The organism is Methylosinus sp. R-45379 (assembly GCF_001644125.1).
Classification (GTDB): Bacteria; Pseudomonadota; Alphaproteobacteria; order Rhizobiales; family Beijerinckiaceae; genus Methylosinus.
On the sequence record NZ_LUUM01000002.1, the window covers coordinates 57,672 to 106,057 of the forward strand.

At 66.0% G+C, this 48,386-nt stretch carries 48 protein-coding genes (1 of these 48 only partly in view); 24 read left to right on the plus strand and 24 right to left on the minus strand.

The genetic code is table 11. The features are described 5' to 3' along the window. The 9 genes from purF to A1351_RS00725 all read right to left on the minus strand — a co-directional run. Positions 1-1,255 carry the 5' portion of an amidophosphoribosyltransferase gene (purF, locus tag A1351_RS00685; RefSeq protein ID WP_024880628.1) on the minus strand. Its footprint begins 239 nt before the window's first position, so 1,255 of the gene's 1,494 nt are visible here — the first part of the coding sequence; its start codon is at positions 1,253-1,255; the stop codon falls past the left edge of the window. 39 nt (positions 1,256-1,294) lie between these two features. After that, complete coding sequence (locus tag A1351_RS00690) at positions 1,295-1,978, minus strand: CvpA family protein (protein ID WP_024880627.1); 684 nt, start codon at positions 1,976-1,978, stop codon at positions 1,295-1,297. A 345-nt stretch (positions 1,979-2,323) separates the two neighbouring features. Next, positions 2,324-2,599 carry a hypothetical protein gene (locus A1351_RS00695; RefSeq protein WP_024880626.1) on the minus strand — a complete coding sequence of 92 codons (276 nt, stop codon included), beginning with the start codon at positions 2,597-2,599 and terminating at the stop codon, positions 2,324-2,326. 377 nt (positions 2,600-2,976) lie between these two features. Then, positions 2,977-4,395, minus strand: coding sequence for a DNA repair protein RadA (radA, locus tag A1351_RS00700; protein ID WP_064031900.1), 1,419 nt, complete (start codon positions 4,393-4,395; stop codon positions 2,977-2,979). Beyond that, the gene (locus A1351_RS00705; protein WP_064031901.1) at positions 4,388-5,557 is read right to left on the minus strand and encodes an MFS transporter; all 1,170 of its coding nucleotides are present in this window, start codon (positions 5,555-5,557) and stop codon (positions 4,388-4,390) included. Before A1351_RS00705 ends, radA begins: the two co-directional genes overlap by 8 nt. 141 nt (positions 5,558-5,698) lie before the next feature. Beyond that, positions 5,699-6,094, minus strand: coding sequence for an integration host factor subunit alpha (locus A1351_RS00710; protein WP_024880623.1), 396 nt, complete (start codon positions 6,092-6,094; stop codon positions 5,699-5,701). A gap of 222 nt (positions 6,095-6,316) precedes the next feature. Further along, positions 6,317-7,306, minus strand: coding sequence for a beta-ketoacyl-ACP synthase III (locus A1351_RS00715; RefSeq protein WP_024880622.1), 990 nt, complete (start codon positions 7,304-7,306; stop codon positions 6,317-6,319). Continuing rightward, positions 7,303-8,352, minus strand: a complete 1,050-nt coding sequence (plsX, locus tag A1351_RS00720; RefSeq protein WP_024880621.1) for a phosphate acyltransferase PlsX — start codon at positions 8,350-8,352, stop codon at positions 7,303-7,305. The genes A1351_RS00715 and plsX overlap by 4 nt, the downstream gene beginning before the upstream one ends. A 329-nt stretch (positions 8,353-8,681) precedes the next feature. Further along, a complete protein-coding gene (locus A1351_RS00725) occupies positions 8,682-9,308 on the minus strand; it encodes a DUF177 domain-containing protein (RefSeq protein ID WP_064031922.1) in 627 nt (208 codons plus the stop codon). Positions 9,309-9,554: 246 nt separating this feature from the next. Here A1351_RS00725 and A1351_RS00730 point away from each other — a divergent pair, with 246 nt between their 5' ends. Beyond that, positions 9,555-10,016: an outer membrane protein assembly factor BamE gene (locus A1351_RS00730; protein WP_036291045.1), complete on the plus strand. Its 462-nt coding sequence runs from the start codon at positions 9,555-9,557 to the stop codon at positions 10,014-10,016. A gap of 369 nt (positions 10,017-10,385) precedes the next feature. Then, positions 10,386-11,348, plus strand: a complete 963-nt coding sequence (locus tag A1351_RS00735; RefSeq protein ID WP_245291545.1) for a transglycosylase SLT domain-containing protein — start codon at positions 10,386-10,388, stop codon at positions 11,346-11,348. Positions 11,349-11,406: 58 nt separating this feature from the next. On the opposite strand, the gene A1351_RS00740 is transcribed toward A1351_RS00735, so the two are convergent. Then, positions 11,407-12,426, minus strand: a complete 1,020-nt coding sequence (locus tag A1351_RS00740) for an AraC family transcriptional regulator (protein ID WP_064031923.1) — start codon at positions 12,424-12,426, stop codon at positions 11,407-11,409. Positions 12,427-12,565: 139 nt separating this feature from the next. On the opposite strand from A1351_RS00740, the gene A1351_RS00745 reads away from it, so the two are divergent. Then, positions 12,566-13,759, plus strand: coding sequence for a DUF3047 domain-containing protein (locus A1351_RS00745; RefSeq protein WP_024880616.1), 1,194 nt, complete (start codon positions 12,566-12,568; stop codon positions 13,757-13,759). Here A1351_RS00745 and A1351_RS00750 read toward each other — a convergent pair whose 3' ends face one another. The 4 genes from A1351_RS00750 to uvrC all read right to left on the minus strand — a co-directional run bounded on the left by A1351_RS00750 (position 13,760) and on the right by uvrC (position 17,306). After that, on the minus strand, positions 13,760-14,218 hold the full coding sequence (locus A1351_RS00750) for a molybdenum cofactor biosynthesis protein MoaE (protein WP_064031903.1): 459 nt from the start codon (positions 14,216-14,218) through the stop codon (positions 13,760-13,762). It abuts the gene before it with no gap. A 72-nt stretch (positions 14,219-14,290) separates the two neighbouring features. Further along, positions 14,291-14,542 (minus strand): molybdopterin converting factor subunit 1, encoded by a 252-nt coding sequence (gene moaD / locus A1351_RS00755; RefSeq protein ID WP_024880614.1) that lies wholly within the window; start codon positions 14,540-14,542, stop codon positions 14,291-14,293. Beyond that, positions 14,539-15,159 carry a CDP-diacylglycerol--glycerol-3-phosphate 3-phosphatidyltransferase gene (gene pgsA / locus A1351_RS00760; RefSeq protein WP_245267348.1) on the minus strand — a complete coding sequence of 207 codons (621 nt, stop codon included), beginning with the start codon at positions 15,157-15,159 and terminating at the stop codon, positions 14,539-14,541. Before pgsA ends, moaD begins: the two co-directional genes overlap by 4 nt. A gap of 179 nt (positions 15,160-15,338) precedes the next feature. After that, positions 15,339-17,306 (minus strand): excinuclease ABC subunit UvrC, encoded by a 1,968-nt coding sequence (uvrC, locus tag A1351_RS00765; protein ID WP_064031904.1) that lies wholly within the window; start codon positions 17,304-17,306, stop codon positions 15,339-15,341. Between the two features lie 105 nt (positions 17,307-17,411). Between uvrC and A1351_RS00770 the strand changes: the two genes are divergently transcribed. From A1351_RS00770 to A1351_RS00790, 5 genes are all read left to right on the plus strand, one after another. After that, complete coding sequence (locus tag A1351_RS00770) at positions 17,412-18,716, plus strand: TAXI family TRAP transporter solute-binding subunit (protein WP_064031905.1); 1,305 nt, start codon at positions 17,412-17,414, stop codon at positions 18,714-18,716. Positions 18,717-18,770: 54 nt separating this feature from the next. Further along, positions 18,771-19,274: a GFA family protein gene (locus A1351_RS00775; RefSeq protein WP_064031906.1), complete on the plus strand. Its 504-nt coding sequence runs from the start codon at positions 18,771-18,773 to the stop codon at positions 19,272-19,274. 105 nt (positions 19,275-19,379) lie between these two features. Next, complete coding sequence (locus A1351_RS00780) at positions 19,380-20,549, plus strand: AI-2E family transporter (protein ID WP_024880608.1); 1,170 nt, start codon at positions 19,380-19,382, stop codon at positions 20,547-20,549. A gap of 165 nt (positions 20,550-20,714) precedes the next feature. After that, complete coding sequence (gene infA, locus A1351_RS00785; protein WP_018266249.1) at positions 20,715-20,933, plus strand: translation initiation factor IF-1; 219 nt, start codon at positions 20,715-20,717, stop codon at positions 20,931-20,933. A gap of 9 nt (positions 20,934-20,942) precedes the next feature. Beyond that, a complete protein-coding gene (locus A1351_RS00790) occupies positions 20,943-21,599 on the plus strand; it encodes a Maf-like protein (protein ID WP_026599049.1) in 657 nt (218 codons plus the stop codon). Between the two features lie 4 nt (positions 21,600-21,603). Here A1351_RS00790 and alr read toward each other — a convergent pair whose 3' ends face one another. Continuing rightward, a complete protein-coding gene (alr, locus tag A1351_RS00795) occupies positions 21,604-22,749 on the minus strand; it encodes an alanine racemase (RefSeq protein WP_064031907.1) in 1,146 nt (381 codons plus the stop codon). 99 nt (positions 22,750-22,848) lie between these two features. Beyond that, on the minus strand, positions 22,849-23,571 hold the full coding sequence (locus A1351_RS00800) for a response regulator transcription factor (RefSeq protein WP_064031908.1): 723 nt from the start codon (positions 23,569-23,571) through the stop codon (positions 22,849-22,851). Positions 23,572-24,052: 481 nt separating this feature from the next. On the opposite strand from A1351_RS00800, the gene sdhC reads away from it, so the two are divergent. From sdhC to A1351_RS00840, 8 genes are all read left to right on the plus strand, one after another. Continuing rightward, positions 24,053-24,466 (plus strand): succinate dehydrogenase, cytochrome b556 subunit, encoded by a 414-nt coding sequence (gene sdhC, locus A1351_RS00805; RefSeq protein ID WP_024880604.1) that lies wholly within the window; start codon positions 24,053-24,055, stop codon positions 24,464-24,466. A gap of 66 nt (positions 24,467-24,532) precedes the next feature. Further along, positions 24,533-24,919: a succinate dehydrogenase, hydrophobic membrane anchor protein gene (gene sdhD, locus A1351_RS00810; RefSeq protein WP_024880603.1), complete on the plus strand. Its 387-nt coding sequence runs from the start codon at positions 24,533-24,535 to the stop codon at positions 24,917-24,919. Between the two features lie 43 nt (positions 24,920-24,962). Then, positions 24,963-26,792: a succinate dehydrogenase flavoprotein subunit gene (sdhA, locus tag A1351_RS00815; RefSeq protein ID WP_064031909.1), complete on the plus strand. Its 1,830-nt coding sequence runs from the start codon at positions 24,963-24,965 to the stop codon at positions 26,790-26,792. A 33-nt stretch (positions 26,793-26,825) separates the two neighbouring features. Beyond that, positions 26,826-27,059, plus strand: coding sequence for a hypothetical protein (locus A1351_RS00820; protein ID WP_024880601.1), 234 nt, complete (start codon positions 26,826-26,828; stop codon positions 27,057-27,059). Then, positions 27,056-27,502: a type II toxin-antitoxin system VapC family toxin gene (locus tag A1351_RS00825; protein WP_198022772.1), complete on the plus strand. Its 447-nt coding sequence runs from the start codon at positions 27,056-27,058 to the stop codon at positions 27,500-27,502. Before A1351_RS00820 ends, A1351_RS00825 begins: the two co-directional genes overlap by 4 nt. Positions 27,503-27,507: 5 nt before the next feature. Further along, positions 27,508-28,293: a succinate dehydrogenase iron-sulfur subunit gene (locus A1351_RS00830; RefSeq protein WP_024880599.1), complete on the plus strand. Its 786-nt coding sequence runs from the start codon at positions 27,508-27,510 to the stop codon at positions 28,291-28,293. Between the two features lie 136 nt (positions 28,294-28,429). Beyond that, the gene (locus A1351_RS00835) at positions 28,430-28,789 is read left to right on the plus strand and encodes a hypothetical protein (RefSeq protein WP_024880598.1); all 360 of its coding nucleotides are present in this window, start codon (positions 28,430-28,432) and stop codon (positions 28,787-28,789) included. A gap of 159 nt (positions 28,790-28,948) precedes the next feature. Next, positions 28,949-29,983, plus strand: a complete 1,035-nt coding sequence (locus A1351_RS00840) for an aspartate-semialdehyde dehydrogenase (RefSeq protein WP_024880597.1) — start codon at positions 28,949-28,951, stop codon at positions 29,981-29,983. Here the strand turns inward: A1351_RS00840 and A1351_RS00845 are convergent. After that, on the minus strand, positions 29,958-31,700 hold the full coding sequence (locus A1351_RS00845; protein WP_024880596.1) for a SulP family inorganic anion transporter: 1,743 nt from the start codon (positions 31,698-31,700) through the stop codon (positions 29,958-29,960). The two genes, A1351_RS00840 and A1351_RS00845, sit on opposite strands and share 26 nt — an antisense overlap. 136 nt (positions 31,701-31,836) lie before the next feature. Between A1351_RS00845 and A1351_RS00850 the strand changes: the two genes are divergently transcribed. Beyond that, positions 31,837-32,130 carry a hypothetical protein gene (locus A1351_RS00850; protein WP_024880595.1) on the plus strand — a complete coding sequence of 98 codons (294 nt, stop codon included), beginning with the start codon at positions 31,837-31,839 and terminating at the stop codon, positions 32,128-32,130. 10 nt (positions 32,131-32,140) lie between these two features. After that, positions 32,141-32,824: a nucleotidyl transferase AbiEii/AbiGii toxin family protein gene (locus A1351_RS00855; protein WP_024880594.1), complete on the plus strand. Its 684-nt coding sequence runs from the start codon at positions 32,141-32,143 to the stop codon at positions 32,822-32,824. Positions 32,825-32,871: 47 nt separating this feature from the next. Here A1351_RS00855 and A1351_RS00860 read toward each other — a convergent pair whose 3' ends face one another. From A1351_RS00860 to A1351_RS00875, 4 genes are all read right to left on the minus strand, one after another. After that, positions 32,872-35,151: a TonB-dependent receptor domain-containing protein gene (locus tag A1351_RS00860; RefSeq protein WP_064031910.1), complete on the minus strand. Its 2,280-nt coding sequence runs from the start codon at positions 35,149-35,151 to the stop codon at positions 32,872-32,874. 74 nt (positions 35,152-35,225) lie between these two features. Next, complete coding sequence (locus A1351_RS00865) at positions 35,226-35,633, minus strand: hypothetical protein (protein ID WP_024880592.1); 408 nt, start codon at positions 35,631-35,633, stop codon at positions 35,226-35,228. A 133-nt stretch (positions 35,634-35,766) separates the two neighbouring features. Next, entirely contained in the window at positions 35,767-36,663 is an 897-nt protein-coding gene (locus A1351_RS00870; protein WP_064031911.1) for an alpha/beta fold hydrolase, read from the minus strand. Further along, on the minus strand, positions 36,660-37,133 hold the full coding sequence (locus tag A1351_RS00875) for a copper uptake system-associated protein (protein ID WP_064031912.1): 474 nt from the start codon (positions 37,131-37,133) through the stop codon (positions 36,660-36,662). The genes A1351_RS00870 and A1351_RS00875 overlap by 4 nt, the downstream gene beginning before the upstream one ends. A gap of 176 nt (positions 37,134-37,309) precedes the next feature. Here A1351_RS00875 and A1351_RS00880 point away from each other — a divergent pair, with 176 nt between their 5' ends. From A1351_RS00880 to phbB, 3 genes are all read left to right on the plus strand, one after another. Further along, the gene (locus A1351_RS00880) at positions 37,310-37,843 is read left to right on the plus strand and encodes a TetR/AcrR family transcriptional regulator (RefSeq protein WP_064031913.1); all 534 of its coding nucleotides are present in this window, start codon (positions 37,310-37,312) and stop codon (positions 37,841-37,843) included. 111 nt (positions 37,844-37,954) lie between these two features. After that, entirely contained in the window at positions 37,955-39,130 is a 1,176-nt protein-coding gene (locus A1351_RS00885; RefSeq protein ID WP_024880588.1) for an acetyl-CoA C-acetyltransferase, read from the plus strand. A gap of 69 nt (positions 39,131-39,199) precedes the next feature. Next, a complete protein-coding gene (gene phbB / locus A1351_RS00890) occupies positions 39,200-39,925 on the plus strand; it encodes an acetoacetyl-CoA reductase (protein ID WP_026599038.1) in 726 nt (241 codons plus the stop codon). Between the two features lie 217 nt (positions 39,926-40,142). Here phbB and A1351_RS00895 read toward each other — a convergent pair whose 3' ends face one another. The 3 genes from A1351_RS00895 to A1351_RS00905 all read right to left on the minus strand — a co-directional run bounded on the left by A1351_RS00895 (position 40,143) and on the right by A1351_RS00905 (position 45,724). Beyond that, complete coding sequence (locus tag A1351_RS00895; RefSeq protein ID WP_245291546.1) at positions 40,143-42,260, minus strand: PAS domain S-box protein; 2,118 nt, start codon at positions 42,258-42,260, stop codon at positions 40,143-40,145. Between the two features lie 189 nt (positions 42,261-42,449). Then, on the minus strand, positions 42,450-44,516 hold the full coding sequence (locus A1351_RS00900) for an elongation factor G (protein WP_064031914.1): 2,067 nt from the start codon (positions 44,514-44,516) through the stop codon (positions 42,450-42,452). 134 nt (positions 44,517-44,650) lie between these two features. Further along, positions 44,651-45,724: a DUF2332 domain-containing protein gene (locus tag A1351_RS00905; RefSeq protein WP_064031925.1), complete on the minus strand. Its 1,074-nt coding sequence runs from the start codon at positions 45,722-45,724 to the stop codon at positions 44,651-44,653. Positions 45,725-45,918: 194 nt separating this feature from the next. Here A1351_RS00905 and A1351_RS00910 point away from each other — a divergent pair, with 194 nt between their 5' ends. From A1351_RS00910 to rdgB, 3 genes are all read left to right on the plus strand, one after another. Continuing rightward, positions 45,919-46,629, plus strand: a complete 711-nt coding sequence (locus A1351_RS00910) for a superoxide dismutase (protein ID WP_083966992.1) — start codon at positions 45,919-45,921, stop codon at positions 46,627-46,629. A 94-nt stretch (positions 46,630-46,723) separates the two neighbouring features. Further along, on the plus strand, positions 46,724-47,437 hold the full coding sequence (gene rph / locus A1351_RS00915; protein WP_024880582.1) for a ribonuclease PH: 714 nt from the start codon (positions 46,724-46,726) through the stop codon (positions 47,435-47,437). Next, positions 47,434-48,060 carry an RdgB/HAM1 family non-canonical purine NTP pyrophosphatase gene (rdgB, locus tag A1351_RS00920; RefSeq protein WP_024880581.1) on the plus strand — a complete coding sequence of 209 codons (627 nt, stop codon included), beginning with the start codon at positions 47,434-47,436 and terminating at the stop codon, positions 48,058-48,060. The genes rph and rdgB overlap by 4 nt, the downstream gene beginning before the upstream one ends. Positions 48,061-48,386: the final 326 nt, after the last annotated feature.

Consider the following 48,386-nt stretch of genomic DNA (forward strand, 5'->3'; position numbering starts at 1 on the left):
TCTGCGGCGTGTCGATCCCGTAATAATCGGGATTGGTGATCGGCGGCGAGGAGATGAGGAAATGCACCTCACGCGCGCCGGCGTCGCGCATCATCTGCACGATCTTCACCGAGGTGGTGCCGCGCACGATCGAATCGTCGATCAGGATCACGCGCTTGCCGGAGACGACGGAGCGATTGGCGCTGTGCTTCAGGCGCACGCCGATCTCGCGCACGGTCTGCGTCGGCTGAATGAATGTGCGGCCGACATAATGATTGCGGATGATGCCGAGCTCGAAGGGAATGCCCGACTCGCGCGCATAGCCGAGCGCCGCCGGCACGCCGGAATCCGGCACGGGCACGACGACATCCGCCTCGATCCTCCGCTCGCGGGCGAGCTCCGCGCCCATAGCCTTGCGCACCTCATAGACGGGCCGGCCGTGGACGATGGAATCGGGACGCGCGAAATAAATGTATTCGAAGATGCAGGGACGCATCGCCTGCGGCGGGAAAGGCTTGACGCTCTCCAGCCCTTCCTCCGAGATGATGACGACCTCGCCATTCTCGACGTCGCGGACGAAGCGCGCGCCGATGATGTCCAGCGCGCAGGTCTCCGAGGCGAGAATATATTTGCCGTCCAGCTCGCCGATGACGAGCGGGCGAATGCCGAGCGGATCGCGCGCGCCGATCAGCTTCTTGTTGGACAGCACCACCAGCGCATAGGCGCCCTCTATGGAGCGCAGCGCCTCGATGAAACGCTCGACCAGCCGCGTCTTGCGGCTGCGCGCCACGAGATGGAGAATCACCTCTGTGTCGGAGGTCGATTGGAAGATCGCGCCTTCCTCGATCAGATCGCGGCGCAGCGTATGGGCGTTGGTGAGATTGCCATTGTGGCCGATGGCGAAGCCGCCCGTGTTGAGCTCGGCGAACAGCGGCTGCACATTGCGCAGGATCGTCTCGCCGGTCGTGGCGTAGCGGACATGGCCGATCGCCGAATTGCCTGGCAGGCGCTTGATCGTGCTCTCATGCGAGAAATGATCGCCGACGAGGCCGAGGCGGCGCTCCGAGTTGAAGCGCTTGCCATCGAAGGCGACGATGCCCGCCGCCTCCTGTCCGCGATGCTGCAGCGCATGCAGTCCGAGCGCGGTCAGAACCGTCGCCTCGGGATGATCGAATATGCCGAAGACCCCGCAATATTCGCGGAGCCGGTCGCCGTCGAGATCATCGTCCGACATGGAAGGACGCCCGCCGCCGCCGTCCAAGTCCGAACCGCTCATTCGCTTCTCTCCTCGGGCGTCTCGCCCACTCGCCCACGCTCAGCGCGCTTTTCGCCCGGAGACGAGGGCGTCCAGTTTCTGTTGCTCGTTCGCGCCATATGTGGCGACGGACGGATGATTTGTAAGATCGCCGCGCTTTTCGGGCGCAGTCTCGGCGTCGCTCTTGCCGGCGTCGCCGTCGGACTCGGCCGGCGGCTCTTCCGCGCCGACGCCCTTCTTCGTCTTGATCTTGGCGACCAACCCCTCGATGTCGTCGGGCAGATATTCCCGCAGCTTGTCGCCGGAGGCCTGCAGCACCGGCTTGGTGCGGGCGTTCTTGATCCACTCCGGCTGGCTCGCGTCCGGCACCAGCCAAGCATAGAACAGGAAGGCCACCACGGCGAGCAGCAAGCCGCGCGCCGCGCCGAAGAGGAAGCCCAGCGTGCGGTCCAGCGCGCCGATCTTGGAGTCGAGAATGACGTCCGAGAGCTTCACGGTGAACAAGGACACGACCACCAGCGTTGCGAAGAACACGACCGCCGCCGCCGCCAGCAGGGCGATATTATCCTTCGGCACATAGGGTTTCACATAAGGCACGAGCAACGGATGCAAGTAGTAGGCCGCCGCTGCGGCCGCCACCCAGGACAAAATGGCCAGCACCTCGCGCGTGAAGCCGCGCAGCAGCGCGAGCAGGCCCGAGACCAGCACCACTATGGTGACGGCGAGATCGAGATAGGACGGCATGTGCAAGGCCTCTCGTGTTTCGTCTGCTCTAGAGCGCGGTCGGGCGCTCTAACGTGAATCCCTTGGGTCGCGCTCGGCGCTCGGGCCGCGCTCCGAAAGGCGCAGCTGAAGCTCGAGGCCGGCGCGTTCGTCATCGCCGTCGGAATCTCGGCGCAGAGTATAAGGGAGCGGCCCAAATTCGTCACGTCCCGGCGCAGGCGGCGCTGTTTGTCCACAAGCGCGCGCGAACAGGCGCTACAAACCCCGCGATTGCGGCATTTGCGAGAAGCGCGGGCGCGGGCGGCATGGCCGCGAGAGGCGCGGCGCAGGCGGCGTGCGGAGGAAGCGGGGCGGCCGCATGGGCGCTCAGGCGGCGCGGCGAATCTCTCCCAGGGTGGAGGCGGCGATCATCAGCGCCATGCCGTGCAGGCGGGCCTCGTCGCGGCCCTGCCAGCGGCGCAAGATAACGCGGAAGAGCTCGTCCATCACCGTCTCGTCTATGGCCTCGAGCGAGCGCTCTTCTATATTGGCGCGGCGCGCGAGCAGAACGAGATCGTTGCGGGCGTCGCGCGCCATGAGCGGCTCGCCCTCGAGCAGGCTGCGCCACATGCGGCAATGCTGCCGTCCCAGAGCGTCCCACATCTGTCGACGTCCTCGAAACCAGGCCTCGTAGACACTGAATATTCGATCCGCGACTAATGGTTCACTCCAGCGGGCGATTTCTCTGCTCGTCTCCGCAAATTCCCGAGATTGCATTGGTCGGCCTCGTGGAAACTTGAAAAACGCGTGATTCGCTGAATGAAATCATTATTGCGCGTGGTTAATTTTCTGCAACCATCCCCGCCGGGCGCTGCACCGATTATTCTGCGTCTACGTCGTCATTCCTGTGATGTTTGTTGAGGGAGACAAGTAAAAACACCTATTTGTCAGGGCCGTGACTACGTATTCTGAGTGGAGTGGAAAGAGGTTCGCGCAGCCGCGCCGGTCGTTCAGGCGCGCGAAAAAGCCTTCCGGCGGCGTCAGCTCTGCCGCTGCGGACGTCCACGCTCGCGCGCGCCGACCGAATCTTTCGCAATGTCGGCGACCAGCGCGGCGACATGGCCGCAATGCGACAAAGCGACACCCGACGCTTTGTCGTCTTCGCTCGTCTGCTGCGCCTGCGGCAGCACGGCGCGGCGAAAGCCGAGCTTGCCGGCCTCCTTCAGCCGTGCGCCGGCGTGAATGACCGGCCGCACCGCGCCGGAGAGCGCGATCTCGCCGAAAAACAGCAGCTCGGCGGGCAGAGTGGCGCCGGTCAGCGAGGAGACGAGCGCCGCTGCGGCGGCGAGATCGGCGGCCGGCTCATCGGCGCGCAGGCCGCCAGCGACATTGAGATAGACATCATGCATGCCGAGCTTCAGCCCGGCATGGGCTTCCAGCACGGCGAGTATCATCGAAAGCCGATTCGAATCGAAGCCGACGACGGCGCGGCGCGGCGTGCCGAGCGAGGTGGGCGCGACCAGGGCCTGAATCTCCACCAGCATGGGGCGCTGGCCCTCCATGCCGGCGAGCACGGCGGCGCCCGGCGCAGCGGCGTCGCGGCCGGCGAGAAACAGGGCGGAGGGGTTGGCGACCTCGGCGAGGCCGGCGCCGGTCATCTCGAAGACGCCGATCTCACCGGTCGCGCCGAATCGGTTCTTGGAGGCGCGCAGCATGCGGAAGTGATGCGCGCTGTCGCCCTCGAAGGAGAGCACAGCGTCGACCATATGCTCGACGACGCGCGGGCCGGCGACCTGGCCGTCCTTGGTGACATGGCCGACGAGAATCACGGTGGAGCCGCTGAGCTTGGCGTGGCGCAGCAGCGCCTGGGCGCTGGCGCGCACTTGCGTCACCGTGCCGGGCGCCGAATCGGCCGCCTCCGTATGCATGGTCTGAATCGAATCGATGACGATCAGCGCCGCGCGCTTGCCGGCGGAGCAGGTGGCGAGAATATCCTCGACCTGCGTGGCGCCGGCGAGCTCGACCGGGGCGTCGGAAAGGCCGAGCCGTTCGGCGCGCAGCCGCACCTGCGCCGCGGCCTCTTCGCCGGAAATATAGATGACGCGCTCGCCCCGCCGCGCGAGGGCCGCGCAGGCCTGGATCAGCAGCGTCGACTTGCCGATGCCCGGCTCGCCGCCGAGCAGCGCCACTGAGCCGGGCACGAAGCCGCCGCCGGTCACACGGTCGAATTCTTCAATTCCGGTGGCGATGCGCGGGGCAGGGCTTGCGTCGCCGGCCAGCGCCTCGAGCGCGAAAGGCCGGCCGCGCCCGACGCGCGCCGTCGGACCGAAGGCGCCGCCGGCGCCGCCATTCTCCTCGACGATCGTGTTCCACTCGTTGCAGGATTCGCAGCGGCCCTGCCAGCGGTTCGTCACCGCCCCGCAGCTCTGGCAGACGAAGCTCTGGCGTGCTTTAGCCATGGCGCGCTTCGTCCTCTCCCGACATGGCCGGCAGAAGCGCCAGCGGCGCCAGCGCGGCGATGGCGGCGCAGCCATAGGCGAAGCCTTGGCCGCTCGCCTCGGCCAGCGCGCCGAAGGCGACATTGCCGGCGATCACCGCCACGGCGTTGGCGAGGCCAAAAACGCCGAAGCCGGTGGCGCGCAAATGCGCCGGCGCGGCGCGGGCGACCAGAGCCGAGAAGGCCACTTGCGCCAGCGCTATATGTAGGCCCCAGAGCGCGATCCCGACAAAGATGAAAGCGAGGTCCTGCGACGCCGCGAGCGCGGCCTCGGAGATCGCCAGCGTCACGCTCGCGGCGATGAGCAGCCGGCGCTCGCTCCAGCGATCGACGAGCTTGCCGGCCGGATAGGCGGCTAGCATGGCGACGAAGGACATTGCGACAAGCGTCAGCGGCGCGAAGGCGATGCGCAAGCCGGCGCCCGTCGCCCGCAGCACGAGAAACGCTTCGCCCACTCGCGCCGCGGCGAGCAGGGCGCCGAAGGAGAGCAGGAGCCAAAAGGCGCGCGGCAAATCAGAAAATCCGGCGAGCAGCGCCTTGCGGCCCGTAGCGGGCGGGCGTGTCTCCTCCGGCTCGTGAACGAAGACTGCGAGAACCAGCACGCAGATCAGCGCCGGCAGGCAGGCGATCCAAAAGACGAAGCGCGTGTCGTCATGCGTCGCCAGCATCAGGCCGATCGCCGCCAGCGGGCCGATGACCGCGCCAACCGTATCGAGCGTCTGGCGCAGGCCATAGGCGGCCCCGCGCTGCTCTGGCGTTGTGACGTCGGCGATCAGCGCATCGCGCGGCGCGCCGCGCAATCCTTTGCCCACACGGTCGAGCACGCGCGCGGCGATCACCTCCGTCGCGCCGCCGGCGAGCGGAAAGATCGGCTTGGTCGCCGCGGCGAGGCCGTAGCCGAACAGCGCCAGCCCTTTGCGCCGGCCGATCATGTCCGAGATGCGGCCCGAGACCACCTTCACGGCGAGCGCCGTCGCTTCCGCCGCGCCTTCGATCCAGCCGATTTCGGCGATGGCGACGCCGAGCGTTCCGGCGAGATAGACCGGCAGCAGCGCATGGATCATCTCGGAGGAGAAATCCATGAACAGCGAGGTGACGCCCAGCGCCCAGACGGCGGTGGGCATGGACGCTCGTCCGAACGTCTGCGCAGAGTCTCTGGCTCGCTCGCTCATGGCGCGCTTCTACGTCGCGGATCGAGGCTTCGGCAAGCGAAACGATCCGGGGACGCAAATTCCGATCGAACGGCGCCGCTCGATCGGAAAGCGCTAATCCTCTGTCTCGTGATGTCCGTTGATGCGTCCTCGCAGCACATTGGACGCTTTGAACATCACGACGCGGCGCGCGGTGATCGGCGCCGAGGCGCCTGTCTTGGGATTGCGTCCGACGCGCTCGCCTTTGGAGCGAATATGAAAGGAGCCGAAGGAGGAGAGCTTCACATCATCGCCGGAGACGATGGCGTTGAAAATCTCGGACAGCACAGCTTCGACGAACTCGCCGGACTCGGCGCGCGAGAGACCGATGCGGCGATGCACGGCGTCTGCGAGATCGGCGCGCGTCACCGTGTGATGTCCCTGTGAGGTTGGCGTCTCGGAAATGACGTTTTCGTCCCGGGAAAGGTCTTCGACTGCCGGCGGGGCTTTTTCTGAAACATTTTGCGACATGATCGGCCTTATCGATTCAAAACGAAACTAGCATCGTCGAGCTCGACTTTTTTTTCTGCCTTGTGACAACTCTCGCGCGAGAAGGGTTCGTCGCGGACGATCGCAACAGGCCGCCGCAGACCCCGATCGCGAGGAGCGAAAAACTCAATTTGATTATTTTTCAGAAACTACGGAGGAAATCAAGCACAGGTTGCAGTTTCACGACCGGGATTTCGTGGCGCCTCACCAGCGGATGAGCGCCGAACCCCATGTAAAACCGCCGCCGACCGCCTCGAGCATCACGAGATCGTCACGCTTGATGCGTCCGTCGTCGCGCGCGACCGACAATGCGAGGGGAATGGAGGCGGCCGAGGTGTTGCCGTGCAAATGCACTGTGGCGACGACTTTTTCCGGCGCGATGCCGAGCTTCGTCGCCGACATGTCGATGATGCGGCGATTGGCCTGATGCGGCACGAACCAGGAGAGATCGGCCGCCGTGAAGCCAGTCGCTGCGAAGGCGTCCGTCACGACATCCGTCACCATGCCGACGGCGAAGCGGAACACTTCCTTACCTTCCATGCGCAAATGGCCGACCGTTCCGGTCGAGGAGGGGCCGCCATCGACATGCAATTTCGCGCGATGGCGTCCGTCCGAGCGCAAATGCGTCGTCAATATGCCGCGCTCTGCGAGCGAGCCTTCGCTCTCGCGCGCCTCGAGCACTATGGCGCCGGCGCCATCGCCGAACAGCACGCAGGTCGTGCGGTCTTTCCAGTCGAGAATGCGCGAGAATGTCTCCGCGCCGATCACGAGCGCACGCTTGTGCGAGCCGGAGCGAAGAAACTTCTCCGCCGTCGTCAGCGCGTAGACGAAACCCGAGCACACGGCCTGAAGATCGAAGGCGGCGCCGTGCGTCATGCCGAGCGCGGCCTGAATCTGCGTCGCCGTGGAAGGAAAAGTATAGTCGGGCGTCGATGTGCCGACGATGACGAGATCGATATCCTCCGGGCCGAGGCCGGCGTCGGCCAGCGCGGCGCGCGCCGCTTTCTCGCCGAGCATGGAGGTGGTCTCGCCGGGCGCGGCGATGTGACGCTCCTTTATGCCGGTGCGCTGCGTGATCCATTCGTCGCTGGTGTCGACCGTGGCGGCGAGCTCCTCATTGGTGAGGATGCGGCTCGGCAGATAGCTGCCGAGGCCGACGACGACAGAGCGCAGAGGGCGCTGGATAAGAGTCACTGAGCGGCTTCCTGGTCGTCGCGGCGGCTCGAGGCCAGCATGTCGCGGATCTTGGAGAGCAGGCCTTGATGCGCCATCTCATAGCCGATCTCGACCGCGCGGGCGAAGGCCAGCGCATCGGCGCCGCCATGGCTCTTGATGACGATCCCCTCGAGGCCGAGAAACACGCCGCCATTGATGTTGCGAACGTCGATCTTGTCGCGCAGCTCGCGAAAGGCGCCGCGCGCCAGCAGATAGCCGAGCTTGGCGAGCCAGCTCCGCCCGATCGCCTCGCGCAGATAATTGGTGATCTGAGTCGCCGTGCCCTCGGCGGTCTTCAGCGCGATATTGCCGGAGAAGCCCTCGACGACGACGACATCGACGACGCCCTTGCCGATCTCGTCGCCCTCGACGAAGCCGTGATAGTCGAGATCGGGAAGCTCGGCCTCCTTCAGCAGACGCGAGGCGGTCTTGACCTCCTCGACGCCCTTGATCTCCTCGACGCCGACATTGAGCAGGCCGACGCTCGGCCGCTCGAGGTCGAAGAGCGAGCGCGCCATCGCCGCGCCCATGACGGCGAGATCGACGAGATGGCGCGCGTCCGCGCCGATGGAGGCGCCGACGTCGAGCACGATGGAGTAGCCGCGCGCCGTCGGGGCAGGCCATAGGCAGGCCAGCGCCGGACGCTCGATCTTGGCCATTGTGCGCAGGCAGACCTTCGCCATCGCCATCAGCGCGCCGGTGTTGCCGGCGGAGATGGCGACATCGGCCTCGCCTTTCTTCACCGCCTCGATCGCCTGCCACATGGAGGAGACGCGGCGGCCGGAGCGCAGCGCCTGGCTGGGCTTGTCGTCCATGCGCACGGCGACGTCGCAGTGACGGACGGTCGCGACATGGGCGAGGCGCGGATGCGCGGCCAGCTCGGCGCGAATCTGCCCTTCGTCGCCGAACAGCAGGAAGCTGCTGTCTGGATGACGATCGTGAGCGATGGCGGCGCCGGCTATGGTGACTTTCGGACCATGATCGCCGCCCATGGCGTCCAACGCTATGCGAATGGGCTGCGCCATTCTGCCTCGTCTCCCGAACTGAATACGAATTGCGAATGTCCGCGCGGCCCGCAACGCTCCGCCCCACGGGGCCGCCGGACGCGCGAAAGATGCGGCGAAGCGGAGCCGCTATGGCCCGCTTTTGCCCTCGGTTCCTCGCGATTTCTCGTCACGGACCGGGCTCGCCGCCGGCCCAAGGCGCCAGCGGCTGACGAATTGCCATTTGCGCGGCGCCAGCGCAAGAGCAATTCCTGCCGTCGCTCCAGCTTCCCACGAGCGAGCCGGTCTCGACGCATCGTCGCATGCCGCCGAATCTACAGGCTCTCCATCACGCTTTTGCAAAGCCGGGCTCAGTTTCTGTGCCCCTTGCCGAGCGCGTCGCGCAGGCCGGCGAAGGGCGAGACTTTCGCCGGCGGCTTCTCTTCCTCCACCTTCTCTTCAGGCGGAGCAAAGAGCGCCCCGGGCTTGCGAGGATAGGGATCGAGCGCCAGCGCCAGAAATTCCGCGACGATGGCGCCGAGATCGATTCGCCCATCGACGAGCGGATCGGGCGCATCCTCGTCGAGATCGGCGATGTGCCGGCTCGCTCTCGGCTCTTTCGGCTCCTCGGGCTCCGCTTCGCGCCGGCGCCGGGACATACGTTCCGTCGCGGGCGGGGCGGCGGGGGCGGCCTCCGGCGCAAAGGACACGTCGATGGGCTCGACGACGCGGGAGTCGAACTCCTCGAGCGTCACCACGCAGGTCTGGCGAACATCGGCGATGAGCTCGCCGGCGACGCGCAAGCCGCCGCGGCCCGCGCGCGTCACTTTCAGCTTCGCCTCGAGGCGGCCCAGCGCGACGAGATCATCCGCCTCGGCGAGGGCCGCGCGCTCGGAGGCGTCGGCGGAAATGGTCAGCTCCAGCCCATCCTCGGGAATGTCGACGGCGGCGAGAGGGCGCGAGAACGGGGTTTCGGGCAATTGCAGATCGTCGCTCATTCGCCGCTCCTTCTCCTCGGACGTCGCCGCCTCGGCCGACAATATGAAATATAGATGGGCGCCGCGCCCATTGGTCGAAGCTTCGCCATTTTCCGGCCATTGATACGGTCGAAGAGGCGCGGACGCCAGCCCGAGGGTTGCGCCGGAGGCGTCGCTGCTTGCTTTCGCGCAGAGCGAGAGTTAGGCAAGCTCGAACATTGTCGCGATAGAGGTCGGCCTCGGGAGAGGCGTAGCGCGGAGAGAAAAATGCGGTCTCGGGTTTCGCTCGTCGTCGTCTCGCGGCAGGCCCGCCGCCTCGCCGCGCTCGCTTTGGTCGCCGCGCCGCTCGCCGGGTGCCTCGGCTATGACGGCGTGATCAATCGCGGCGCCATCATCGAGGAGCGCAAGGCCGCGCAGGTGAAGGTCGGCATGGCGGCTCCGCAAGTGCTGGCTCTGCTCGGCACGCCCTCGACGACATCGACGATCGGCGGCGACGCCTGGTACTATGTCAGCCAGCGCATCGAGCGCGAGCTCGCCTTCCTGCCGCCCGAGGTCGCCGACCAGCACATTCTCTCCGTCTATTTCGACAAGACGAAAAAGGTCCAGCGCATCGCGGACTATGGGCTGAAGGACGGCAAGGTCGTCGATTTCATCAGCCGCACGACGCCCACGGCCGGGGCCGAGTTCAATTTCATCCGCAATATGCTGTCGAAGCTGACCAGCTTCTGACGATTCGAAAAAATCCCAGCTTTTTCAATCGCAAGCGTGGCTGTGTCGATTCGGCGCAAATGTGGCGGGCGAATCGGCCGGCCGGCTCCGTAGGTAGACGATCGCTTCATTTTTAAGGGTTTGTGGGAACTACGGAGCCCCGCCCGAATGTGACGCGCGCGTGACGCGCGCAGTCGATTTTTCGCCCCTCGCGGTTGCTAGCCTCTGTCTCGTCCAAACAACAGCGAGGAATGAAACAGAGTGTCTTTCGAAGCGATAGCTCCTGCCGTTCGCGGCGAAGCGTCGGCGCCGAAATGGTCGCGCTTTCTGCCCGTGTTCGACCGCGCAGACGCGGACCGCCCCCTCGCGGGGGCCGACGGATCCGTTCACATGCTCCTTCGCGCTTTCGCCATAGCGACGGCTCTCGCCTTCGCCCTGGTGGCCGCGCTGCTGTCTATGCCAGACGGCTGGGGCCGGTTCAGACTGTCGGAGGCGTCGCGAGGCGGCGCGCAGAGCCGCCGCGCGCCGCCGCCCTTGTTCTTTCTGACCAATCGCGGCCTCACCGATCAGCCGCTCGACGCCGATGCGGCCGAAGCGATGGGCGAGGCGGTGAAGGCCTGGTCCGGCGCCGCCGACGTCGCCAATGAGGCGCAGGCGAGCCTCTCCGGCGCCGCCCCGGCGGTGCTGCAATTCGGCCCGGTGCGCGTCGCCCGCGCCATTGTCGAGCATGTGGTGCTGGCGGCCAAGACCACCGGCTCCGATCCGGCCATGCTGATGGCGATCGCCGACAAGGAGTCGAGCTTCGCGCCCAAGGCCAAGGCCAGCACCTCCTCGGCGAGCGGCCTGTTCCAGTTCATCGATTCGACCTGGCTGAAGGCCGTGCGCATGTTCGGCCGCAGCCATGGCCAGGAGGCGGCGGCGCAGGCGATCGGCGGCGACTATCGCGTCGCGCCGCAGAAGCGCTCCGAGATTCTGGCCATGCGCAACGACCCCTATCTCTCCGCGGTCTTCGCCGCCGAGATGCTGAAGCACGACGGCGAGCGCATCGCCGAGCGAATCGGCCGTCCGCTGACCGTGGGCGAGACCTATCTCATCCACTTCCTGGGGCCGGACGACGCCGCCCGCTTCATGGCGAAGGTGGAGGAGGCGCCGAACACGCCGGCCGCCAAGCTGCTGCCGCGGCCCGCCCGCGCCAATAAGCCGATCTTCTTCGCCCGCCAGGGCAAGAAGATGAAGCCGAAGTCGGTGAGCGAGGTTCACGAGGCCTTCGAGACGATGATGGGACAGCGCTCCAACCGCTACAAGGGCGTGGAGCAGCAGCTGCCGGGCGGGGCGCTCGCCTTTACGGAATGAGCTTCTTTCGCAGAAAATGAGAAAGGCGGCCCCAGCGGCCGCCTTTTTCGTCTCTCGTCTATCGATCCGCCGCTCTCGCCAATTCGCGCCAGCGGCTGGGCGCGAGGCCGCTCCAATTCTCGAAGGCGCGGGTAAAATGCGCTGGATCGCTATAGCCGAGCCGGGCGGCGATCTCGGTGATCGATAGGTCCGATCGGCGCAGCAGACGAATCGCGCGGCGCTGCAGCGTGTCGCGCAGGAGATCGGCGTAGCTGAGCCCGAGATCGCCGAGCCGTCGCTGGAGCGTGCGCTTCGACAGCCCGGCCCGCCGCACGACGGTTTCGAGCGTAGGACGGCCGCCGAGCAGCTCCAGCTCGATGAGCACGCCGATCTTGCCGGGAAGATCGTCCGGCGCCGGAATGTCGAAGATGCGGGCGATCTCCTCGGCGTCCAGTCCATCGCCTTCGCCCAGTCGCGGATTGACCGTCATCAGCAGCCGCTGATCGAAGACGATCGAGCCCGGGCCGTCGCAGAGCACGATGTCGGCGCCCATCTGCTCGCCGATCGATCGTCGCGCGCTCGCCGGCAGGCCGCCGAACATCACGCGGCGCGGCAGCCAGCGCGCGCCGGCGAAATGCCGCACGAGGGCGATCATATACCAGACGGCCAGCATCTCATTCTGCGGCCGACCCTCCGTCGCAGGGTCGTCCAGCTCATAGGACCAGACGACCTCTTCGCCCTGTCGCCGCAGGATCAGCCGCGTCGCGCTCTGCAGCATATGCGGCAGGCTCGTTCCGGCGCGATGGATGGCTTCGAGCAGCGTCGGCGCCAGCGTCACCCATTTGCCATAGACGCCGAGGCCGGCGATCGACGTCCTGCGGCCGAGGCGGGCGGCGAAGGCCTCGTCGCCGAGTTCGCGGGAGGAGGCCGCGAGCAGGCGGAAATGATCGCGCAGCGGCAGCAGCGTGTCCGGCGATTCGAGCAGGCCGAGCGGGAGCTCAGCGCGGCGAAACACGCGCTCGATCGAGCCGCCGGTGGCGCCGACGACCTCGGCGATCGGCCCCAGCGTGCTCGCGCGTGTGTAGCCGGTTTGTCGCATCTGCCCTCGCGCGCCATCGAACGGCGTTTTCGGCATGTGCTGGCAAGCGTCGCCAGCGGCCGGACGATAGCATTCCCTATCGGCTCACAAAGGCCGATCCATCGGGGGATTTGCCCGAGTTCGGGGAGGATTTTTCGACATGTGCCTCTATTGTCTCGGACGCGCGTCGGCCGGATTGTCTCGGCGCGAGATGTTGCAGATGGGCGCGCTGGGCGCCGCTCTGCCTTTCATCGCTCCGGCCGCAATGGCCGAGAGCGCCGCTCTCGAGCGCGACGCTTTCAAACGCGACATGGAGGGGCTGATCGCGCGCGCCCATTCGGGCGAGCTCGTTTCCTATCGTGTGTTCGAGATCGATGGCGATGATCTGCCCTGGATCGACCTCGGCCTCACGGCGTCCAAGGGTCAGCAGGTCAGCTTTCTCGTCACCGGCCGCATGTGGATCGCTCGGCCCTATGACCTCTGGTTCTCACCGGGCCTCGTCTTTCATGCCCGCACGCGCGGCAAAAGGCCGATCTACAGCCCCGGCGTCGACACCGGCACGATGATCGCCGCCCATGACGGCCCGCTGGAGATCGCCCGCTCCGCCGCGCAATTCGCCGACGCGGACGGCAGGCTGTGGACGCCCGAAGCGGAGTATCGCAAGCAGGAGGTGAAGATCGTCGGCGTCGCGCTGGTCTGGAAGGGTGAGGCGCTCGCCGGACTAGAGAGCCTCGCCGCATCGGGCGATGTGGACGGCCGCATAGCGGCGGAGATCGCCAGGCTGAAACGCGGCCGCAAATTGCCGCAAGGCTGGAACGATCTCTTCAGTCTCGGCGGCGGCGCCGAAGTGTTCGGCCGCGAGGCGAATGGCGAGATCGTCTGCGAGAGCGCTGGGAGCGCCTCCATCATAGAGCGTCCGCTGCCGCTCGCCTTCGGCACGCGGCCCAAGCTCGGCTGGCGCTGGAAGATCGACCAGCTTCCTTCTGCGAAGCCGGAGGATGCGCCGCCCTTTCACGACTATCTGTCGATCGGCGTGAAATTCGAGGACGGGCAGGACCTCACCTATTTCTGGAGCGCTGGCCTGCCGACCGGAAAAGTCTTCCGCTGCCCGCTCGCCGGCTGGAGCGCGGTCGAGACTCATATGGTCGTCGATTCGGGCGCAGCGGGGCTCGGCGAGTGGCGGGCGCTGGAGCGCGACGTCGCCGCCGATTACGCCGCCCATATCGGCGGGCCGGCCAAGGCGATCAGCCATATTTGGCTGCTGGCGGTCACGCCCTTCCAGCGCCGTCGCGGCGCCTGCCGTTATGCCGACATTCGCGTCACGACGGCGGATGGGGCGGTGACGAGGCTCTAGCTACTTGTTCCAGCGTTCGGCGGCGGCGTCGTCCTTGGCCTTGGCCTCGACCCAGTCGCCGACGCTGCCGTCGGCGCGATGCTCTTTCTTCCAGAAGGGGGCGCGCGTCTTCAGATAATCCATCAGAAATTCCGCCGCGGCGAAGGCATCGCCGCGATGGCGCGCGGCCGTGATGACGAGCACGATTCTCTCGCCCGGCAGAATGCGCCCGTGGCGATGGATGACAGTGAGCGCCGATAGCGGCCAGCGGGCGAGCGCCTCCTCGGCGACGCGGGCGATCTCCGCCTCGGCCATGCCGGGATAATGCTCGAGCTCCAGCGCCGCGAGCGTCCCACCCTCGTCCCGGCAGAGGCCGGTGAAGGAGACGATCGCGCCAATGTCGCGGCGGCCGTCCTCGATCAGCGCGGCCTCATGGCCGGGATCGAAGGGGGCGGATTGGATGCGGATGGTGGGGGTCATGAGCGAGTAGCGAGTAGCGAGTAGCGAGTAGCGAGTAGAACTATTCGCTACTCGCTACTCGCTACTCGCCCCCTATCCTCCGGTCATCGGCGGGAAAAAGGCGATCTCGCGCGCTCCGGCGATCGGCGTCTCATGGCGCACATGGGCCTTGTCGATCGCCGTGCGAATGACGGCGGCGTTCTCGAAAGCCAGAGCATAGGCCTCGTCGCGCGACTTCAGCCAGGCGATCAGCTCGCCGACGGTCGCCACCTCCGGGGGAGGGGAGAGCTCCTCCTCGGCGCGGCCGATTCGCTCGCGCACCCAGGCGAAATAGAGAGCCTTCATTGCGCCTCGTCCGATCCGAAATGCGCCCAGCCGGCTCTCATATAGTCATAGCCGGTGTAGAGCGTCAGCAGCGCGGCGATCCACAGCAGCACGCTGCCGATGTTCACCGTGCCCGGCAGCACCAGCTCGCCGGCCGGGCCGGCGATGAAGAAGCCGAGCGCGAAGAGCTGCAGCGTCGTCTTCCATTTGGCGATGGCGCTGACCGGCAGCGGCACTTTCAGCTCGGCGAGATATTCGCGCAGGCCGGAGACGAGAATCTCGCGGCAGAGGATGATGAGCGCCGCCCAGATCGTCGGGCCGGAGATCGTCTGATCGGCGACCACCATCAGCAGAGTGGCGGCGACGAGCAGCTTGTCGGCTATGGGGTCGAGCATGGCGCCGAGCGTCGATTGCTGCGCCCAGGCGCGGGCGAGATAGCCATCGAAGAAGTCGGTGATGGCGGCGGCGGTGAAGACGCCGAGCGCCGTCCAGCGCATCCAATGCTCGTCCGGCCATTGCAGCAGGCCCGCGACCACGGGCACGGCGACGAGCCGGCCATAGGTCAGAATATTGGGCAGGGAGAGCGCGCGCCCGCGGCGCGGCGGAATGGCCGTCGATGTCATGCCGCGAAGGAACATGGCGAGCGCCTCTCTTGTCAATAGAAGAGACGGGCTCTTCGCCGGCGCCGCGCTCCTTCGCCGCTGGTCCGATCTCCCGCGCAACAGCGGGAAGCTTCGGCAAAACCGGCATTTTGCCGCTCGGCGCGCGCCGGCGAGACCGTCGCCGAGCCGCGCACAAATTTTAGCCGTTCGCCGTTTCAGCCGCGCTGGAAATGGTCGAAGACGAGCCGCGCCGTCGCCTTGTTCACGCCCGGCACATTCTCGAGGTCGCAGAGCGCGGCGCCGGCCACCGCCTTGGCGGTGCCGAAGGCGAGCAGCAGCGCCCTTTTGCGGGCCGGTCCGACGCCCGCGATCTCGTCCAGCGGGTTCTTGGCGAATTCCTTCTTGCGTCGCGCGCGATGCGTGCCGATGGCGAAGCGATGCGCCTCGTCGCGCAGGCGCTGGACGAAATAGAGCGCCGGATCATGCGGCGGCAGGCGGAAGGGCTCGCGTCCCTCGACGAAAAACATCTCGCGGCCGGCGTTGCGATCGGCGCCCTTGGCGATGGAGGCGATGGTCACGCCCTCGAGGCCGATCTCCTTCGCCACCGAGCGCGCCGCGTCGAATTGTCCGCGGCCGCCGTCGATGATCACGAGATCGGGCTTGGACGGAAAAGCGTCCGGCGCCTCTTCCTCCGGCTTTTCGGCGTCTTTCGCGATGCGGGCGAAGCGGCGCGCCAGCACCTCGCGCATCATGGCGTAATCGTCGCCGGGCGTGATCTCGGCGCTCTTTATGTTGAAGGTGCGATAATGCGTCTTCATGAAGCCGGTCGGCCCGGCGACGATCATCGCGCCGATCGCCTGTTGGCCGCCCGTATGGGAATTGTCATAGACCTCGACGCGGCGCGGCGGCTTCGCCATGCCGAACATCTCGCCGAGGGCGATGAGCAGCTTCTCCTGGCTGGCGTCCTCGGTGAGCTTGCGCGTCAGCGTCTGCTTGGCGTTGGTCTGCGCATGCTCGACCAGCTCGCGCTTCTCGCCGCGCTGCGGCGTCGCGATCTCCACCTTGCGGCCGAGCTTGTCCGATAGAGCCTGCGCCAGCAGCTCGCGATCTTCGATCACATGGGAGAGCAGCACCAAAGGCGCCGGCGGATGCTCGCCATAGAATTGCGCGAGGAAGGAGCCGAGCACTTCCTCTTCGGAGAGGCTCTGGTCGGCGCGCGGGAAATAGGCGCGGTCGCCCCAATTTTGAAAAGCGCGAAAGAAAAACGCTTCGATGCAGAAGCGCCCCGCCTCTTTGGCGATGGCGAAGACGTCGGCCTCCTCGACGCTGTGCGGATTGACGCCTTGAGTCCCCTGGATCAGCGACAGCGCGGAGATGCGGTCGCGCAGCCGCGCGGCACGCTCGAATTCCAGGCGCTCCGCCGCCGCGGTCATCTCCGTGGCGAGCTGCTCGCGCACGGAGCGGCTCTTGCCGGTGAGAAAGTCATGCGCCTCCTGCACCAGCACGGAATAATCCGCGATGGATATCTCGCCCGTGCAAGGGCCGGCGCAGCGCTTGATCTGATAGAGCAGGCAGGGCCGCGTGCGATTCTCGTAGAAAGAATCGGTGCAGGAGCGCAGCAGAAAGGCCCGCTGCAGGGCGTTGAGCGCGCGCCCCACCGCGCCGGCGTTGGCGAAGGGGCCGAAATAATCGCCCTTGCGCGAGCGCGCGCCGCGATGCTTGGCGATTTGCGGCGCATCATGATCGCGCGCGATGAGAATATAGGGAAAGCTCTTGTCGTCGCGCATCAGCACGTTGAAGCGCGGCTTCATCTGCTTGATGAGATTGGTCTCGAGCAGCAGCGCCTCGGTCTCGGTCTCGACCGAGATGAACATCATCGAGGCGGTCGCCGAGATCATCCGCGCGATGCGATTCACATGGCCGGCGAGGCGCGTGTAGCTGGCTATGCGCTTGCGGACATTCTTGGCCTTGCCGACATAGAGCACTTCGCCATTCTCGGCGATCATGCGATAGACGCCCGGCCCGTTGGGCGCGTTCTTCCAATAGGATTTGATGACCGATACGCCGCGCTTGACGCTCTCGGGCGTATCGGCGGCGAGCTCGGACGCGGCGGCGCCTTCGGCCTCTTCCGTGAGGTCTTCTTCCTCATCGAGGGTTGCGGGAAGGTCGGGCGTATCGCTCATGCGGCGAGATTTATGCCCGGCGCGCGCGAATGGGAAGAGCGCATGACAAGGCCGTGGGCTCTGGCGCGCGGCGGCCTATTTCTCCTCGCATAGGGAGGAGGCCCCATGCCCAAAGGCCATGCGCCGCGCCTGATCTTCTGGGTCGCGGTTCTGCTGTTCGCTCTCGCGGCGGCGCTGTCGCTCTTTTATTACCTGTCGCCGCGGGCGACCTTGCGCATCACCACCGGCCCAGCGATGTCGCCGGCCCAGCGCACCATCTCGACCTTCATTCATGTCGTGTCGGGGTCGCATCCTTTCCTGCGCGTGGAGGAGGTCCCGGTCGCCGATCTTTCGGCCAGCTCCAAGGCGCTCGAGGACCGCAAGGTCAATCTCGCCATCGTGCGCACCGATGTTGCGCCGCCCTCCAATGGCCAGACCATCGCCATTCTGCGCCGCGACGTCGTGGCGATCGTGCTGCCGCATGGCTCGCCGATCAAGGACGCCGCCGGCCTCGCCCGCAAGACAATTGCGGTGCCGGAGGGCTCGCTGCAGACGGAGAATCAGCGCGCGCTCGATGATATTCTCGCCTATTTCGACGTCCCCGCGGCGAGCGTGAAGCGCCTCGTCCTACCGCTCGGCGAGATCGGCCCGGCCATGCGTGCGGGCCGCGCGGCGGCGGCGTTGGCGGTCGGGCCGATCGGGCCGGGGCAGGCGGTCGATGTCGTCGCCTCCATCGCCAAGGCGATGAAGAGCCCGCCCCAACTCCTGCCGATGGATCAGGCCGACGCGCTGGTGAAGCGCTTTCCGGGCTTCGAATCTGTGGATATCCCCGAAGGCGCCTTCAAGGCGCATCCGCCCGTGCCCGACGATACGGTGAAGGGCCTCGCCGTCACCTATCGGCTGGTGGCGCCTTTTTCGATGCTCAATGTGGTGGCGGGGGCGATCGGCCGCTCCATTTTCAAGACCAAGGCCAAGCTCGCCGCCCTCTCGCCGGGCGGCGCACAGATCGAGGCGCCCGATCTCGACGCGCAGAATCCGCTGCTGCCTGTCCACCCTGGCGTTGCCGCCTATCTCGCGAGCGGCGATCAGAGCTTTTTCGATTCGTTCCAGCAATATTTCTACATTATCGGCATTCCGCTCAGCCTTTTGGGCTCGCTCGTCGCCGTGCTGCTCGGCCTTTGGAACAATCGCCGCCTCGTCGAGGATCAGAACCGCGTCTTCCGCCTGCTGACGCTCGCAGACGAGGCGCTGACGGCCGATAGCGCCGGCCTCGAGCGAATCGAGTCGGAGTTTCGCGGGCTCGTCGCCGATTGCGTCAACAAGCTCGCGGATGGCGAGACCGCGGCGGATCAGTATCCTGTGTCCTCGCTCGCCATCGACCATGCGCGGCGGTCGATCGAGCGCAGGAAGGACGGTTTGCGCGCCGCATGACGCTCGCGCCGGGGTCGCTATAATGTCGTCCGTTTCGAGCAGAGGATTTCCGACATGGCTTCGCTCATCCGAGATTTCACCTGCGCCTGCGGGCGCGTGCGCTGCGAGGCGGTCGGCGCGCCGATCATCAGCGCCGTCTGCTATTGCTCCGATTGCCAGGAGGGCGGCCGCAGGATCGAGGCTCTGCCCCATGCCCATCTCCTGCGCGATCCCGACGGAGGCACGCCTTATCTTACCTTTCGCGACGACCGTTTTCGTTGCGTCGCGGGTGAGGAGCTGCTCGAGGATCACCGGCTGAAGCCCGAATCGCATACGCGCCGGGTGGTCGCCTCCTGCTGCAGCACGGGCATGTTCCTGAAATTCGACCCCGGCTTTTGGGTTTCGACCTATCGGCTGCGCTATACGGGCGATCTGCCGCCGATCGAGATGCGGACAAAGGTCGCGCGCCGGCGCTCGGCGCTGCCGTTGCCGCAGGATGCGCCGAGCTTTCGAGGCTTTCCGCTGCGGCTCATCGGCCGGCTGATCGCGGCGCGGCTGGCCATGGCGCTCGGGCGGTAGGCGGAAACGCAGCCGCGGGCGTGAAACCATTGCCGATCCGCGCTATGTTGTCCGGGGGAAGGCGCGCCGCAGCGGCGGGGCGCAAAAAAAATTGGGGATAGCTCGGTGATCGAGGACCAGCGCGAAGCGTCCGGCCGGCGGCGGCTGAACGCGACACTCATCGACTTGATCATCCGGCTCGGCGCGCTCGGCGCGCTCGCCTATTGGTCTTTCCTGCTGGTGCGGCCCTTCGTCACCATCGTGACCTGGAGCGCCATTCTCGCCGTGGCGCTCTATCCCATCTTCGAATGGATGACCGTCTGGCTCGGCGGACGCCGGCGGCTGGCGGCGACGATCATCACTTTTCTCGGCCTGCTCTTCGTCATCGGGCCGGCGACCTGGCTCGGCCTCGGCGTCGTCGATGGGCTGCGCGCGCTCGCCGACCGAATCGACGCCGGCGGCGTCTGGGTGCCGCCGCCGCCCGAGACCTTGCGCAGCTGGCCCTTCATCGGCGAATCGGCGTACGAATTCTGGGAGCTCGCCTCCACCAATCTGCGCAGCGCGCTCGCCCAGGCGTTGCCGCAGCTCAAGCCCTATGGCGAGATCGCGCTGGACGCGACCAAGAACGCCGGCGCCGGCGTGTTCAAATTCCTGATCTCGGTCATCATCGCCGGCTTTCTATTCGCGCCTGGACCGGCGCTGGTGCGCGCGATCAAGACCGCGGTGACGCGCATCGATTCGAAACGCGCCGAGCATTTCGTCGAGCTCGCCGGCTCGACGATCCGCACCGTCTCGCGCGGCGTCATCGGCGTGTCGCTGCTGCAGGCGGCGATCGGCGGCCTCGGCCTGCAGCTGGCCGGCGCGCCGGGCGCGAGCCTGCTGACCCTGTGCATATTGGTGCTCGCCATCGTCCAGATCGGGCCGCTGATGGTGGTGGTGCCCACCATCATCTGGGCGTGGACGGAGATGCGGACCTTGCCGGCTCTACTCTTCTCCTGCTGCATGTTGACGGTGACGCTGGTCGACAATGTGCTGAAGCCCATCGTCATCGCGCGCGGGCTCACGACGCCGCTGCTGGTCATTATCGTCGGCGTCATCGGCGGCGTGCTGGTGCATGGAATCATTGGCCTTTTCGTCGGCCCGGTGGTACTCGCGGTCGCCTGGGAGCTGCTCAGCGCCTGGGCGGGGGACGGCAAGGGCGGCGCCCTCGTCGCGACGCCGGCGGAGGCCGCTCCCGAGCCGCGCGTGATCGAGCCGCCCGCCGCCGGCTCGATCGTCCACGCCCCGGAGCGCTGAAGCGCGCGACGGAGCGAAAGGCAAGGTTCACAAATCAGCCGTACTCGATTAGGGTCCGGCGCGGATTTGCGCGTCCCGGCTTCGATCCCATATTGATGAGCGCCCGCTTCGCAAGCGGGCCTTTCGCTATCCGAGGTCCGCCGCGGCCTCTGAAGAAGGAACCACATGGCCAAGGAAGAACTTTTGGAGTTTCCCGGAGTCGTCACCGAGCTGCTGCCCAGCGCGATGTTTCGGGTCAAGCTCGAGAACGAGCACGAGATCATCGCCCATACGGCCGGAAAGATGCGTAAAAACCGCATCCGCGTGCTCACCGGGGACAAGGTTCTCGTGGAGATGACGCCCTATGACCTCACCAAAGGGCGGATTACCTATCGTTTCAAATAATTTCGATTTATGGCGGAGCCGATCGTCTTGACGTCCCACCCGACCGATACGCGGCCCAAGCTGGTGCTGGCCTCGGCCTCGCCCCGCAGGCTCGAGCTGCTCCAGCAGATCGGCCTCGACGCCGACGCGCTGTTGCCGACCGACATAGACGAGACTCCGCAGCGCAACGAGCTGCCGCGCAGCCTCGCCCAGCGTCTCGCCGGCGAGAAGGCCGCGGCGGCCATAAAGATAAGGGCCTATCAGCCCCAGCTCGAGGGCAGCTATGTGCTCGCGGCCGACACTGTGGTGGCGGTCGGCCGGCGAATCCTGCCCAAATGCGAGGACATAGAGCAGGCCGAGGACTGCCTGCGCCTGCTCTCGGGCCGCCAGCACCGGGTTTTTACCGGCGTCACGCTGATCACCCCACGCGGGGCCGAGCGCCGCCGCCTGGTCGAATCGCGCTTGCGCTTCAAGCGCCTCTCGTCGACCGAGATCGACGCCTATCTCGCTTCCGGCGAATGGCGCGGCAAGGCGGGCGGCTATGCGATTCAGGGACTCGCGGGCGCTTTCGCGGTGCGGCTCATCGGCTCTTATTCGGCCGTCGTCGGCCTGCCGCTCTATGAGACCGCCGCGTTGCTGGCCGGCGAGGGCTATCCTGTGCTGACGCCCTGGTTCGAGCGGGCGTGAGCGCTCACCCGCCGATATAGACCCTCTCATAGCGTCGCCCGAGCCGGGTCAAAATCTCATAGCCGATGGTCCCGCAGCGCAGCGCCAGCTCGTCGACGCCGATCGTCTCGCCCAAAAGCTCCGCCGTCTGGCCGCGATAGACGGCGCCTTCGGGGACGTCGGTCACATCTAGCATGACGAAATCCATCGACACGCGGCCGACGATCGGGCAGCGCCGCCCGGCAACGATCGCCTCCGGAACGGGCCGGCCCGCCCCGCCGATGGCGGCCGGAAAGCCGTCGCCATAGCCGAGGCCGAGCGTCGCCAGCCGCGTCGGCCGCGACGCCGTCCACACGCCGTCATAGCCGACGCTCTCGCAGGCCTCGATCCAGCGCGTCGCCAGAATCGGCGCCTCGAGCCGGGCGACGGCTCGCATCGGATTGGGCGCCGCCGGAGTCGGATTGCCGCCGTAGAGCGCATAGCCGGGGCGCAGCAGATCGTAATGGGGCTTCTGCTCCAGGAAGATTCCCGAGGAATTGCTGAGCGAGGCCGGCACGCCGGGGAAGGCGCGCCGCGCCGTCTCGAAAGCGGCGATCTGCCCCGCGTTGCGCGGGTCCTCGGCCCATTGCGCGCAGACGAAATGGCTCATCGTCAGAGTGAGGTCGATATCCTGCGCCGCCACGGCCGCGGCTTCGGCGTCGCGCAGCGAGAGTCCCAGCCGATTCATGCCGGTGTCGAATTGCAGCGCGGCCGGCAGGCGGCGGCCGATGGAGCGGCCGAACGCCGCCCAATCACGGATTTCCTCGAGCGAGGCCAGAACCGGGCGTAGCCGTCCGGCGGCGAGCGCGCGGGCGCCGCCGGGCGGCAGTCCCTCGAGCACATAGACGATGGCGCGCGGGGCGACGGCGCGAACGCGCTCGCCTTCCCCGGCGGTGGCGACGAAAAACGTGCGGCAGCCGGCGGCGGCGAGCGCCCGCACGGCGGGCTCGGCGCCGAGGCCATAGGCGTCGGCCTTGACCACGGCCGCGCATTCGCTCTCGCTCGCGCAAGCGGCGAGCCGACGCCAATTGGCGACGAGGGCGGCAAGATCGATGGTGAGCGTCGCCCCCGCGCGCGCCTCGGCGGGGGCGGTCTCATTCAGGGGCGCTCGGGCCGAACGGTCGAATCTCATGAGGCAATATTCTAGCGCCGGAGCATGGCGTTCGCATGGCCAATAGCATGCGCCATGCCCCGGCGTCGTTAATTTTGGCGATTTGCCGCGTCGATCGCGTCAGCGGCGGGGCAAGACCGCGCCCGAATCGGCCATCGGCCGCGGGGCCGGCGTCCCGAGGCGGGCGGTCGGATCGGCCGAGGGCCGCGGCGCGCCGAGGCGGACGGCCGGATCGGGCCGGGGCGCCCCCAGCGAGATGCGGACGAGATCGGCCACGCTCTTGACGCGCATCTTGGTCATGATGTGCGAGCGATGCGTCTCCACCGTGCGGGCGCTGATGCCGAGCTCATGGGCGATGACCTTGTTGAGCTTGCCCTCGACCAAGCCGGCGAGCACGTCGTTCTCGCGATTGGTGAGCGTCGCGAGCCGGCCGGGCGTGGTCCGCGCGCGGCCGCGATAGGCGCGGTGGTCTATCCGGCGGGTCAGCGCCTGCTGCACGGAGGCGAGCAGCTTCGCCTCATTGACAGGCAATTCGAGCAGATCGAACGCGCCTTCCTTCATCACTTGGATCGCGCCGCGAACATTGGCTTGCGCGGTGATGACGATGATCGGCAATTCGATCCGCCGCGCCTTGGCGTCCCTCAATAATTCGATCCCGATCATATCGGGCATGTCCACATAGATGATGACGCAGCCGCGGCTTTCGGTCTCGACGGCTTCGAAGAAGCGTCCCGCGTCCTCATGGAGGCGAATGTGGAAATCCGCCTTGTCCAAGGCGCTCGTCAGAGACGAGCGGATGATCGGATCGACGTTCAAGATATGGATGGTTTCACTGTAATTCATGAATCGCTCGCGAGATGAGTTGACGAAAAAGTCATTCGACGAGACCAGCGAACTCAAGCCGCCGACAAAATAGTCGGCAGTCCGACGTCACGGCAACACGACGCTTACTCGGGGCGCCGACGCAACATTACGAACTCTCGAGCACGCAGACCAACCATGACGCTCAACGCTACTCGACACGTCCGCAGCCGGTGGAGAAAAAAGCCGGCTCCGAACGACGATGCGCCGGCTGGTCCCGGGCAACGTCGGCGGGCGCATGTTAACAGATCGTAACGCACGCGCCACGTTTTTCGACTCGAATCCTACGCATCGGCGCATCGATTGCGTCGGGCGTCGCGACGCGTTACGTAAGTCATGCGTCCTTTCGCCGCTCTGCACGAGTCGCGAAATGCTCAGGACCTTATGTCGGGTACGTGTGTTGCAGCAGCGACGCGATTGAATTATCAGTCCTAGCCGAGCCTCGAGCGGAGAGAAACCTAAAATGGCCGACGCCGATCCCGTGAGCGAGAGCCTCGCCGCCGCGCGGCCGCTCTCTCCACATCTGACGATCTACAAGCCGATCCTCACAATGGCGATGTCGATCGCGCATCGCATCACCGGCGCATCGCTTTATGTCGGCGTGCTTCTGCTCGCGCTCTATCTCTTCGGATTGGCGCTCGGGCCGTCGGCCTTCGACGCTGTGTCCTGGATCGTCAATTCCCTCGTCGGGCGAGTCTTCGTGCTGCTGTTCAGCTGGGCGCTGTTTCATCATCTGCTCGGCGGCGTGCGTCATGCGATATGGGACCGCGGCCTCTATCTCGATCGCGATGGCCGCGAGCTGCTGACCAAGGCGAGCTTGGGCGGCGGCGTGGCGCTGACGGCGCTCTTGTGGATCGCATCCTCGCTCTTCGGCTGAGCCTGCGGCCGCTCGTCCTGTCGCGACGGCTCGCCGATATCGAACTCGATTGATGGAGAAACGGATATGTCGAGATTTGAGAGCGGCCGCAGCGGCAAGGGAGACGCTTTCGTCTCCGATCGCTCCGGTTCGCTGCATGCGCTCGCCATGCGTCACAGCGCGCGCGCGCTGGCGCCGCTCGCTGTGCTCTCGATCTGGTATCTCGTCGGCCTCGTCGGCAAGCCCTATGAGGCCGCGCGCGCCGAAATCGGAAAGCCGCTGCCGGCGATAGCGCTCATCGCCTTCATCGTCGTCGTCGCCTATCACGCGCGGCTCGGCGTGGAGAACATCATCGAGGATTATGTTCACGACGAAGCGCTGAAGGCGAAGGCGCTCATCGTCAACAAATGGCTGGTGATCGCGATCGCGGCGATCTGGACGCTCGCCATAATGATCATCGCCGCGCCGCGCTGACGCGCGTTCGCGCTCGGGCGCTCTTTATCGACGAGGATTGGGAATGGCTGCGAACGGCAAGACGACGGTGAATATCGGGGGCAGGGCCTATCCGATCGTCGATCATACATTCGACGTCGTCGTCGTCGGCGCCGGCGGCGCGGGACTGCGCGCCGTCGTCGGCTGCGCCAAGGCGGGGCTGAAGGCCGCTTGCATCACCAAAGTATTTCCGACGCGTTCGCATACGGTCGCAGCGCAGGGCGGCGTCGCCGCGGCGCTGGCCAATATGGGGCCGGACGATTGGAAATGGCACATGTACGACACCGTCAAGGGCTCCGACTGGCTCGGAGACCAGGACGCGATCGAATATCTCTGCCGCAACGCTCCGCAGGCCGTCTATGAGCTCGAGCATTGGGGCGTGCCCTTCTCGCGCACCGAGGATGGACGCATCTATCAGCGGCCCTTCGGCGGCATGACGACGGATTACGGCAGAGGCCCGCCGGCGCAGCGCACTTGCGCCGCCGCCGACCGCACCGGCCATGCGATGCTGCATACGCTCTACGGGCAGGCGCTGCGTCACGACACGGAATTCTTCGTCGAATATTTCGCCATCGACCTCATCGTCGATGCAGAGGGCGCCGTGCGCGGCGTCGTGTGCCTCAAGCTCGACGACGGCACGATCCATCGTTTCCGCGCCGCGCTCACCGTGCTGGCGACGGGCGGCTATGGCCGCACCTATCTCTCCGCGACGTCGGCGCATACTTGCACGGGCGATGGCGGCGGCATGGCGCTGCGCGCCGGCCTGCCGTTGCAGGATATGGAATTCGTGCAATTCCATCCGACCGGCATTTATGGCGCGGGCTGTCTCATCACCGAGGGCGCGCGCGGCGAGGGCGGATATCTCACCAATAGCGAAGGCGAGCGCTTCATGGAGCGCTATGCGCCGTCAGTGAAGGATCTCGCGCCGCGCGACATGGTCTCGCGCGCGATGACGGTGGAGATTCGCGAGGGCCGTGGCGTCGGCAAATTGAAGGATCACATCCATCTGCATCTCGAGCATTTGGACCCTGCGATCCTGCACGAGCGCCTGCCTGGCATTTCCGAGAGCGCGAAAATTTTCGCCGGCGTCGATGTGACGCGCGAGCCCATTCCGGTGCTGCCGACCGTGCATTACAACATGGGCGGCATACCGACGAATTTTCACGGCGAGGCGCTGCGCCGCGTCGGCGACAATCCCGATGTGGTGGTGCCGGGCCTGATGGCGATCGGCGAAGCGGCTTGCGTCTCGGTGCATGGCGCCAATCGTCTCGGCTCCAATTCGCTGGTCGATCTCGTGGTCTTCGGCCGCGCCGCCGGCCAGCGCGCCGCCGAGCTGGTGAAGCCCGGCCAGACGCAGCCGGAATTGCCCGCCGATTCCGCCGAGCTCGCTCTGTCGCGTCTCGATGCGCGGCGTTTCGCTTCCGGCTCGATCGCGACCGCCGATCTGCGGCTCGAGATGCAGCGCGTGATGCAATCGCATTGCGCCGTCTATCGCGCCGGCGAGGTGCTGGAGGAGGGATCGCAAGCGATCCATGCGGTGTGGAAGAAGAGCGACGACGTCAAGGTTTCGGACCGCTCGCTGATCTGGAACTCCGATCTCGTCGAGACGCTGGAATATGACAATCTCATCGTGCAGGCGGTGGTGACGATGGATTCGGCGAAGAACCGCACCGAATCCCGCGGCGCTCACGCCCGCGAGGATTTTCCGAACCGCGACGACGCCGATTGGATGAAGCACACGCTCTCCACGGTCGACGAGGCGGGCAAGAGCGTCGCGATCGATTATCGCCCGGTGCACAGCTACACGCTGTCCAATGAGGTGGCTTATATAGAGCCGAAGGCGCGGGTTTATTGAGGGCGGGGTAGGGCTTGGTCGAGGAAGAGCTGCATGAGCGCGATCACCATCCAAACCATCAGGGCTGAAACGATCGCCCGTATCGAGGAGCTCGCCGTGCTCCATCATCGCACCGTCGAAGAGGAGGCTGCGGCAATTCTCGAGACGGCGGTCTCGGATCGCGCGGCGCGCCTCGCGGCGATCGATCGTATCGCCGCCATGACTCCGAAAGGCGTAGCCCAGAGCGACAGCACCACTATCATCCGGGAGGCGCGCGACCAGTGGTGATCATCGACGCGAGCGTGGCGGTAAAATGGTATGTCGTCGAAACTCAGCACGCGCAGGCGCGCGAGATTTTAGCGGCGGACAATGAGCTGCTCGCTGCGCCGGATTTGATTCTCACCGAGGTCGCGAACACGCTTCGGCGAAAAGTCACGGAAGGAACAGTTACGAGAGAGCAGGCGTTCGAAGCATTGGAAGACCTTCCGCGCTGCTTTTCTCTGCTCGTGCCGTCCCGCGCAAGTTGGCGCGCCGCTTTTGATTTGGCCCTAAATCTCGGTCATCCCTTTCCTGATTGCGTGTATCTCGCCTGCGCCACTATGAACGATGCGAGATTGGTGACCGACGACCGCAAATTTCTGGAAAAGGCCGCCGCAAACGGGCACAAGAGCCGTATCGTCCTCCTCGCGGATTGGAAACCGCGAATGGCCGGCGGCGAGAATGCGAGCTGAAGACAATGGTCGAATTCGTCCTTCCCAAATCCTCCCGCCCCGTCGAGGGCAAGGTCTGGCCGAAACCCGAGGGCGCGAGCCGGGTGAGGGAGTTCCGCATCTATCGCTTCGACCCGGACGAGGCGTCGAACCCGCGCGTGGACACCTATTACGTCGATCTCGACGATTGCGGGCCGATGGTTCTGGACGCGATCATCTGGATCAAGAACAAGATCGATCCGACGCTGACCTTCCGCCGCTCCTGCCGCGAGGGCATTTGCGGCTCCTGCGCGATGAATATCGATGGGCTCAACACGCTCGCCTGCACCAAGGGCATGGATGAGATCGAGGGGACGATAAAGCTCTATCCGCTGCCGCATATGCCGGTGGTGAAGGATCTCGTGCCCGATCTCAGCGATTTCTACGCCCAGCACGCCGCTATCGAGCCCTGGCTGCAGACGGTGACGCCGGAGCCGGAGAAGGAATGGCTGCAGGCGCCGGACGATCGCCGCAAGCTGGACGGGCTCTATGAGTGCATCCTCTGCGCCTGCTGCTCCACCTCCTGCCCCAGCTATTGGTGGAATTCCGATCGCTTTCTCGGCCCGGCGGCGCTGCTGCAGGCCTATCGCTGGGTGGTGGACAGCCGCGACGAGTCGACAGCCGAGCGCGTCGCCTATGTCGATGACGCTTTCCGCCTCTATCGCTGCCACACGATTCTGAACTGCTCCAACGCCTGTCCGAAGAGCCTGCTGCCGGGGACGGCGATCGCCGAGCTGAAAAATCTGGCGATCGCGCAGACGACCGGCGAATGACGAAAGTCGTGGGAAGCGGAGCAGGCGCCGTAATGGCGCCTGCTTCTGTGCGCAATCTTCGCCACGGGATCGCCGGAACTTGTCTTTTTTCCGGCCTGGGAGCATTTTGGAGCCCGATGCTCGAGGAGTAGCCGCCATGCGATCGCGCCCACTTCTTTTGGTCGCCGCTATTTTCGCCTTTTCGTCCGCGTTGCCGCTGTCCGCGGGAGCGGAGGATGCGCTCGACCCCAGCCGGCTGGACACGTCCGCCGCCGGGGCCGTCAAGGCGAAGCCGAAGAAAAACAAACAGCAGCAGCAGACGACGGCTGGTCAGCCAGCCGCGCCCGGCAAGCCGCCGGCCAAGGTCGAGAACCGCCAATTCGGCGAGCTCGAGGGCTGGTCGCCGGGCAAATCCCCGCCCAAGAAAAAAGACAAAGAGGACGAAGGCTCGCGTTTCGGCAAGGCGCCGGTGAGCATGGGCAATAATGGCAATATGTCGGTCGGTATGCCCTTCTGAGCCCGTCGGCCTCGGCGTGATCGCCGTGGCCATGCTGTGAGATCGATGCGAAGCCGCTCCGTGGCCCAGACGGCCTACGGGGTCGCTTCGCTATTCTCGTCCATACCCTCGACAAAAGGCGCGCCCGTCGCCATAAGCGGGCAAAAGGAGTGCGCATCCATGGGTTACAAGGTCGCCGTCGCGGGCGCCACGGGCAATGTGGGCCGCGAGATGCTCGACATTCTGGCGGAGCGCCGCTTTCCGGTCTCGGAAGTGGTCGCGCTGGCTTCGTCCCGGTCCATTGGGACGGAAGTGTCGTTCGGCGACAAGATTCTCAAATGCCGCCATCTCGACACTTATGATTTCTCCGACACCGACATCTGCCTCATGTCGGCGGGCGGAGACGTCGCGCGCGAATGGGCGCCGCGCATCGGCGCCAAGGGCTGCGTCGTCATCGACAATAGCTCCGCCTGGCGCATGGACCCGGATGTGCCGCTGGTGGTGCCGGAGGTCAACGCCGACGCCGCGGCTGGCTTCACGAAAAAGCACATCATCGCCAATCCCAATTGCTCCACGGCGCAGCTCGTCGTCGCGCTGAAGCCGCTGCACGACGCTGCCAAGATCAAGCGCGTCGTCGTCTCGACCTATCAATCCGTCTCGGGCGCGGGCAAGGAGGGCATGGACGAGCTGTTCTCGCAGACGCGCTCCGTCTTCGTCTCCGATCCGATGGAATCGAAGAAATTCCCCAAGCGCATCGCCTTCAACCTCATTCCGCAGATCGACGTCTTCATGGAGGACGGCTTCACCAAGGAAGAGTGGAAGATGGTGGTGGAGACGAAGAAGATTTTGGACCCAAAGATCAAGCTCGTCGCCACTTGCGTGCGCGTGCCGGTGTTCATCGGCCATAGCGAGGCGATCAATATCGAGTTCGAGAATCCGCTGTCGCCGGACGAGGCGCGCGACATTCTGCGCGAGGCGCCTGGCGTGCTCGTCATCGATAAGCACGAGCCCGGCGGCTACATCACGCCGCACGAGGCGGCGGGGGAAGACGCGACCTATATCTCGCGCATTCGCGACGATCCGACCGTCGAGAACGGCCTCGTTCTGTGGTGTGTCTCGGACAATCTGCGCAAGGGCGCGGCGCTGAATGCGGTGCAGATCGCGGAAGTGCTGGTGAACCGCAAGCTCATCACGCCGAAGCAGAAGGCGGCCTGAAGGCGCGGCTCTTGCGCGCGACGAGAGTGGGAGCCGTGATCTTCGAGGCGACGGCGTCGGGCGCGAGCGTCCGCGTCGCCTCGTCGACGCTGCGAAACAAGCGCCCTTCGCCGAGCGTTTTCATCACGCCGAAGCGCGTCAGCGCCTCATGCGCGCGCACCGATTCGAGTCGCGCTATGGCGAAATCCGCGCCCGCCGCGCGGCAATCCTCGATCGCCTGCCGCAATATGCGCGCCGCCGTATAATCGATCTCGACGATATTGCTCGCCTCCAGCACGACGAGCTTCGGCTTTTCCTCTATCGCCTCGCGCAAATCGCTCTGGAAACCATAGGCGTTGAGAAAAGACAGCGGCGCCTGAAAGGCCGTGACCAGCACGCCCTCGAGGCGCTCGCCATAAGGCTCAGCTCCGCTGGATGCGCAAGGCCACCACACCGAGCTTCCCGGCAGGCGCGCGAAAGTGATGAGGCGCGAGCGCGTCGTCGTCCAGACGCCATGCAGCAGCGAGGCGAGAATGGAGAGCGACACGCCATTCTGCACCGGCAGCGCGACGACGGCCGCCATGGTCAGCGCGACGAGCGCGAATTCGCCGCGCGTCTTCGCAAAAATGTCGCGCATCACATGCAGCCGGAAAATGCGCGCCGCGATGAACATCAATACGCCGGCGAGCGCGGCGTTGGGCACATGCTCGAGTAGCGAGGCGCCGAACAGCAGCAGAGCCGAGATGACCAGCGCCGCGACGATCGACGAGAGCTGCGAGCGCCCGCCCGTCGCCGTAACGATCGCCGTGCGCGGCGGCGAGGCGTCGACGGCGAAAGCGCCGACGAGGCCTGCCATTACACAGCCGGCGCCGACGCCGAGATAGTCGCGATCGACATCCGGCGCGCGGCCTTCCTCATTTGGAAATGAGCGCGAGGTCGCCGCCGTCTGCACCATGATCACCATGGCGATGATGATGGCGAGACCGACGATTTGCGGAATATCTGCGGGTGCGATCTCGGGAAAGCGCGGATGCGGAAATTCCGTCGAGACCTTGCCGAGCACAGCGACGCCGCGCTCCTCGAGATGAAAATAGCGCACCGCGAAAGCGGCGCCCGCCAGAGCGATCAGCGCGGCCGGCAGCTTGGGGCTGATCTTCTCGCCGATGATAATGGTCGCGAGCGAGCCGAGACCGATGGCGATGGCCGCGGGATTCGCCTCACGCCAATGCTTCGCCATTTCGGCGACGCGATAGAATTCGCTGCCCTCGACGCTCGGCAGGCCCAGCAGCGCGGGAAGCTGCGAGATCAAAATGTGAATCGAGATGCCGGCGAGAAAGCCCGTCGTTACCGGAACGGAGAGGAGATCGGCGATCCAGCCGGCGCGCAGCAGAAAGCCGAGAATGAGAATGCCGCCGACCAGCAGAGCGAGGAAGGAGGCGAGCGCCATGAATTGCGGCGAGCCGCGCGTCGCCAGCAGCGCCAGAGCGCCGGCGAAGATCGGCGCGATCGTCGAATCCGCGCCGGAGGAGAGGAAGCGGTTGGAGCCGAAAGCCGCGAAGGCGAGCGAGCCGGCGAGAAAAGCGAAAAAGCCGATCTGCGGCGGAAAGCCCGCGAGCCGCGCCGTCGCCATTTGCTCGGGTATGGCGATGGCGGCCAGCGTCAGCCCAGCTGCGACGTCGTAGCGCAGCATGGCCTGCGGCAGCGAAGGGAAGAACGGCCAGGAGCGTTGCTGCGGCATGGGGCGTGATCCGAGGTGAGCCTGTCGCAAATCTAGGGCGTGACGCTCGGTCTGTCATCGAGCAGCGGCGCCGCCGATGCTGACATCGCGCAGTCCTGATGCTAGCTTTTCTGCGACGCCGAAAGGATTTTCGAAAATGGGCGCGACAGAGCGAGTCGATGCGACGCTTCGTCTGGCGGCGAAATATGTTTGGGGCACGCCGCCGGAGATCGTCGTCTCGAGCGGCTTGCGAGGCCTCGTCGTGAATGTGATGGAGCTCGGCGTCTGGGAGGACGCCAATGAGCTGCTCGAGCTGATCGGGCCAGAGCTGTTCGTCGATGTGCTCGAATCGCCGCCGCCGGGCGCGATCTCCAGCCGATCGCTGGCGTTCTGGCATTATCGATTGGGCCGGCCGGGCGCGCCGCCGAAAGCGCGCAAGAGATTCGCGTGATGGAGCGCCAATGCTGACGCCTCTGCTCGACGCGCTGCCCGCGCCGCAACGTGGTCTCTGGCCACTGCTCGCACGGATACCACGCCATTATGCGCTCTACGGCGGCACCGCGATCGCGCTTCGTCTCGGGCATCGCACGTCGGTCGATTTCGATTTTTTCTCCGACGTTCCGCTCGACGATGACGCCAAGGGCGCGCTTCTCGCAGTGCTGCAGAAACTCGGCAGGGTTTCCGTGCTGCAAAACGAGAGGAATACATTGACCGTGAGCGTTTCACGGGACGACGAGCCGGTGAAACTGTCTTTCTTCGGCGGGATGTCGAACGGCCGTGTGGGCGAGCCCGAAAAGACCGCCGACGACGTCCTATGCGTCGCTTCCCTCGACGATCTGCTCGCCCATAAGCTGAAAGTGATTCACGATCGCGCAGAGGGAAAAGACTATCAGGACATTGCCGCTATGCTGGCGATAGGTCAGAGCCTCGCGCATGGCCTCGCCGCCGTCAAATCCTTGTTCGGTCCGGCTGTTCCCGCGATGATTACCTTGAAAGCTTTGTCGTATTTCGATGATGTGAATGAGTCGTGGCGCGTGACCGAAGATGTGAAGACAACGATTTCCTCCGCCATCGAACAGCTTTCTGCGCAATGGAGTGAGGCGCCGATCGTGTCGCATGCGCTCGGTTGCGCTCGCGCCGATTAGAGGGATGCGCGAAGCGATCCCGCGGGATCGCTTCGCGGCAATGACGTTCAAAACGCCCATTTCATCCCGGCGTAGACCGCGCGGCCATAGCCCGGATAAAAGGCGGCCGGGTTCGACGCACGCGCGTCGATGATCGTCGTCACATCGCTGATGTAGTGGCGATCGGCGAGATTGCGCGCATCGATATAGAAGGTGAGCCCATAGGGCAGCTTCATGCCCGCCTGAACGCCGAGCAGCACATAGCCGGGCGTCTGCAGCGTGTGCATGTAATCGACGTAAGAACCTTCCGGAACCCAATCGATCGAGGGCGCGACATAGAGCCCGTCGGGCCGGCTGTAGGCGAGCGTCGTGCGCAGCACATGGCGCGGAACGCCGGCCAGCGGATTGTTTCCGTAATTGGCGTCGCCAACGAAACGGAAGTCGCTCCATGTCCAGACTTGGCTCAGCTTCAGCACATCATCGGGCGCGGTGATGTTACGCCACAGATCGACGCTGGCGGCGAGCTCGACGCCCTGATGCATGGTGCGCTTGGCGTTGAAGGTCGTCGCCGGCACGCCCGCGCCGGGATTGGCGCTGAACTTCAGCAGCTCGTCCTGCAGCTCAGTGTGGTAGAAAGTCACGTCCCAGGAGAAGCGATCCCATTTGCCGCGCGAGCCGATCTCGCCCGTCCAGGCCTTTTGCGATGCGAGCGGCGTGAAGGAGGCGCCGGGCGTCGGCGGAAAGAAGCCCTGCGTCAGATCGATGAAATCGGGAACGTCGCGGCTGCCGGTCATATCGGCGAAGAATTGAATCTCCGGCGTCGGCTGGAACATCAGCCCGACCTTGGGAACGACGCCGCGATAATTCTTTTCCGTGTGATTGGCGAGCGGCTCATAGGGAATGCCGCCGATCACGGAATAGCGCCGATCGTCGCTGAAGATTTTTGCGCCGAACATCAGAGCGAGCTGCGGCGCGATATAGAAGCGATCCTCGAAATAGGCCTCGAGATTGAGCGCCGCCATGCGATTGTTGCGGATCTGCGCGCTCAGCCCCGGATTGATGAAGGTTCCGCAAAAGCCGAAGCAGGAGCCCGCGGCGCCGAATTGCGCGAGGCCGTTGAAGGAATAGGGCGGGAAGGAATAGGCCGCATTGGCGAAATTCGCCGGTATCGCGCCATAGGGATTGAACTTCGCGCCATTGTAATTGGAATACCAATTGTCGGTGGAGCCGCCGCCCCAGACGCGCCCGCCGACGGTCAGCTCGTTTTTGTGGCCGGCGATCTCGAATTTCGTCGTGAGCTTCGGAGCGAAGCCCCAGCTCTCGCCCTCCTGCTCGATCACGACGAAGATCGGATGATAGAGGTAATTGTGGATGAACCAGCTGTCGACGTCGATGCGGCCTATGTCGGTCTCGAATGTCGTCTTGTTGGAGATGCGCTGGTTGCGGACATTGCGCGCCTGATCGGCGCCGAAACCATCCGCGCCGAAGCCGGCGATATAGGGCAGCGTCGCGAGCGTCGGATTGCTGCGCGCATTGTTCAGCGTCAGCGTGCCGGGCAATTGCTGATTTGTGTCATAGACGCCGAAATAGAAGCGCGTCTCGATATTATTGGAGAAGCGATAGCCGAGATTGCCGTTGATCTGCACATAGTCGGATTGCGAATGGGTGCGGAACCCGTCCGAATGCGAGAAGGTTCCGTTGACGAGGAAATCGAAGTCGCCGATGACGCGCGACACCTGCGCCTGTCCGCGAATGGAGCCGAAGCTGCCGCCGTCGATCGCGAGCATATTGGGCGCGAGCGCCGTGCGCGCGGTGGGGGAGACGAAATTGATCGCGCCGCCCAATGTCGAGGAGCCGAAGGAGAGCGCGTTGCCGCCCTTATAGACCTCGATCGAGCGGAAATATTTGGGGTCGATCTCGTAGAAATCGCCGCCGCCGTCGGCATAGTTCATCGGTATGCCGTCCTGCAGCAGCTCGAAGCCGCGCAGATGATAATCGCGCGTGAGGTTCGAGCCGCGCATGGAGAGGCGCAGCTCTTGCCCGTAGCGCGTATCGACGAAGACGCCGGGAACGTCCTTCAGCGCGTCGCGCAGATCGGCGATATGGCGCGTCTGCATTTCCGGCGAGGCGGCGTCGACGAAAGCGACCGAGCCGACAGTCTGCTCGATGCGGCGCTTTTGCTCCGCGACCGAGGGAGCGGTGAGCGAGCCCGTCTGCGGCGCCGCATTGGCGGAGCGCGCATCGGAGCCGATGTCGATCGGCGGCAGCGCCGATTGCGCAAAGGCTGCGGGAGCCGCGAGAAGAAGCGCGCCGGCGGCGACGCCGCGCGAAAGAAGGCTGCGATACATAGAGTTTCTCCTGAGACGGCGTCGCGCCGTTCGAAGCCAAGTCGGAACGCGGCTTTCGCCGCATGGCGTTGCTGTCAGGAGAAAAGCGGCGGCGCCCGTGACGACCAGGATGTCGTCCAGCCGATCGGCGCAGGTCTTGGGCGATCTGCGGTCGCGCGGATCGGCGTCGCATGCGCGTCGGCGCCCAGAGCCGTGACGATGAAGGAGCCGATGACGGCGACGCCGTCGCGCAGGCTCCATTCGCAGAGCAGGCAGCAATGCGAATGCGCGCCTTCGCCGGCGGGCGCCTGGCGATGGTCCTGCGTCGCGCAATCGGGCGCGGCGAGCGCGATTTCCGCCCGCGCATTCGTCGCGTGGGCGAAAGGCGCCGCGGCGAACAGCAATTGCAGCAGCAGCGGAAGAACGGCGAGGATCGTCGCGAGCGCGTGCGAGCGGCGCGCCGCTCCTCGGCCTGCTTCGATCATCCGCTTCGCCTGGTTCATTCGCCTCTCGCGCCGCGCGAACCGTCGCTCGGTTCCGCTTTCGTTTTCTTGGTAACTGACCAATAGTCGTGAGGCAAGCCGAAGCGGCCGCCCGCTACGGAGATTTCTGAGGGTTGTGACCTCGAGGACACAGTCAGGCGCGTCCGAGGCGCAGGCCGGCGGCGAAGGAATCGATCGCTGCGGCGACGACATCCGGACGATCGACGGCGACGAAATGGCGGGCCTCGCGCAAGAGCAGGACCGAGGCTTTCGGCGCCTTGGCGAGAAGATTGGCGTAAAAGGCCGATATCTCTTCTTCGCTGCGGCCGGCGAGGTAGGAATCGGTCGCCGCCAGAGCGAGCAGAGGCGCGTCGAGCCGCGTGAGTTCCGGCCGCAGATCGGCCGACAGCATCTCGATGACATAAGCGGCGGTCGCGGCGGGATCGCTACGAGCGGCGCGCTCCGCGAAACGCTCGGCCTGCCGCGAATCGTTCATGCGCGCGGCGAGAAAGCCGCGCAGCGTCTCTCGAAAGCGGGCAGGATCGCCGGCGCCGACGGCAAATTGCGCGGCGAGGCGCTGCGCTGTGCCTGCGCGCTCCTCGGCCGTCGCGCCGGCGAGGGCGGGGAAGACTGGGTAGCCGTCCAGAGTGACAACTCCGCCGAACAGATCGGGATGCGCCGCCGCGGTCTTCAGCGCGATGAAGGCGCCGAGGCTATGGCCGACGAGGAGCGGCCGCTTCAGACGGCGCTCGGCCACATAGGCGGCGATATCGGCGCAAATGCGCGGGATCATCGGCGCCTCGATCGGCGGGCGGCCGTCGAAGCCCGGCAGCGTCAGAGCGTGAATCGAAAAGCGCGGGGAAAGCCGGCGGGCGATCTCCTCCAGCGCCCAGGCGCCGCAGGCGAGGCCTGGGATCAGCACAAGTGGCTCGCCGGCGCCGCTCTGCTCTATAGAGAGAACGCCGAATTGCGTCGCGGCGCCGGCGAGAGCGGGCGCTGCGGCGAGAAGGCTCGTTCCGGCGAGCAGCGCGCGTCGGCTGAGCGACGTCATGGAATCGGGCGATGATGCGGGTCGAGCGGCGTATGGCCGCCGGCGGCGTCCACGGCGACCACGCCGTCGAATCGCGACATGCGCTCGAGCAGGGCGGGGGAGAGCCGGCGCTCCGCCGTCGCCAGCGAAGCGGCCAGCGCCTCGGCGCGGGGCCGCGCGAGGCCGAGCTTTTCGAGCGAGGCGCTCTGCTTCAGCGCGTCGCCGGCGCAGAGCGAAATCTCCCATTTGCCGTCCTTGCGGCGCAGCAGCGCGCGGCCGCCTTGCTCGCCCTGCGCCCAATCGGCGATGGCGATGTCGCCGTCGATGACGATCGGCTCGACGGCGAGCGGCGAGTCGGGACGGTCGAAGGTCTGCATGAGGAGATGTTTTACGGCTGCTTCGTCATCGCCGGCCGCCGCGACGGCGACGTTCGCGCCGAGGAGGAGAGAAAAAAGCGCCGCGCCGCATCCGGCTCTCCGAAAAAAACTCATCTCGCCCCCCATTTCGATCGTCGAAAATTATTGGTAAGTTACCAAGCCAAGTTTGGCAAGCGTCCCACGACGAAAGCTCGGCCCCATGCGAAAGGGATGGCGAGGGCGCGCCGCCGCATTGCCCAGACGAGCAGGTTTTTGGTAGGGAGCCGGCATCGGGCTCGGAAAGATCGGCAGTGACGGCGGAAATCAGCGTCAGACAGCGGATATTGAACGCCGCGCTCGATATCGTCGAAAAGGACGGCGTCGAGGCGCTGACCCAGCCGCGCGTCGCCAAGGCCGCGGGCGTGCGGCAGTCGCATCTCACTTATTATTTCCCGCGTAAGGCCGATCTCTTCGTCGCTCTGCTGCAGGCCTCGCATGATCGCGCCGAGCGCGCGGGCGCCGCCGAGGAGGCCGACGAGCTGTTCGACACGCTGCGCAATCTCATGCTCGGACGCGGGCGGATGCGCTTCTTTCTCGCCATCGTTCTGGGCGCGAGCGAGGAGGAAGAGCTGCGACCCGTCCTCGCCGCCCATGCGCAGGGGTTGACGCGCCGCGTCGCCGCCTATTTCGGGCGAGAGGCGGATGATCCTGCGGCGGTCGGCTTCGTCGATCGGCTGCGTGGTCTCGGCTTGCGGGCGCTGCTCGAGCCCGGCCTCGCAGAGATCGAGACGGGTGAATTGGAGCGGCTCGCCGCCGAATTCGGCCTCCGCCGCCCGAAGAATTGACGCGCCGCGTCAACGATGCCCGCGTCCGGCGCTTGACGAGCCGCGACTCAAAATGCTCAACGTGCGCGAGCGGCGTCCGCCGGCGCCAGCCCGACCAATCAGGAGAACGATATGACGACGGAGATCGTGATCGTTTCCGCGGCGCGCACTGCTGTGGGATCGTTCAACGGAGCTTTCGGTTCAACGCCCGCCCATGAATTGGGCGCGGTCGCTGTCAAGGCCGCTATCGAGCGCGCCAAATTGGAGGCCGCCGACGTCGACGAGGTGATCCTGGGTCAGGTCCTCGGCGCGGCGCAGGGACAGAACCCCGCGCGTCAGGCCGCCATCAAGGCGGGCGTGCCGCAGGACAAGACCGCTTTCGGCATTAATCAGGTGTGCGGCTCGGGCCTGCGCGCCGTGGCGCTCGCCGCTCAGCAGATTCAGGCGGGCGACGCGAGCATCATCGTCGCCGGCGGCCAGGAGTCCATGTCGCTGTCGCAGCATTCCGCTCACATGCGCGCCGGCACCAAGATGGGCGATGTGAAGTTCGTCGACACGATGATCGTCGACGGCCTCACCGACGCCTTCAACAATTACCACATGGGCATCACGGCGGAGAATGTCGCGGCCAAGTGGCAGATCAGCCGCGCCGAGCAGGACGCTTTCGCCGTCGCCTCGCAGAACAAGGCCGAGGCGGCGCAGAAGGCCGGCAAGTTCAAGGACGAGATCGTCCCCTTCACCGTCTCCTCCCGCAAGGGCGATGTGATCGTCGATCAGGACGAATACATCAAGCATGGCGTGACGCTCGAGGGCGTCGCCAAGCTGAAGCCGGCCTTCACCAAGGACGGCACGGTGACGGCGGCCAACGCTTCCGGCCTCAATGACGGCGCGGCGGCGCTCGTCATCATGACGGCGGCGGAAGCGGCCAAGCGCGGCCTCACGCCGCTCGCCCGCATCGCCTCCTGGGCGACCGCCGGCGTCGATCCGTCGCTCATGGGCTCCGGCCCGATCCCGGCCTCGCGCAAGGCGCTGGAGAAGGCCGGCTGGAAGATCTCCGACCTCGATCTCATCGAGGCCAATGAGGCTTTCGCCGCGCAGGCTCTGGCCGTGAACAAGGATCTCGGCTGGGATCCGGCGATCGTCAACGTCAACGGCGGCGCCATCGCCATCGGCCATCCGATCGGCGCCTCGGGCGCGCGCATTCTGACGACGCTGCTCTATGAGCTCGGACGCCGCGGCGGCAAGCGCGGCCTCGCCACGCTCTGCATCGGCGGCGGCATGGGCGTCGCCCTGACGATCGAGCGCTAAATATAAAAGGACCGCGCGCCTGAGAGGCTCGCGGTCCAATTCTTTGAAAATTCGATGAAGGAGGACGAGGTGGGCAGAACAGCGGTTGTGACGGGCGGCACGCGCGGCATCGGCGAAGCGATTTCCAAGGCGTTGAAGGCTGCGGGCTATAATGTCGCCGCGACCTACGCCGGCAATGACGAGGCGGCGAACAAGTTCAAGGCGGAGACCGGCATTCCGGTCTATAAGTTCGACGTGTCGGACTATGACGCCAGCGCCGCCGCCATTGCGCAGATCGAGAAGGATCTGGGCGGGGTCGATGTGCTCGTGAACAACGCCGGCATCACCAAGGACCGTCTGTTCCACAAGATGGAGCTGGCGCAATGGCGCGCGGTGATCGACACCAACCTCAACTCGCTGTTCAACGTCACCCGCCCTGTCATCAACGGCATGCGTGACCGTGGCTTCGGCCGCATCATCGTCATCTCGTCGATCAATGGCCAGAAGGGCCAGGCCGGTCAGACGAACTATTCCGCCTCCAAGGCCGGCGACATCGGCTTCGTCAAGGCGCTGGCGCAGGAGAGCGCCTCCAAGGGCATCACCGTCAACGCCATCGCGCCCGGCTATATCGCCACGGAGATGGTGAAGGCCGTGCCGCAGGACGTGCTCGACAAGCACATCATCCCCTATATCGCCGTCGGCCGCCTCGGCGAGCCGGAGGAGATCGCGCGCGCCGTGGTGTTCCTCGCTTCGGACGACGCCGGCTTCATCACCGGCTCGACGCTGACCATCAATGGCGGCCAGTATCTGGCCTGACGGGAGCGCTCGGGCGCGCCTCGAGATCGCTTCGCGCCATATTCGTCTTCTTCCTTCTCCCCGCGCGGGGAGAAGGCGAGGATGAGGGGCTCGGGGCGTTTTCCGTCTGTGAGAGCCGCGGATCGCCGCCCTAGAGCGCGTTCCGATCGAACGGTATCGTTCGATCGATCAGAATTCGCTCCCGGTTCAATCTGAACCGGAATCACTCTAGCGCCGATCACTCGTCCGCCGGCTCCTCCAGCCGATCATCGACTAGCGGCAGAGTGAAGCTCAGACGCGCGCCGCCGCCGGGGTTCTGCTCCGCCCACAGCTTCCCGTAATGCGCCTCCACGATCGCGCGCGAGACCGCGAGGCCGACGCCGAGCGCGTGCTTCTTCGTCGAGGTGAAGGGCTCGAACAGCTCATCCGCCACTTCATCGGCGAGGCCCGCGCCCGTGTCCACGATATCGACGCGGATCATGCCGCTCTCGTCGATTCGGGTCGAGATGACGAGCTCGCGCTTCTCGGAGCCCTGCATGGCCTCCAGCGCATTGCGCTTCAGATTGACCAGCACCTGCCGAATCTGCACGCGATCGACGATCACCGCGTCATCCTCCGCCGCGAGATCGAGCGTGGTGACGACCTTGACATGGTTGCGCGCCATATCGGTGAAGGCGCAGGCGTCGCGGATGATGTCGTGCAGCCTCTGCAGCGTCTTGTCCGGCTCGGCGCGCGTCACGAAGCCGCGCAAATGGCTGATGATCTGCGCCGCGCGCGTCACTTGGGCGACGGCGCTGTCGAGAATCGGCTCGAGATCGGCGGTCGCGGTCTCGGCGCGTCGCAGCACGCGGCGTGCGGCGCTGAGATAGGTGGAGATCGCCGAGAGCGGCTGATTGATCTCATGGGCGACATTCGCCGCCATTTGCGCCATCAGATCGAGCCGGTCGGCGCGCAGCTTGCGCATCTGCGCCTCCGCCCGGCGGCGGTCGGTGAGATCGCGCAGGAACAGCACGAGCAGCCGCTCGCCGTCATGCGCCGCCTCGCTGACGGAGAGCTCCAGCGGAAACAGCGAGCCATCCTTGCGGCGGCCGATGCGCTCGGGCTCCGCCTCGGCGGGCGCGGCCCCGTCGGCGCCCAGCGTCGCGAAACGAGGGTCGTGGAACGGCTCCGGAAATAGAATATCGACCGGGCGTCCGATCGCCTCCGCCGCCTCATGGCCAAAGAGCCGCGTCGCCGCGGAATTCACGGCGTGAATGACGCCCTCGCCGTCGATGATGACGATCGCGTCGACCGCGCCTTCGACGATCGCGCGCAGACGCGCCTCGCTCGCGCGGCGTTCCTGCTCGGCGCGCGATCTCTCGCTGAGATCGCTGAGCATCACCGCATAGCCATAGAGATTGTCGGAGTCGTCGCGCAGCGGGGCGATCAGCTCCTCGGCGGGAAAGATCGAGCCGTCCCGGCGCCGGCGCGGCTCCTGGCGCTTGACGACGCTGCGCGCCACGAGAGCGCCGAGCTCCTCCTGCGTGTCGGATGAATGAAGGATCGACAGGCGGCGCCCCAAAATTTCATCGCGGCTCCAGCCGGTAATGCGTTCGGCCGCCTCGCTCCAGGCGACGATGCGCTCTTGCCGGTCCAGCGAGAAGATCGCCGAAGCCGGCGCGCCCTCGGCCAGCAGGCGGAAATGCTCTTCGCTCTGCCGCAGCGCCTTGCGCGCGCGCTCATAGTCGAGGCTCTTGATCGTCTTCCAGCGGCCGCCGCGGCGGATCAGCGCGAATTCGTGCCGGGCGATCACCTCGACGATCTCCGGCGCGCCGATCAGCCGCAGCGAATAGGAGCAGAGCGTCAGCATGCGCACGGAGCCGTGCAAGGCGGCGAGCCCGTTCTCATAGGTCATGAAGATCGACCAGTCCGTGGCGTCCACCTCGAAGGCGTTGCCGCTGGCGCGCAATCCGTCGAAACCGGCGCGCAGCGCCGAGTCATGGGCCGAGCGCCAATCGTCCAGCAGCCGGTTCTCGTCCAGCTGGCCGGCGCGAAGATACCATTCTTCCGGGGAGAGGATGTCGATGCGCCCCAGCGTGAGATCGGCCTCGAGATCGGGAACCAGCGTCGCCAGGCGCGTCTTGGCGGCGGCGACAGTCAGCGGCGGCGAGGCGACCCAGATGCAGCGCTCATTGGCCGCGAGACCGGCCGCGAAATAGGGCGCGACAATGTCGAGGAGATCGTCGACATCATCGAAGAACTGGCAGAAATGCGTGCCCCACGGCAAATCTCCTGCGCCCTCTATTCCCGAAGGGCGCGACAGCCGCTCGCTCCGCGACCGAAGAGTCACGAATTCCGTCGCGGTCTCAGCCTGCATTTATTCATTCCAGTATGGACCGCCGCTATCTCCGGTTTGCAGGGCGCGCCCGCTCGCCTTCGATCCGCCAATCGGATGGGACCAAATGCGAACATTGTCAAAATGAGACAATGTTTCGTCGTCACCTGTGCCGATCAAGAACCGCGCCACAGAGGACCCGTCCCGAAACGAGCCGAAGCTGCGCCATTCTCAATGGCTCGCAGCGCTGCGCGCGGCCACGACCTCATGCGCTTGCCGCCCGACCACCTCGGTCAGATGATCGAAGGCGGCCTCGAAAAATCCGGCGCCCGAGGTGGCCGAGCGCAGCTCGACGATGAGATCGCCGATCTCCGCCTCCGGAATGAGCGCGTCGAGCTCGTCCCAGCCTTCCCATCCCGGGCGCGGGCCAAAGCCCAATATTTGCCCACGCCGCGCCGAGACAATGCCTGTCGCGCGTGAGACCGCCTCGCTCGGCGCGAATATCGCCACGGAGAGCATGGGCTCGAGCAGAACCGGCTCGGCTCTGCCCAGCGCCTCGATCATGCCGATGCGCGCCGCCGTGCGGAAGGCCATGTCGGAGGAATCGACGCTATGATACGAGCCGTCGACCAGCACCGCCTCCACATCGACGACCGGAAAGCCGAGCGGCCCGCGCGCCAGCGCGTCCCGGCAGCCGGATTCGACCGAGGAAAAGTATTGTTTTGGCACAGTGCCGCCATGGACGCGCTCGGCGAAAGCGAAGCCTTCGCCACGTGCGCGCGGCGCCACCTCCAGCACCACATCGCCGAATTGCCCATGGCCGCCGGACTGCTTCTTGTGGCGGCCGCGCACGCTCACCGGATGGCGGATCGTCTCCTTATAGCCGATGGCGGGACCGTGCGTGGAGACGGTCACGCCATAGCGCGTCGCGAGGCGTTCCAAAGCGACACGAATATGCATCTCGCCCTGGCCGAGCAGCTTCATCTCGCCGAGCGCCTGATCATGCAGGAAGACGAGCGACGGATCCTCGTCGATGAGCTTGGCCAGAGCGGCGGCGAGGCGCATCTCGTCCTTGCGATCGCCGACCGACAGCGCCAGCGCATAGACGGGGCGCGGCGCGGCCAGCGGCGCCGGGGCGGGCGGCGCGCCGGCGCGCGCTTCCTGCAGAGCCTCGCCCGCTGCGACGCCGTCGAGCCGGCCGAAAGCCACGGTCTCGCCCGCTTCCGCTTTGGCCTGCCGCGTCGCCGTGGCGCCGAGCATGGAGGAGACGCCGCTGATCTTCTCCTCCGCGCCGGATGAGCCGATCACTGTCTGTCCGTCCGAGAAGGAGCCGCGCAGCACGCGCGCCAGCGACAGCTTGCCGCCATGCGGCGTATGGATGGAGCGGAACACATGGGCGAGGGCGGGGCCTGAATCGGCGACGCCGAGCCGGGCTCGTGTCGCGGCGACGCTCGGCGCCTCGTGGCGCAACGCTTTCAGCAGCCGCGTGACGCCGGCGCCGCGCTCCGCCGCGCCGATGAACACGGGCGCGACATGGCCGAAGCGCAGCTCCTTGGCGAGATCGTCGAAAATCTGGTCGCGCGGCGGCTCTATGTCGCTGAGCAATTCCTCCATTAGCGCGTCGTCGTAATCGGCGAGCCGCTCCAACATGGAATAGCGCGCCTCCTTCTCCAGCACGGCGTCGCCGTCGGGCATTGCGACGACCTCGGAGGGCGCGTGCTCGCGATAGACATAGGCGCGCTCCAGCGCGAGATCGATGAAGCCGACCGCAATGCCATTGTTCCAAAGCGGGATTTGCCGCAACAGCAGCGGTGTGCGCGAGGCTGATTGCAGCAGGGCGAGCGAGTCGCGCAGATTGCCTGTGGCGGAGTCGATCTTGTTGAGGAACAGAAAATGCGGAACGCGCGCCTCCTCCACCGCGCGCAGCACGAGCTGCAAGGCGGGCAGCTTGCGCGGATCGGATTCGGCGACGACGATCGCGGCGTCGGCCACGGCGAGGACGCGGCGTTGCTCATGGGTGAATTCGACCGAGCCGGGACAATCGACGAAAGTGTAGCGATCGCCGAGATAGTCGGCGCGGCCGATGTTGCATTCGACGCTCATCGCATGGGCGCGCGCTTCTGGAGAGGCGTCGCCGACGGTGGAGCCGTCGCGCACCAGCCCTTGCCGCTGCACGGCTCCGCAGCGCGCGAGCAGGCACTCGAAAAGGCTGGTCTTGCCGCTCTGAAAAGGGCCGACAAGCGCGATCAGTCGCGCGCCTTCGGCTCGCGCCGCGCCGGACGTTCTCGTTTCACTCATGTCCTGCTCCCGTTCCCGGCGCCGGCGAGTGGAAACCTTGTCGGCTCCGTCGAGGTTGATGCTCCCACCACATGGGTCGGCGCGCAAGCGATGAAAAGCGCTGCGGCGCCGGATGGATGCGAGCTGGGCGAAAGCTATGCGGCGGGATGCGGGACGGCGCCGCTCCACTCGATCCAGCGCCCATGAAAATCCGCGCGGCCGAGCGCAAAGCTCTCGCCGTCCGGCCAGAGCGTCAGCGTGAGCGCGGCGGAGCGCGTGTCGCCGTCGGCCTCCATTTGTAGCCGCGCGAGCGGCGTCTCGCGGCTCGCTGCGGCGCCTGCGGCTTCGAGAGCGGCGGTGGCGCGGCGCTTGGTCTCGAGCGGCAAATATTGCCAGACGACCGAGTGATAGACGAAGCGCGTGACATTGGGGTGAGGTGGAGCGGCGAGTCGCGCGGCGAGCCAATCGCCGGCGTCGGCGCGCTCGACGCGCTCGCGATGCAGAGCGGCGAGAGCGAGCGCGGTCTCCATGCGCGTTAGACGTGCGTTCTGATCCGGCCAGACATAGGCGAGCAGCCGCGCGCGATGCGCGGCGTCGCCGGGATCGAGCGGATCGACATCGCAGCCGGCGCGCGCGACGATCTGCAACGGCGCATCGAGCGAAGGCGCCGCGCCGCGCCAGTCGCAGGAGAGGCGAAGACGCGCGGAAGGATCACCGAAAGCGCCGACGCCGAGATCATAGGCATAACGATCGAAATGCAGATTGAGCCCGGCGCTGGCGCCGATCTCGAATGTCTCCAGCGGCAGGCCCGTCGCCGCGGCGACGATCAGCGCGCCGCCTAGAATAACGCTGGAGCGGCCCGATTCATTGGTCTGCGGCGGACGATCGAGAAAGCCCGCGAGAAAATCATCATGCGCCTCTATTGCGGATGCGACCTCGCGCGCGAGCCGCGCTTCGTCGAGCGCATGGGGCGGGTAAACGGCGGCGAGCGCGCGCGCCTTGCCTGATCGCGCCAGAAAATGCAGCGCGCCGCAAGCGCGCAGCGCCAGCGCATCGGCCTTGGCGCGCGGACCCCAGGCGCAAATCCTGCGGCCGAAGGCGCTGCTCTCGTCGAGCCCGGCGGCGAGCGTCTCGCAGAGCGCGGCGGTGAAGGGCGAGGCGAGATCGCGGCATGCCTTCGCTTGGAAGGAAAAGGCGTCGGCGATCTCATCGGGCAGGCGTTTCGTCATTTCTCCCAGGCCTCCATAGGCGATTTTCGTAATCCGGCGCGGCCGCGAGAAATCGGTCGTTCCTGCGCTCAATTATGCGATAATTCACTTTGAGACGATCTCCCCCTCCGTTCGCGAAGCGGCTGAATGTCATTCGGAGCAAATTCGCTCCGGCGCGCGGAGAATGAAAGATCGTCGGTTCGAGGAGGCTGAGCGTGACTCGGGATTTTCATCGCAGACAATTTCTGGGCGCAGCGGCGACGACCGGGGCCGCACTGGCCGCCGGCGCGGCGCGCGCCGAGGAGAAAGCCGCCGTCGTGAAGCGCGCCGCCGTCGTCCATCAGCCGAAGCCGATGGCCTTCGATCCCCAGCGCGTCGAAGGAATGTCGGAGAAGATCCTCGTCTCGCATTACGAAAATAATTACATCGGCGCAGTGAGGCGTTTGAATGCGATCCTCGATCAGCTCTCTGGCGTCGATTTCGACAAAGCCCCCGGATTTCAGATCAACGGGCTGAAGCGCGAAGAGCTGATCGCCGCCAACTCTATGATCCTGCACGAGGTCTATTTCGCCGGGCTCGGCGCCTCCGGCAAGCCGGGGGCGGCGCTCGCCGCGGCGCTCGACCGCGATTTCGGCTCCTTCGACCGCTGGCGCGCCGAATTCGTCGCCATGGGAAAGGCGCTCGGCGGCGGCTCCGGCTGGGTGGTTCTGTCCTATGACAAGCATGGCGGGCGGCTGGTCAACAGCTGGGCGAACGATCATACGCAATGTCTGGCGGGCGGCGATCCGATCTTCGTGCTCGACATGTTCGAGCACGCCTATCAGATGGATTTCGGCGCGAAAGCGGCCGATTACGTCAAGGTCGTCATGGCGGCGGCCGGCTGGTCCAACGCCGATCGTCTCTTCGAGAAATACAGCAGAGCCTGACCGGCGGGCCGGCGCGCGCGGGCTGCCCGTCCGCCCGGCTTCCACTGGCGGCCGAACCGCGTTACTAAGGCCGCTTCTCTAGCAAGGAGCCTTCATGCGGCCGAGCAAACGCGCGCCAGACGAAATGCGTCCCGTCAGTTTCGAACGGGGCGTCGCCCGCTACGCCGAGGGCTCGTGCCTCGTCAAATTCGGCAACACGCATGTCCTTTGCGCCGCGACGCTCGAGGACAAGCCGCCGCCGTGGCTGCGCGGGCAGGGGCGGGGCTGGGTGACGGCCGAATACGCCATGCTGCCGCGCGCCACCCATACGCGCACGCGCCGCGAGTCGACCTCCGGCAAGCCGTCCGGCCGCACGCAGGAGATTCAGCGTCTCATCGGCCGCTCGCTGCGCGCCGTCACCAATCTGCCGGCGCTGGGCGAGCGTCAGATCGTCGTCGATTGCGACGTCATCCAGGCGGACGGCGGCACGCGCACGGCCTCCATCACCGGCGCCTGGCTGGCGCTGCATGATTGCTTCCAATGGATGCGCTCGCGCTCCATCATCAAGGACAATCCGCTGCGCGACCATGTCGCCGCCATCTCCTGCGGCGTGTGCAATGGCGCTCCCGTGATCGACCTCGATTACACGGAGGACTCGACCGCCGAGACCGACGCCAATTTCGTCATCACCGGCTCGGGCGGGCTCGTCGAGGTGCAGGCGACGGCGGAAGTCGCCGTTTTCTCCGAGGATAATCTCGGCTCCATGCTGACGCTGGCGCGTGGCGGCATCGAGAAGCTCGTGCAAATGCAGAAGGCGGCGCTGGCGTGACGCGCAGAATCGAAGGTCGTCTCGTCATCGCGACGCATAATCCCGGCAAGCTCTGGGAGCTGCGCCAGCTCTTGGAGCCACATGGCGTCGACGCTGTCTCCGCCGGCGAACTCGGCGTCGCCGAGCCGGAGGAGACGGAGACGACCTTCTCCGGCAATGCGCTTTTGAAAGCGCGCGCCTCCTGCGCGGCGACCGGCCTGCCGGCTTTCGCCGACGACTCGGGTCTCTGCGTCGATGGGCTGGATGGCGCGCCGGGTGTCTATTCGGCGCGCTGGGGCGGCGATAATCGCGATTTTTCCTCCGCGATCCGCCGTGTCGAGCGCGAGCTGAATGAGCGCGGCGCGACGGCGCCTTTCGCCGCGCATTTCATCTGCGCGCTCGCCATCGTCTGGCCGGACGGACATGTGGAAGAGTTCGAGGGCCGCGTCGATGGCGTGCTGGTGTTTCCGCCACGCGGCGAGAAGGGTTTCGGCTATGATCCGATCTTCCTGCCGGACGGATTGGATCGCACCTTCGGCGAGATGATGTCGGCCGAAAAGCATGCGTTGCCGGGCGACGGCTCGCGCGCGCTGTCGCATCGGGCTCGCGCCTTTCAGGCTTTGGCGCGCGCCTGCCTCGCCTGACATGAGGAAAGCCCCTGGGCGCTGCGGCGGGCAGGGGCTTCGTGAAGGACGCGCGCGAGCTTTGCGCGCGTCAATGCTTCAGATGCGAGCCGCCGCTGCTCTTGCCGTGAGTTGGTTCTGGGCATGGAAGCCTCCGTTCGACGTCCGTCGCCGAAAACAACGGCGTCGATCCCAGGGCGATCGGGTGAAGGTCAATAATCCTCCCCCTCATGCTGAGGAGCGCCCGAAGGGCGCGTCTCGAAGCGCGATGGGGAGTTCCAGATGGCCGCGCATGAAGGTTCCCTCGTCCTTCGAGACGCCGCTTCGCGGCTCCTCAGGATGAGGAA

What these genes read in the sequence shown, in the direction of transcription:
- A1351_RS00835 (WP_024880598.1), top strand. Translation starts at nt 28,430, where the DNA reads ATGCGATCGCGCCCACTTCTTTTGGTCGCCGCTATTTTCGCCTTTTCG.
- A1351_RS00875 (WP_064031912.1), bottom strand. Translation starts at nt 37,133, where the DNA reads ATGAGTTTTTTTCGGAGAGCCGGATGCGGCGCGGCGCTTTTTTCTCTC.
- sdhA (WP_064031909.1), top strand. Translation starts at nt 24,963, where the DNA reads ATGGCTGCGAACGGCAAGACGACGGTGAATATCGGGGGCAGGGCCTAT.
- infA (WP_018266249.1), top strand. Translation starts at nt 20,715, where the DNA reads ATGGCCAAGGAAGAACTTTTGGAGTTTCCCGGAGTCGTCACCGAGCTG.
- A1351_RS00845 (WP_024880596.1), bottom strand. Translation starts at nt 31,700, where the DNA reads ATGCCGCAGCAACGCTCCTGGCCGTTCTTCCCTTCGCTGCCGCAGGCC.
- A1351_RS00775 (WP_064031906.1), top strand. Translation starts at nt 18,771, where the DNA reads ATGGCTTCGCTCATCCGAGATTTCACCTGCGCCTGCGGGCGCGTGCGC.
- A1351_RS00725 (WP_064031922.1), bottom strand. Translation starts at nt 9,308, where the DNA reads ATGAGCGACGATCTGCAATTGCCCGAAACCCCGTTCTCGCGCCCTCTC.
- radA (WP_064031900.1), bottom strand. Translation starts at nt 4,395, where the DNA reads ATGGCTAAAGCACGCCAGAGCTTCGTCTGCCAGAGCTGCGGGGCGGTG.
- A1351_RS00865 (WP_024880592.1), bottom strand. Translation starts at nt 35,633, where the DNA reads ATGAACCAGGCGAAGCGGATGATCGAAGCAGGCCGAGGAGCGGCGCGC.
- rph (WP_024880582.1), top strand. Translation starts at nt 46,724, where the DNA reads ATGCGGCCGAGCAAACGCGCGCCAGACGAAATGCGTCCCGTCAGTTTC.
- moaD (WP_024880614.1), bottom strand. Translation starts at nt 14,542, where the DNA reads ATGAAGGCTCTCTATTTCGCCTGGGTGCGCGAGCGAATCGGCCGCGCC.
- A1351_RS00730 (WP_036291045.1), top strand. Translation starts at nt 9,555, where the DNA reads ATGCGGTCTCGGGTTTCGCTCGTCGTCGTCTCGCGGCAGGCCCGCCGC.
- A1351_RS00895 (WP_245291546.1), bottom strand. Translation starts at nt 42,260, where the DNA reads ATGCAGGCTGAGACCGCGACGGAATTCGTGACTCTTCGGTCGCGGAGC.
- A1351_RS00790 (WP_026599049.1), top strand. Translation starts at nt 20,943, where the DNA reads ATGGCGGAGCCGATCGTCTTGACGTCCCACCCGACCGATACGCGGCCC.
- A1351_RS00750 (WP_064031903.1), bottom strand. Translation starts at nt 14,218, where the DNA reads ATGACCCCCACCATCCGCATCCAATCCGCCCCCTTCGATCCCGGCCAT.
- plsX (WP_024880621.1), bottom strand. Translation starts at nt 8,352, where the DNA reads ATGGCGCAGCCCATTCGCATAGCGTTGGACGCCATGGGCGGCGATCAT.
- A1351_RS00850 (WP_024880595.1), top strand. Translation starts at nt 31,837, where the DNA reads ATGGGCGCGACAGAGCGAGTCGATGCGACGCTTCGTCTGGCGGCGAAA.
- A1351_RS00830 (WP_024880599.1), top strand. Translation starts at nt 27,508, where the DNA reads ATGGTCGAATTCGTCCTTCCCAAATCCTCCCGCCCCGTCGAGGGCAAG.
- sdhD (WP_024880603.1), top strand. Translation starts at nt 24,533, where the DNA reads ATGTCGAGATTTGAGAGCGGCCGCAGCGGCAAGGGAGACGCTTTCGTC.
- A1351_RS00885 (WP_024880588.1), top strand. Translation starts at nt 37,955, where the DNA reads ATGACGACGGAGATCGTGATCGTTTCCGCGGCGCGCACTGCTGTGGGA.
- A1351_RS00905 (WP_064031925.1), bottom strand. Translation starts at nt 45,724, where the DNA reads ATGACGAAACGCCTGCCCGATGAGATCGCCGACGCCTTTTCCTTCCAA.
- A1351_RS00710 (WP_024880623.1), bottom strand. Translation starts at nt 6,094, where the DNA reads ATGTCGCAAAATGTTTCAGAAAAAGCCCCGCCGGCAGTCGAAGACCTT.
- A1351_RS00840 (WP_024880597.1), top strand. Translation starts at nt 28,949, where the DNA reads ATGGGTTACAAGGTCGCCGTCGCGGGCGCCACGGGCAATGTGGGCCGC.
- A1351_RS00855 (WP_024880594.1), top strand. Translation starts at nt 32,141, where the DNA reads ATGCTGACGCCTCTGCTCGACGCGCTGCCCGCGCCGCAACGTGGTCTC.
- A1351_RS00745 (WP_024880616.1), top strand. Translation starts at nt 12,566, where the DNA reads ATGTGCCTCTATTGTCTCGGACGCGCGTCGGCCGGATTGTCTCGGCGC.
- A1351_RS00735 (WP_245291545.1), top strand. Translation starts at nt 10,386, where the DNA reads ATGCTCCTTCGCGCTTTCGCCATAGCGACGGCTCTCGCCTTCGCCCTG.
- A1351_RS00740 (WP_064031923.1), bottom strand. Translation starts at nt 12,426, where the DNA reads ATGCGACAAACCGGCTACACACGCGCGAGCACGCTGGGGCCGATCGCC.
- A1351_RS00820 (WP_024880601.1), top strand. Translation starts at nt 26,826, where the DNA reads ATGAGCGCGATCACCATCCAAACCATCAGGGCTGAAACGATCGCCCGT.
- A1351_RS00860 (WP_064031910.1), bottom strand. Translation starts at nt 35,151, where the DNA reads ATGTATCGCAGCCTTCTTTCGCGCGGCGTCGCCGCCGGCGCGCTTCTT.
- A1351_RS00870 (WP_064031911.1), bottom strand. Translation starts at nt 36,663, where the DNA reads ATGACGTCGCTCAGCCGACGCGCGCTGCTCGCCGGAACGAGCCTTCTC.
- A1351_RS00900 (WP_064031914.1), bottom strand. Translation starts at nt 44,516, where the DNA reads ATGAGTGAAACGAGAACGTCCGGCGCGGCGCGAGCCGAAGGCGCGCGA.
- alr (WP_064031907.1), bottom strand. Translation starts at nt 22,749, where the DNA reads ATGAGATTCGACCGTTCGGCCCGAGCGCCCCTGAATGAGACCGCCCCC.
- A1351_RS00695 (WP_024880626.1), bottom strand. Translation starts at nt 2,599, where the DNA reads ATGTGGGACGCTCTGGGACGGCAGCATTGCCGCATGTGGCGCAGCCTG.
- sdhC (WP_024880604.1), top strand. Translation starts at nt 24,053, where the DNA reads ATGGCCGACGCCGATCCCGTGAGCGAGAGCCTCGCCGCCGCGCGGCCG.
- uvrC (WP_064031904.1), bottom strand. Translation starts at nt 17,306, where the DNA reads ATGAGCGATACGCCCGACCTTCCCGCAACCCTCGATGAGGAAGAAGAC.
- A1351_RS00705 (WP_064031901.1), bottom strand. Translation starts at nt 5,557, where the DNA reads ATGCCCACCGCCGTCTGGGCGCTGGGCGTCACCTCGCTGTTCATGGAT.
- A1351_RS00690 (WP_024880627.1), bottom strand. Translation starts at nt 1,978, where the DNA reads ATGCCGTCCTATCTCGATCTCGCCGTCACCATAGTGGTGCTGGTCTCG.
- A1351_RS00800 (WP_064031908.1), bottom strand. Translation starts at nt 23,571, where the DNA reads ATGAATTACAGTGAAACCATCCATATCTTGAACGTCGATCCGATCATC.
- A1351_RS00770 (WP_064031905.1), top strand. Translation starts at nt 17,412, where the DNA reads ATGCCCAAAGGCCATGCGCCGCGCCTGATCTTCTGGGTCGCGGTTCTG.
- pgsA (WP_245267348.1), bottom strand. Translation starts at nt 15,159, where the DNA reads ATGTTCCTTCGCGGCATGACATCGACGGCCATTCCGCCGCGCCGCGGG.